The sequence below is a fragment of the Pseudomonas sp. SBT1-2 genome (assembly GCF_028640875.1).
Classification (GTDB): domain Bacteria; phylum Pseudomonadota; class Gammaproteobacteria; order Pseudomonadales; family Pseudomonadaceae; genus Aquipseudomonas; species Aquipseudomonas chlororaphis_I.
Window position 1 is genome coordinate 56591 of the sequence record NZ_JAQZAA010000086.1, and the last position, 57036, is coordinate 113626.

Annotated in this window: 49 protein-coding genes and 1 pseudogene (1 of these 50 running past the window's edge); 26 read left to right on the forward strand and 24 right to left on the reverse strand. The window is 63.4% G+C overall.

Going from position 1 to position 57036, the window contains the following annotated elements:
* The 4 genes from PVZ78_RS18060 to PVZ78_RS18075 all read right to left on the reverse strand — a co-directional run.
* On the reverse strand, positions 1-49 hold the 5' end (the start) of the coding sequence (locus PVZ78_RS18060; RefSeq protein WP_016703451.1) for a GNAT family N-acetyltransferase. Its footprint begins 461 nt before the window's first position; only the first 49 of its 510 coding nucleotides appear in the window; its start codon is at positions 47-49; its stop codon lies beyond the left edge, outside the window.
* 39 nt (positions 50-88) lie between these two features.
* The gene (locus PVZ78_RS18065; RefSeq protein ID WP_009050586.1) at positions 89-727 is read right to left on the reverse strand and encodes a LysE family translocator; all 639 of its coding nucleotides are present in this window, start codon (positions 725-727) and stop codon (positions 89-91) included.
* Positions 728-754: 27 nt separating this feature from the next.
* Positions 755-1189, reverse strand: a complete 435-nt coding sequence (locus PVZ78_RS18070) for an NUDIX hydrolase (RefSeq protein WP_016703452.1) — start codon at positions 1187-1189, stop codon at positions 755-757.
* A 237-nt stretch (positions 1190-1426) separates the two neighbouring features.
* Positions 1427-1699 carry a type B 50S ribosomal protein L31 gene (locus PVZ78_RS18075; protein ID WP_016703453.1) on the reverse strand — a complete coding sequence of 91 codons (273 nt, stop codon included), beginning with the start codon at positions 1697-1699 and terminating at the stop codon, positions 1427-1429.
* Between the two features lie 234 nt (positions 1700-1933).
* On the opposite strand from PVZ78_RS18075, the pseudogene PVZ78_RS18080 reads away from it, so the two are divergent.
* The 4 genes and pseudogenes from PVZ78_RS18080 to PVZ78_RS18095 form a co-directional block, all read left to right on the forward strand.
* Positions 1934-2124: pseudogene (locus PVZ78_RS18080) on the forward strand (response regulator transcription factor); the annotation flags it as partial.
* A gap of 129 nt (positions 2125-2253) precedes the next feature.
* Complete coding sequence (locus PVZ78_RS18085) at positions 2254-3873, forward strand: FMN-binding glutamate synthase family protein (RefSeq protein ID WP_028683290.1); 1620 nt, start codon at positions 2254-2256, stop codon at positions 3871-3873.
* A gap of 68 nt (positions 3874-3941) precedes the next feature.
* On the forward strand, positions 3942-4226 hold the full coding sequence (locus tag PVZ78_RS18090; protein ID WP_028683291.1) for a putative quinol monooxygenase: 285 nt from the start codon (positions 3942-3944) through the stop codon (positions 4224-4226).
* A 73-nt stretch (positions 4227-4299) separates the two neighbouring features.
* Positions 4300-4596, forward strand: a complete 297-nt coding sequence (locus PVZ78_RS18095; protein WP_016703458.1) for a cupin domain-containing protein — start codon at positions 4300-4302, stop codon at positions 4594-4596.
* Positions 4597-4608: 12 nt separating this feature from the next.
* On the opposite strand, the gene PVZ78_RS18100 is transcribed toward PVZ78_RS18095, so the two are convergent.
* The 3 genes from PVZ78_RS18100 to PVZ78_RS18110 are packed head-to-tail and all read right to left on the reverse strand — an operon-like array spanning position 4609 to position 7431.
* Positions 4609-6117 (reverse strand): glucosyltransferase domain-containing protein, encoded by a 1509-nt coding sequence (locus PVZ78_RS18100; RefSeq protein ID WP_028683292.1) that lies wholly within the window; start codon positions 6115-6117, stop codon positions 4609-4611.
* A gap of 1 nt (position 6118) precedes the next feature.
* On the reverse strand, positions 6119-7060 hold the full coding sequence (locus PVZ78_RS18105) for a glycosyltransferase family 2 protein (RefSeq protein WP_009050594.1): 942 nt from the start codon (positions 7058-7060) through the stop codon (positions 6119-6121).
* Positions 7057-7431 carry a GtrA family protein gene (locus tag PVZ78_RS18110; protein ID WP_038634831.1) on the reverse strand — a complete coding sequence of 125 codons (375 nt, stop codon included), beginning with the start codon at positions 7429-7431 and terminating at the stop codon, positions 7057-7059. Before PVZ78_RS18110 ends, PVZ78_RS18105 begins: the two co-directional genes overlap by 4 nt.
* A 370-nt stretch (positions 7432-7801) precedes the next feature.
* Between PVZ78_RS18110 and PVZ78_RS18115 the strand changes: the two genes are divergently transcribed.
* Both PVZ78_RS18115 and PVZ78_RS18120 read left to right on the forward strand, forming a co-directional pair.
* A complete protein-coding gene (locus tag PVZ78_RS18115; RefSeq protein ID WP_009050596.1) occupies positions 7802-8398 on the forward strand; it encodes a papain-like cysteine protease family protein in 597 nt (198 codons plus the stop codon).
* Positions 8399-8408: 10 nt separating this feature from the next.
* Entirely contained in the window at positions 8409-9008 is a 600-nt protein-coding gene (locus PVZ78_RS18120; protein ID WP_009050597.1) for a hypothetical protein, read from the forward strand.
* A gap of 129 nt (positions 9009-9137) precedes the next feature.
* On the opposite strand, the gene PVZ78_RS18125 is transcribed toward PVZ78_RS18120, so the two are convergent.
* Positions 9138-10559, reverse strand: a complete 1422-nt coding sequence (locus PVZ78_RS18125; protein ID WP_038634833.1) for an amino acid permease — start codon at positions 10557-10559, stop codon at positions 9138-9140.
* A gap of 577 nt (positions 10560-11136) precedes the next feature.
* Between PVZ78_RS18125 and PVZ78_RS18130 the strand changes: the two genes are divergently transcribed.
* The 3 genes from PVZ78_RS18130 (at position 11137) to PVZ78_RS18140 (ending at position 15831) form a co-directional block, all read left to right on the forward strand.
* Positions 11137-14244 carry a transglycosylase domain-containing protein gene (locus PVZ78_RS18130; RefSeq protein ID WP_273829020.1) on the forward strand — a complete coding sequence of 1036 codons (3108 nt, stop codon included), beginning with the start codon at positions 11137-11139 and terminating at the stop codon, positions 14242-14244.
* 229 nt (positions 14245-14473) lie between these two features.
* Positions 14474-15049, forward strand: coding sequence for a PadR family transcriptional regulator (locus PVZ78_RS18135; RefSeq protein WP_028683298.1), 576 nt, complete (start codon positions 14474-14476; stop codon positions 15047-15049).
* Complete coding sequence (locus PVZ78_RS18140) at positions 15046-15831, forward strand: siderophore-interacting protein (protein ID WP_273829021.1); 786 nt, start codon at positions 15046-15048, stop codon at positions 15829-15831. The genes PVZ78_RS18135 and PVZ78_RS18140 overlap by 4 nt, the downstream gene beginning before the upstream one ends.
* A gap of 84 nt (positions 15832-15915) precedes the next feature.
* Here PVZ78_RS18140 and PVZ78_RS18145 read toward each other — a convergent pair whose 3' ends face one another.
* Together PVZ78_RS18145 and PVZ78_RS18150 are read right to left on the reverse strand one after the other, a co-directional pair.
* Positions 15916-16575: a Pr6Pr family membrane protein gene (locus PVZ78_RS18145; RefSeq protein WP_038634841.1), complete on the reverse strand. Its 660-nt coding sequence runs from the start codon at positions 16573-16575 to the stop codon at positions 15916-15918.
* A 9-nt stretch (positions 16576-16584) separates the two neighbouring features.
* The gene (locus PVZ78_RS18150; protein ID WP_007923118.1) at positions 16585-16815 is read right to left on the reverse strand and encodes a VF530 family DNA-binding protein; all 231 of its coding nucleotides are present in this window, start codon (positions 16813-16815) and stop codon (positions 16585-16587) included.
* A gap of 351 nt (positions 16816-17166) precedes the next feature.
* On the opposite strand from PVZ78_RS18150, the gene PVZ78_RS18155 reads away from it, so the two are divergent.
* The 6 genes from PVZ78_RS18155 to PVZ78_RS18180 all read left to right on the forward strand — a co-directional run bounded on the left by PVZ78_RS18155 (position 17167) and on the right by PVZ78_RS18180 (position 26240).
* On the forward strand, positions 17167-19206 hold the full coding sequence (locus tag PVZ78_RS18155) for a TonB-dependent receptor (RefSeq protein WP_273829022.1): 2040 nt from the start codon (positions 17167-17169) through the stop codon (positions 19204-19206).
* Between the two features lie 235 nt (positions 19207-19441).
* Entirely contained in the window at positions 19442-20464 is a 1023-nt protein-coding gene (locus tag PVZ78_RS18160; RefSeq protein ID WP_273829023.1) for a hypothetical protein, read from the forward strand.
* Between the two features lie 324 nt (positions 20465-20788).
* Positions 20789-22162, forward strand: coding sequence for a carbohydrate porin (locus PVZ78_RS18165; RefSeq protein ID WP_009050605.1), 1374 nt, complete (start codon positions 20789-20791; stop codon positions 22160-22162).
* A 127-nt stretch (positions 22163-22289) separates the two neighbouring features.
* The gene (locus PVZ78_RS18170; RefSeq protein WP_016703467.1) at positions 22290-24710 is read left to right on the forward strand and encodes a glucose/quinate/shikimate family membrane-bound PQQ-dependent dehydrogenase; all 2421 of its coding nucleotides are present in this window, start codon (positions 22290-22292) and stop codon (positions 24708-24710) included.
* Positions 24711-25407: 697 nt separating this feature from the next.
* Positions 25408-25728: a hypothetical protein gene (locus tag PVZ78_RS18175; protein ID WP_016703468.1), complete on the forward strand. Its 321-nt coding sequence runs from the start codon at positions 25408-25410 to the stop codon at positions 25726-25728.
* A 218-nt stretch (positions 25729-25946) separates the two neighbouring features.
* The gene (locus tag PVZ78_RS18180) at positions 25947-26240 is read left to right on the forward strand and encodes a hypothetical protein (protein WP_009050608.1); all 294 of its coding nucleotides are present in this window, start codon (positions 25947-25949) and stop codon (positions 26238-26240) included.
* A 101-nt stretch (positions 26241-26341) separates the two neighbouring features.
* Here PVZ78_RS18180 and PVZ78_RS18185 read toward each other — a convergent pair whose 3' ends face one another.
* Positions 26342-28684, reverse strand: a complete 2343-nt coding sequence (locus tag PVZ78_RS18185; protein WP_273829024.1) for a putative bifunctional diguanylate cyclase/phosphodiesterase — start codon at positions 28682-28684, stop codon at positions 26342-26344.
* A gap of 404 nt (positions 28685-29088) precedes the next feature.
* Here PVZ78_RS18185 and lon point away from each other — a divergent pair, with 404 nt between their 5' ends.
* From lon to cmoB, 5 genes are all read left to right on the forward strand, one after another.
* Complete coding sequence (lon, locus tag PVZ78_RS18190) at positions 29089-31509, forward strand: endopeptidase La (RefSeq protein WP_009050610.1); 2421 nt, start codon at positions 29089-29091, stop codon at positions 31507-31509.
* Between the two features lie 186 nt (positions 31510-31695).
* Entirely contained in the window at positions 31696-32088 is a 393-nt protein-coding gene (locus PVZ78_RS18195) for a protease inhibitor I42 family protein (RefSeq protein WP_009050611.1), read from the forward strand.
* Between the two features lies 1 nt (position 32089).
* Positions 32090-32725, forward strand: a complete 636-nt coding sequence (locus PVZ78_RS18200; RefSeq protein ID WP_273829025.1) for a lysoplasmalogenase — start codon at positions 32090-32092, stop codon at positions 32723-32725.
* A gap of 289 nt (positions 32726-33014) precedes the next feature.
* Positions 33015-33758 carry a carboxy-S-adenosyl-L-methionine synthase CmoA gene (gene cmoA, locus PVZ78_RS18205; RefSeq protein WP_009050613.1) on the forward strand — a complete coding sequence of 248 codons (744 nt, stop codon included), beginning with the start codon at positions 33015-33017 and terminating at the stop codon, positions 33756-33758.
* Positions 33755-34711 carry a tRNA 5-methoxyuridine(34)/uridine 5-oxyacetic acid(34) synthase CmoB gene (cmoB, locus tag PVZ78_RS18210; RefSeq protein ID WP_097304916.1) on the forward strand — a complete coding sequence of 319 codons (957 nt, stop codon included), beginning with the start codon at positions 33755-33757 and terminating at the stop codon, positions 34709-34711. Before cmoA ends, cmoB begins: the two co-directional genes overlap by 4 nt.
* A 131-nt stretch (positions 34712-34842) precedes the next feature.
* Here the strand turns inward: cmoB and tadA are convergent, their stop codons facing one another.
* From tadA to treP, 7 genes are all read right to left on the reverse strand, one after another.
* On the reverse strand, positions 34843-35337 hold the full coding sequence (gene tadA, locus PVZ78_RS18215) for a tRNA adenosine(34) deaminase TadA (RefSeq protein WP_009050615.1): 495 nt from the start codon (positions 35335-35337) through the stop codon (positions 34843-34845).
* Complete coding sequence (locus PVZ78_RS18220; protein ID WP_257372789.1) at positions 35337-36713, reverse strand: multicopper oxidase family protein; 1377 nt, start codon at positions 36711-36713, stop codon at positions 35337-35339. The genes tadA and PVZ78_RS18220 overlap by 1 nt, the downstream gene beginning before the upstream one ends.
* Before the next feature lie 263 nt (positions 36714-36976).
* The gene (locus PVZ78_RS18225; protein WP_028683309.1) at positions 36977-37273 is read right to left on the reverse strand and encodes a PTS transporter subunit EIIB; all 297 of its coding nucleotides are present in this window, start codon (positions 37271-37273) and stop codon (positions 36977-36979) included.
* A gap of 2 nt (positions 37274-37275) precedes the next feature.
* Entirely contained in the window at positions 37276-39813 is a 2538-nt protein-coding gene (gene ptsP / locus PVZ78_RS18230; protein ID WP_273829026.1) for a phosphoenolpyruvate--protein phosphotransferase, read from the reverse strand.
* Positions 39814-39873: 60 nt separating this feature from the next.
* The gene (locus PVZ78_RS18235) at positions 39874-41097 is read right to left on the reverse strand and encodes a maltoporin (protein ID WP_053262495.1); all 1224 of its coding nucleotides are present in this window, start codon (positions 41095-41097) and stop codon (positions 39874-39876) included.
* Between the two features lie 107 nt (positions 41098-41204).
* Positions 41205-42854: an alpha,alpha-phosphotrehalase gene (gene treC / locus PVZ78_RS18240; RefSeq protein WP_053269832.1), complete on the reverse strand. Its 1650-nt coding sequence runs from the start codon at positions 42852-42854 to the stop codon at positions 41205-41207.
* 54 nt (positions 42855-42908) lie between these two features.
* A complete protein-coding gene (gene treP / locus PVZ78_RS18245) occupies positions 42909-44351 on the reverse strand; it encodes a PTS system trehalose-specific EIIBC component (RefSeq protein WP_016703477.1) in 1443 nt (480 codons plus the stop codon).
* Between the two features lie 337 nt (positions 44352-44688).
* Between treP and treR the strand changes: the two genes are divergently transcribed.
* The gene (treR, locus tag PVZ78_RS18250; protein ID WP_009050622.1) at positions 44689-45393 is read left to right on the forward strand and encodes a trehalose operon repressor; all 705 of its coding nucleotides are present in this window, start codon (positions 44689-44691) and stop codon (positions 45391-45393) included.
* A 22-nt stretch (positions 45394-45415) separates the two neighbouring features.
* Here the strand turns inward: treR and PVZ78_RS18255 are convergent, their stop codons facing one another.
* The 6 genes from PVZ78_RS18255 to PVZ78_RS18280 all read right to left on the reverse strand — a co-directional run bounded on the left by PVZ78_RS18255 (position 45416) and on the right by PVZ78_RS18280 (position 51313).
* Entirely contained in the window at positions 45416-45937 is a 522-nt protein-coding gene (locus PVZ78_RS18255; protein WP_009050623.1) for a helix-turn-helix transcriptional regulator, read from the reverse strand.
* Positions 45938-45939: 2 nt separating this feature from the next.
* Positions 45940-46221, reverse strand: coding sequence for a hypothetical protein (locus tag PVZ78_RS18260; RefSeq protein WP_009050624.1), 282 nt, complete (start codon positions 46219-46221; stop codon positions 45940-45942).
* A 290-nt stretch (positions 46222-46511) separates the two neighbouring features.
* Positions 46512-48089 (reverse strand): glutamine-hydrolyzing GMP synthase, encoded by a 1578-nt coding sequence (gene guaA, locus PVZ78_RS18265; RefSeq protein ID WP_009050625.1) that lies wholly within the window; start codon positions 48087-48089, stop codon positions 46512-46514.
* A gap of 99 nt (positions 48090-48188) precedes the next feature.
* Complete coding sequence (gene guaB / locus PVZ78_RS18270) at positions 48189-49658, reverse strand: IMP dehydrogenase (protein ID WP_009050626.1); 1470 nt, start codon at positions 49656-49658, stop codon at positions 48189-48191.
* Between the two features lie 195 nt (positions 49659-49853).
* Complete coding sequence (locus PVZ78_RS18275) at positions 49854-50402, reverse strand: hypothetical protein (protein WP_009050627.1); 549 nt, start codon at positions 50400-50402, stop codon at positions 49854-49856.
* A 143-nt stretch (positions 50403-50545) separates the two neighbouring features.
* Positions 50546-51313, reverse strand: a complete 768-nt coding sequence (locus tag PVZ78_RS18280; protein WP_273829027.1) for a sulfite exporter TauE/SafE family protein — start codon at positions 51311-51313, stop codon at positions 50546-50548.
* A 102-nt stretch (positions 51314-51415) separates the two neighbouring features.
* Here PVZ78_RS18280 and PVZ78_RS18285 point away from each other — a divergent pair, with 102 nt between their 5' ends.
* From PVZ78_RS18285 to PVZ78_RS18305, 5 genes are all read left to right on the forward strand, one after another.
* Positions 51416-52318 carry a LysR family transcriptional regulator gene (locus tag PVZ78_RS18285; protein ID WP_038634878.1) on the forward strand — a complete coding sequence of 301 codons (903 nt, stop codon included), beginning with the start codon at positions 51416-51418 and terminating at the stop codon, positions 52316-52318.
* Positions 52319-52409: 91 nt separating this feature from the next.
* Positions 52410-53789 (forward strand): exodeoxyribonuclease VII large subunit, encoded by a 1380-nt coding sequence (gene xseA, locus PVZ78_RS18290; RefSeq protein ID WP_124300371.1) that lies wholly within the window; start codon positions 52410-52412, stop codon positions 53787-53789.
* 3 nt (positions 53790-53792) lie between these two features.
* Positions 53793-54614, forward strand: coding sequence for a peptidoglycan DD-metalloendopeptidase family protein (locus PVZ78_RS18295; protein ID WP_273829028.1), 822 nt, complete (start codon positions 53793-53795; stop codon positions 54612-54614).
* Positions 54615-54949: 335 nt separating this feature from the next.
* Positions 54950-56629, forward strand: coding sequence for a 2-isopropylmalate synthase (leuA, locus tag PVZ78_RS18300; RefSeq protein WP_009050632.1), 1680 nt, complete (start codon positions 54950-54952; stop codon positions 56627-56629).
* 144 nt (positions 56630-56773) lie between these two features.
* The coding region (locus tag PVZ78_RS18305) for a transposase family protein (RefSeq protein ID WP_273828319.1) at positions 56774-57036 on the forward strand (263 nt) is incomplete at its 3' end.

Sequence of the window (57036 nt, forward strand, 5' to 3'; positions counted from 1 at the left end):
GCGCGCGGTAGGCGGCGGCGTGACTGGCATCGAGGTGCTGGATGGACATGGTTGGTCGAGGCCCCGGGCTCGCGGGTGAATAAAAGGATCAGGCCGTCTGGCGTTGTTCCAGCAGCAGACGCACCGCCAGCCCGGCCAGCACGAAGCCCATGAAATAACGCTGGGTCGCCAGCCACAGCGGGTTGTGCACGAACCAGGCGGCGATTCCCGAAGCGAACAGCGCGATCAGCAGGTTGACGCTGAAGCTCACGCTGATCTGGGTCAGGCCGAGGATGATGCTCTGAGTGAACACCGAACCGTGTTCCGGGCTGATGAACTGGGGAAAGACCGACAGGTAGAACACCGCGATCTTCGGGTTCAGGGCGCTGGTGAGAAAACCCATCAGGATCAGCTTGCGCGACGAGTCCGGCGGCAGCTGCTGCGCCTCGAACGGCGAACGCGCGCCCGGCTTCAGGGCCTGCCAGGCCAGCCACATCAGGTACAGGGCGCCGACCCACTTGAGCACTTCATAGGCCACCGGCACCGCCATGAAGACCGCGGTCAGGCCGATCGCCGCGGCGAACAGGTGGACGAAGAAACCGGCCACCACGCCGACCAGCGAGGTCACGCCTGCCCGGCGGCCCTGGCAGATCGAACGGGAAATCAGGTAGATCATGTTGGGGCCGGGGGTCAGCACCATCAGCAAGGCTGCGGCGATGAAGATCAACATGTCGTGAAGGGGAATCATGATGGGCAATCCTTTGTCCTTGAAAAATCAGGCCGAGGCCAGTTGCGAGGCGCGATAGAACGGCAAGATCAGGTCGCGTGTCAATGGGGCCAGGGTGAGCTCGTCGCCAGCCTCCGGATCGATCCAGCAGACCTCCTCGATTTCCGCCGCGGGCCGGACCTCGTCGGTGTCCAGATCGAGGCGAAACAATTCGGCCTCGACCACAAAACCCGGCTCGTTGGCCGCCGGTGCGCAAAAACGTCCCAGGTAACGGGCATCGGCCGGGTCGATACGCAACCCGAGTTCCTCTTCCAGTTCACGGGCCAGGGCCTGGGCCGGCAACTCGCTCGGCTCGATCTTGCCGCCTGGCTGCATGAAGGCCTGGGTGCCGCGCTTGCGCACCAGCAGGGTACGGCCGTCGGGGCCGATCAACAGGGCCGCGGCGATACGGATAAGGGGGGATGTGGCGCTTGAAAGAGTCATGAAAAACCTGGATCGGTTACGCGAGGCGGCAAGGATCCCATGACTGGCGAGTCGTCGTCACGACACAGTCGGCCGCTGTTTTTTCCATACACCCGGCGCCTCGGGCGGCGGGACGAAGCGCTGGCCACCCAGGCCTTCCATGGACAGCCCGGAATAGAGAGGGGAATAGAAAAGAGGATGCCGCCCGCTCCTACAGCGATGCAGGAACGAGCGGGTACGCGGCAAGGGCCGAGGCCCTCAAGCGTTACCGGTCTTGCCGGACGAACCGAACGACGCGAAACGCTTGTTGAAGCCGGCGATCCGCCCTTCGGACTGGGTCTTGCGCTGCTGGCCGGTGTAGACCGGATGCGAGGCGCTGGAGACGTCGAGGGCGACATAGGGGTAAGTGTTGCCATCGCTGTGGCGCTGGGTGCGGTCGGTGTCCACGGTGGAACCGATCAGGAAGTACACGTCGGCGGCGGTGTCATGGAACAGCACGGTGCGGTAGGCAGGATGGATATTGGCTTTCATGGGAGTCTCCAGGGGATAGCTAAGGCTAAATTGCGTTATACAGTAACATTATTCAATTATGGAAACGAGAACCAGTTGCAATAATGAAAGCTGTCAATCGCCCTCGGCAACGCCCGGCTCCAGGCGCTCACGCTTGCCCAAAGCGCTCAACGAACAGCCACGCGGGTGTTCGCCGAATGCCGGGGCAACTGGCGCAATCGCCTGGAAGATTCGCTGCAACGCCTCAAGTGCATGCAATTGACCGCCCGCGAACTGGAGAGGTCGGGCACTTGATGCTCAGCGGTTGCTCCAGCAAGGAGATCGCTCGTAAGCTGCAAACCTCTGCCGAAACCGTGAAAGTCCATAAGAAACACATCTACGACAAGCTGGGCATCAAGTCCCGGTCCGAGCTGTTTTGGATTTTTCTCCAGGCGCAGAATGCCTGACGCCTGAAGCTGCCATGTGCGCACAGCTGCTGCGCCACGGCCGTTCTCTACAACAACAAGATCGTTGGCCACACAAGAAGAATGAGTACCCAAAAACGAAATCTATAGAGTCCGAACCAAGGAAACCGTATGAGCCTGTCCCTCCTGAGCCGCTACGCCTTCTTTGCTGCCTGCGTGATTTTCACCCTCGCCAGCTTGCCCTTTCTCGAACATGACTGGCTCTGGCCATTCACCCTGGTCACCTTCCTGCTCAGCCTGCTGGGCATTTTCGACCTGCTGCAAAGCCCTCACGCGGTGCGCCGCAACTACCCGATCCTGGGCAATATCCGCTATCTGGTGGAAGGTATCCGCCCGGAAATCCGCCAGTACCTGCTGGAGTCCGACAGCGACGCCCTGCCCTTCTCCCGGGCCCAGCGCTCGCTGGTCTATTCGCGGGCCAAGAACGAAAGCGCCGACAAGCCGTTCGGTACCCTGATCGACGTCTACCAGTCGGGTTTCGAATTCATCGGCCACTCCATGCGCCCGGCTCCCCTGAGCGACCCGAGCACCTTCCGCGTCACGGTCGGCGGCCCGCAGTGCAAGCAACCCTACTCGGCCTCGGTGTTCAACATCTCGGCCATGAGCTTCGGCTCCCTCAGCGCCAACGCCATCCGCGCCCTCAACCAGGGCGCCAAGCTCGGCAACTTCGCCCATGACACCGGCGAAGGCAGCATCAGCCCCTATCACCGGGAAAACGGTGGCGACCTGACCTGGGAGCTGGGCAGCGGCTATTTCGGTTGCCGTACCAGCGACGGCCGTTTCGACCCGGAGCGTTTTGCCCAGCAGGCGCAGAACCCGCAGGTGCGGATGATCGAAATCAAGATGAGCCAGGGCGCCAAGCCCGGCCACGGCGGCATCCTGCCCAAGCACAAGGTGACCCAGGAAATCGCCGACACTCGTGGCATCCGCATGGGCGAGGACTGCATCTCGCCATCGAGCCACAGCGCCTTTTCCACGCCGATCGAGATGATGCATTTCATCCAGCAGTTGCGTGAGCTGTCCGGCGGCAAGCCCGTTGGCTTCAAGTTCTGCCTCGGCCACCCGTGGGAGTTCATGGGCATTGCCAAGGCCATGCTGGAAACCGGCATCCTCCCCGACTTCATCGTGGTCGACGGCAAGGAAGGCGGCACCGGCGCGGCACCGGTGGAATTCACCGACCACATCGGCGCGCCGATGCGCGAAGGCCTGCTGTTCGTGCACAACACCCTGGTGGGCTTGAACCTGCGCGACAAGATCAAGCTCGGCGCCAGCGGCAAGATTGTCAGCGCCTTCGACATCGCCAGCGTGCTGGCCATCGGCGCCGACTGGGCCAACTCGGCGCGCGGCTTCATGTTCGCCATCGGCTGCATCCAGTCGCAAAGCTGCCACACCAACAAATGCCCGACCGGCGTCGCCACCCAGGACAACCTGCGCCAGCGCGCGCTGGTGGTGCCGGACAAGGCGCAACGAGTGTTCAGTTTCCACCGCAACACCCTCAAGGCCCTGGCCGAAATGCTTGCCGCCGCGGGCTTGAATCACCCGTCGCAACTGGAAGCCAGGCACCTGGTGCGACGCATGTCGGCCACCGAGATCAAGCTGTTCTCGCAGCTGCATGTGTTCCTCAAGCCCGGCGAACTGCTCACCGGCGCGGTCACCGGCGAGTTCTATTCACGCATGTGGCAGCTGGCGCGCGCCGACAGCTTCGAGCCCAACAGCGAAGCCGCGGCCTGAGCAGCCACCCTCGACGCCCCGCCCGCGTGGCGGGGTGTTATTCATCGATAGGCAAAGGACGCAAACCCGTGCTCAAAGTCATCGCCGAAGACTTCATCAAACCCGAACACCTCGACACCGTGCGCCCCTGGTACGCCGAACTGGTGGAGAAAACCCGCCAGGAACCGGACTGCATCGCCTACGACCTGTTCGTCGACCAGCAAGACCCGGGGCACTTCATCTTTATCGAGCAATGGCCAGACCGCGCGGCGCTCAAGGCCCATTGCCAGACCGAGCACTTCACCCGCCTGGTGCCGCAGATCAACGCCTTCCAGGCCAGGGAATGCCGTGTGCTGCTGATGGACGAGTTCTGAAAAAACGCCCCCATGATGCTTGACCGGACCACCGAAAGCAGACCGCAGCACCCCTGACTTTTGGGAGTTCCACATGCCATTGCTGTCATTCGATTCGCTGTCCAGCCAGTTGCCCACCAGTTGGAAGTCCTCCGTGGTGGGCCAGGTCGGGCCGGCGCGCATCAAGGTGCTGCGCATGGACCAACAGGCCCACGCCGAAGAAAGCCACGACTACAACGAAGCCCTGCTGGTGACCCATGGCTGCCTGCGCCTGGGCATTGCCGGCAGTGAGGTGAGGGTGAACGCAGGCCAGATGTACCTGGTCGAAGCCGGGCTGCCTCATGCGGTGCTGCCCGGCAGCCACGGCACCCTGGTGATTATCGATATCTAGCCTGACTGGCGCTCACCAATGCAGCGTCTTGATCGGCGCCGGTTCCTTCATGACGATAAAACCGTAGTCCCCCAGCAGGTAGATCCGGTAATAGCGGCTGTCCACCAGCGGTGGATAGCCCTGGTAACCGGCCAGGGTCGCATTGCGCCGCTCCCTTTCCGCGACCACGTTGGCAATGCCCACCTTGGGCAGGTTCTCCGCCAGCATGAAGAAGTCGATATTCAGCAGGTAGTGCAGCACCGGCATCTGCTTGAACGAGCCCGCGGCCGCCAGCAGCCAGTGATCGGAATAGGTCACCGACATATAGATGCGCTTGGCCTCGCGCAACTGTGGGTGGCTGGTGATGTCGCGCTCAAGGCTCGACAGCGCGCTGGCCGCCAGGGTTTTCTGCACTGTCAGCACCCGGCCATAGGCGAACGACAGCGACAACATCGCCAGCAGCGGCACCATCAGCAGCAGCGGCAAGCGCTCATGGAGCGCCGCCAACGCCAGGTGGCTCAGATAGAACAGCAACACCAACAGCAGCGCGAAGCCCATCAAGGTCCGGGCGCCTTCATTGAAGTCGCGGAAAAACAGCGCGATCCCCGACACCAGCACAATCACCAGCGGCAATGCCAGCAGGCAGACCAGCGCCATCACGACCTTTTTCAGGCCGCTGTCCGGCCGCTTGAACAGGTTCATCCCCAGCCGCACGCAACCGGCAAGGGCACACAGCGCCAGCGCGGCGAACACCCAGGCGAACCCGCCGTGAAACAGCAGCACGACTTTTTCCAGCACCCTGCCAATGTTGACCTGCAATTGCAGCAAGGGCTGCGCCGACCAGTTCAACAGCAAGGTGCGGGTCTGATCCATGAAGGGGTAGGCGGTGACGCAATAGATCATCCAGCCCAGGGCCGCCTGGGCGATCTTCCAGCCGATCATTTCCCACCAGCGCGGCCAGGCAGTCTTGTCATTGGCGCCGCGGATCACCTCCAGGCAGCACAGGCCCAGGAACACGTTGATGCTGATCTGATACAGCCCGATGGCCAGCGCGACCAGCAAGGCCGGCACCAGCCATTGCAGCACGCGGTACGGGTTGCGATAGGTGATGGCGAAGATCACCGCCACCAGGCTCAAGGCCATGGCCGGGCCGTCGTACTGATACGACAGGTTCTGCAGAAAGAACGGGTTGTACCAGAGCGGCAACAGCACCATGCAGCAGGCCGCCGTCGGTTGCGGGTAGTAATGGAAAGTCAGGCGGGTCAATGCCGAGGCCATGGCGAGCGTGGCGATCAGCAGCGGCAAGGGAAAGATGTTCGGCGCAGCGCCGCTGAAGGTCAGGGCGTTGTAGAACAGTTCGGTAAACAGCCGCCCCTGCTCCGTCCAGGCGGTGCCGGCCGACAGCGAACGCCAGTTGTCATCGATATAGGGAAAGTCGGCGAGGATCAGCGGCAGCACATACAACATGGTGGCGAACAGAAAAAACAGCCAGACCTGGCGGCGTCCGAGTTCCCCGCTGAGCAAGCTGCCCATTCTGTCCATGCTAGAGCCCCAGGCGGTCTTTGCCGCCGATGACGTCCTTGATCACGTAGCGCGGCCGATGCTTGGCCTCGATATAGATACGCCCGACGTACTCGCCGAGAATGCCGATGCCGATCAACTGCACGCCGCCGAGAAACAGAATGGCGGTCATCAACGAAGGGTAGCCGGGCACGCTGTTGCCGAAGAAGATCTTGTCCAGGACCATGTACACCGCGTAGAGCACGGCGAAAATCGAGATGCCGCCACCGACGTAGGTCCACAATCGCAACGGCACGGTGCTGAACGAGGTGATGCCTTCCAGCGCCAGGTTCCACAGCTTCCAGCCATTGAACTTGCTGTTGCCCGCCACCCGCCCGGCGCGCTCGTACTCCACCACCACCGTGGTGAAGCCGGCCCACGACAGCACGCCCTTCATGAACAGCTGGTGCTCGGGCAGGGTGCGAATCACATCGACCACCTTGCGATCCATCAGCCGGAAGTCGCCGACGTTTTCCTCGATCCGGGTGTAGGCGATCCGGTTCAGCAGGTGGTAGAACAGCGCCGCGCTGCAGCGCCTCAGGTAACTGTCGGCGGCGCGCCCGCGGCGTTTGGCGAGCACCACATCGGCGCCCTTCTGCCACTCCTCGATCAGCCGCGGGATGACGCTGATCGGGTCCTGCAGGTCGACGTCCATGGGAATCACTGCATCGCCAGTGGCGTGTTCCAGCCCGGCGAACAACGCCGGCTCCTTGCCGAAATTGCGCGAAAAATTGATCAACAGCACCTGCTCGTCCACCTGCGCCAGGGCCTTGACCTCCTCGGCCGTGCGGTCGGAACTGCCGTCGTTGATAAACACGATCTCGACTTCGCCCTGCTCGAAGCGCAACTCGCGACGCACCGCCTGGTAGAACAGGCCGATGGCCTGCTCTTCATTGAAGACCGGAACGATCAGCGAGATCTTCATGGCTCACACTCGCGGAACACCAGGTACTTGGCGAACAGAAACCCCGCCACCAGGCTCAGGGCGGAAAACACCAGCACCGTCAGCAAGCCGGGCAGCCGCCACACATCCCCGGCATGCCCGACACCCAGGCTCAGCGCGCCCATGCCGCCCAGGAACAGCAGATAACCGCCGACTGACCTCCTGGCGGCGAAGGTGAAGCGCGCGTTCATATAGAAAGAAAACGACGCCGCGACGCAAAAGGCCGCCAGGTTGCTGAGCGCCTGGCTGAGGCCCGCCACCAGGCTCAGCAAGAAGAACACCAGCCAGTGGATAAAGGTGTTGGCGATGCCGATCACCGTGTATCTGGAGATTCCCTTCCATAAGAGTCTCATGGGTGACTCTCCCGCGTTGAATATCGCTCAACTTGTATGGCAGGTTTTTCTGCCCATCGATTGGCGAAATCGCTGATCCAGCGCTCTTTCAGACGTGCGGCATCCAAGCCGGCCGGCATGGGCCGTTGTCGTGCAAGCCGCCTCCCTGGCCTCTCCTCGCCTGGCTGCTTGCCCGCAACAAATTGCATCAATGCATAATTTAATTTGCACAAATGCATATTACGACTAAGGTTACCCCTGAGCCCGACCGGAGCAGGCCATCGAGGATGGCGAACCCCGCAGGCCGGTCACGGGCCTCAGAAAACCGCTTCATCGCAATACGCAACAACGACACAAGCTGGACGCTTGTTTTCACTCATGGAGGATGAAAATGTTAACCCTTGAAGACACACCCTTTACCCGCACAGGTCCTGCGCAAGCACTGCCACAGTGCCTGGTCGGCACCCTGCTCGATGCCGGACTGAGCGAAGTCGACGACAGCGCGGAACACGCCGCCCTGGCCGCCAGCCTCAACTTCAGCATTCAGCAGCAAACCCAGACCAACTGGTGCTGGGCCGCGCTGTCGGCCTCGGTCGGCAACTATTACCGCACCGGTTCCTGGACCCAATGCGGGGTCGCCAACGCACAACTGGGGCGCAATACCTGCTGCAACCAGCCGGGGCCGTGCAACGTGTACGGCTACCTGGACTCGGCCCTGCAAACCACCCGCAGCTTTGGTGGCATGAGCCAGGGTTCGATCCAACTGTCGGCCATCGACAACCAGATCAACATGGGACGCCCCGTCGGCCTGCGCTGTGCCTGGTTTGGCGGCGGCGCGCACTTCCTGGCGATCTATGGCACCAACGGCAGCTACCTGCTGATTGCGGATTCCATCTACGGTTATTCGACCCGCGCCCTGAACACCTTCCCCCGTTCGTACAACGGCGGCGGCAACTGGACCACCACCTACTTCACTCGGAAAAACTAAGGAGGGCAGCATGCAACTGACTTATCCCAAGGCACCTGCCAACGGCGCTCAGGTACTGCGCCCGGCTCTCCAGGCCGCCCTGCAGAGCAAAGGTTTCGGCGTCAACCGCCAGTTCGCCCAGGCCACCGCCAGTAAAGTGAGCCTGTCCGAGCCCTACCGCGGCTACTCGCTGAGCCTGGAAGACCTGGCCCAAGGCAAAGGCCTGCAACAGGCGACGCTGGGGGACTGGCATTACCTGGTGTTCAGCGACGGGGTGTCGATTGCCGACGCCCAACTGGCCGAGATCGCTGGCCAGGTCGAGTTCTCGTCCCTGAACCACGGCGCCCTGGCGTCGGCCACGGTCAACGCGCTGAACCTGGCGGAACAGGCGCCGCACCTCAAAGGCCGGACCTTCGAGCTGCGGGTGTTGTTTGTCTCGGCGCTGCAGGTGGTGGCGATCTGGCTGCACGCCAGCGACGAAGACGTGCTGATCCCGATCGAGCCGACGCCCAAGCACCTGGCGAGCACCAAGCTGTACAGCGAGGCCGCGCTGCTGGCCTTGCTGGCGCCCGCCGCCCAGCGAGCGAAAGCGGCGTTCGATGCGGACACCACCGGGCTGTTGGGGAGCTGACCGCGCACCGGCGATCGAGTTGCGGTGAACGGAGGGTCACAACACTAAAACCTGGAACCGCAGCAATATCGCCCGCATAAAAAAGCCCCGGTCACTGACCGGGGCTTTTTGTGTTATCGCCTGATGGGGTTACGACGCCGAACGCACCGCACCCTGCTGGGCATTGTTCGGTTGCAGCTTGAACAGGTAGAACAGCACCGTCAGCAGCACCAGGAACGCCGGGCCCACATACAGCGCCACGCGGGTGTCCGGGAAGTAGGCCATCAGCCCCACCACCAGCACCAGGAACGCCAGGGCCAGGTAGGAACTGATCGGGTACAGCCACATGCGGTATTTCAGGCCGGCACGTTCCGAGGCGCTCAGGCCTTTGCGGAACTTGAGCTGGGCCAGGAGGATCATCACCCAGGTCCAGATCGCGCCGAAGGTGGCGATGGAGGTCACCCAGACGAACACCTTCTCCGGCACCAGGTAGTTGAGCAGCACACCCAGCAGCAAGGCGAAGATCGACAGCAGCAACGCGCGACGCGGTACGCCGTTGTTCGAGGTCTTGGCGAAACCAGCCGGGGCCTGGCCATTCTGCGCCAGGCTGTAGAGCATGCGCCCGGTGCTGAAGATGCCGCCGTTGCAGGACGACAGCGCGGCGGTGATCACCACGAAGTTGATGATGCCGGCGGCGGTCTTGATGCCCAGGCGCTCGAAGGTCATCACGAACGGGCTGCCCTGGGTGCCGATTTCGTTCCAGGGGTAGATCGACAGGATCACGAACAGCGCGCCCACATAGAACAGCAGGATGCGCCAGAACACCGAGCCGATGGCGTTGGGAATGGTCTTCTGCGGGTTCTTCGCTTCACCGGCGGTGAGGCCGATCATCTCTACGCCCAGGTAGGCGAACATCACCATCTGCAGCGACATCAGCACACCGGTCACGCCGTTGGGCATGAAACCGCCGTGGGTCCACAGGTTGGAAATGCCCAGCGCCACGCCGTCATTGCCGAAACCGAAGGCGATGATGCCGATGCCACCGATGACCATGGCGATGATGGTGACGATCTTGATCAGGGCGAACCAGAACTCGAACTCACCGAAGGCCTTGACCGCGATCAGGTTGATCGAGCCCATGCTCACCAGGGCCGCCAGGGCCCAGATCCAGCGCGGCACATCGGGGAACCAGATGCCCATGTACACCGCCACCGCGGTGATTTCCGCGACGCAGGTCACCAGCCACAGGAACCAGTAGTTCCAGCCGGTGAGGAAGCCCGCCAGCGGGCCCAGGTAGTCTTGCGCGTAACGGCTGAAGGAACCCGCGACCGGGTTATGCACGGCCATCTCGCCGAGGGCGCGCATGATCACCAGAATCGCCAGGCCGCCGAGGATGTAGGACAGCATGATGGCCGGACCGGCCATTTCAATGGCCTTGGCCGAACCGAGGAACAGGCCGACACCGATACAGGCGCCGAGCGCCATCAAGCGAATATGCCGTTCGCCGAGTTCGCGTTTCAGCGGGCCGCCTTGAGCGGTCTCGCCTTGGGGCAGGTGGTTGCCAACTGGCATAGGGTACAACCTCATCTTGTTATTGGATGTGAGCCACCGAGTCTGTAAGGCACGGACGGATAACCCGTACCTGCCAGATCGGATCGACCTTGTGGGCCGACACGTCTTGTAGGACAAATCCTGCAAGATCAGTGGGGCGTGCAGTATAAAAAGCTGACGGCAGGCTTTTTCACTCTATAAACAGCTAAATTCAGAGAGAAATCTCGGTATCTTCGGGTTTTGCGGAGTGGCATTACCTGGATTTTTTGCCGTTTGTCATTTTTGAACGGCGCCGAGTATTGCACAGCCATGGTGCAGCGTCATGCCCCTACCTAGGACCTATTTACCGGTCGTGATGGCTCTATCTCAGGCTTCTTTCGCCTCGCCCCCCCTGTAGGAGCGAGCTTGCTCGCGATGGTCGTCAACGATGACGCGGTGTATCCGAAGCATCGCGGCGCCCTCGGGTTTATCGCGAGCAAGCTCGCTCCTACAGGGGGAGGTGAATGCTTTCAGGTCGATCACAAATTTTTCACCATTGCCCACCACCGTCTAAGCTTCAGACAAGTCCGATCAATTTGCGTGAATGGATCAGTCGACTATGGGTGCTTTGCGACAGACCGATTCGAGTAAAAATGTAGTGCCAACTGATCGCGTGGAAGAAGCGCCTATCCCTGAAAAGTCCCATTCCAGCCGGCTTTGGTGGCGGCTGTTCTGGCTATTGCTGCTGATGGCGCTGGTCGCCCTCGGCTTTGCCGCGTCCAAGGAAATGCGCACCTCGAAACTGCAGGCGCGCGAACTCAGCAAGTTCGCCGCGGACCTGAACTACGCCATGGCGCCCGGGCCCAGCGATGCCATCGTCTACCCCGGCGCCGGCCCCTTCGACAAACGCCTGGGCTACAGCGCCCTGGATGATTTCCTCGCGCGCCTGCTCAAGCGCGGTTACGTGGTGGAGGCCCAGACCCGCTTCTCCCCCGCCTTGATGAACTACAGCGAAAACGGCTTCTTCGTACCCTATACCGAGAAGATTCAGGCCGGGCTGTCGATCACCGATTGCCGCGCGGCGCCGCTCTATCAATTCAAGTACCCGCAACAGCTCTACTCGAACTTTGCCGCCATCCCGCCGGTGATGGTGCGCAGCCTGTTGTTCATCGAGAACCGCGAATTGCTCGACCCCGACCAGCCCCTGGCCAACCCGGCGGTGGACTGGCCGCGCTTCGGCAAGGCTGCCTGGTCACAGGTGGCCAAGCTCCTGCACCTGCCCGGGCAGACGGCGGGCGGCAGCACCCTGGCGACCCAACTGGAAAAGTACCGGCACTCGCCAGACGGCTTGACCGTGTCCGGCGCGGAAAAGCTCCGGCAGATGATTTCCGCCAGCGTGCGCGCCTACCAGGGCGGCCAGCAGACCCTCGAGGCGCGGCGACGCATCATCCGCGACTACCTCAACAGCGTGCCGCTGTCGGCGGTGCCCGGCCACGGTGAAGTGCACGGCATGGCCGAAGGGCTGCGGGTCTGGTATGGCGCCGACTTCGCCCAGGTCAACGAGCAGCTGGCGAGCACCGCCAGCGATCCGCAGAGCCTGGCGCAACGTGGCCTGGCCCTGCGCCAGGTGCTGTCGTTGATGATCGCCCAGCGCCGGCCTTCGCATTACCTGTCCAAGGGCCGCCGGGAACTGGCCGAACTCACCGACAGCCATATCCGCCTGCTGACCCAGAACGGTGTGATCGATACGCCGCTGTCGGCCGCCGCCCTGGCCAGCAAGGCCACCTTCCGCGACTGGGTGCAGGAACCGACGATCCAGCCGATCGAGACCAACAAGGGCATCAGCGTCGCCCGCAGCCGCCTGGCCGGCCTGCTCAACCGGCCGCTGTACGACCTCGACCGCCTCGATCTGTCGGCCACCAGTACCCTGCAAAGCGACCTGCAACGCCAGGCCACCGAGTACCTCAAGCACCTGGCCGACCCGGTGTTCGCCGGCGAGATCGGCCTGCTCGGCGAACGCCTGCTGACGCCGACCAGCACCACCCAGGTGCGCTACAGCTTCACCCTGCTCGAACTGACGCCGGACGGTTCGCGGGTGCGGGTCCAGACCGATAGCACCGACCAGCCCTTCGACATCAACGAAGGCAGCAAGCTGGAGCTGGGCTCCACCGCCAAGCTGCGGGTCCTGACCACCTACCTGCAGATCATTGCCGAACTGTACGAGCAGTACGGCGCCGAAACCCCGGCGGTGCTGAAGAAAGTCGAGATCGCCGAACAGGATCGCCTGAGCCGCTGGGCCGTGGACTACCTGATCCAGAACAACGATCGCAGCCTGCCGAAAATGCTCGAGGCGGCCCTGGACCGCAAATATTCGGCCAGCCCCGGCGAGAGCTTTTTCACCGGCGGCGGGCTGCACACCTTTCATAACTTCCGCAAGGAAGACAACGGCCGCATGCCGACCCTGCGCGACGCCCTGCGCGAGTCCATCAACCTGCCCTTCATCCGTCTGATGCGCGACCTGGTGCGCTACAGCACCTACGCCGGCCCGAGCAACAGCGCCAACCTGCTCAAGGATGACGGCGACCCGCGGCGCCAGGAATACCTGGCCAAGTTCGCCGACCGCGAGGGCACTTCCTTCCTCCTGCGGTTCTGGAAGAAGTACCGCAACAAGGACACCCAGGCGCGCCTGGACACCTTCCTCGACAGCATGCACCCGACGCCGATCCGCCTGGCCGCCGTGCACCGCTACCTGCTGCCGGAAGCCAGCCAGGAGAGTTTCAACAGTTTCATTCGCTCGCACCTCAAGGGCGCCAAGCTCACGGAAAAACTCACCGACGAACGCCTGGACAAGCTCTATTACAGCTACGGCCCCGGCTCCTACGACCTGCCCGACCAGGGCTATATCGCCAAGGTGCACCCGCTGGACCTGTGGCTGCTCGGCTACCTGCTGAACAACCCCGACGCCAAGTTCAGCGAGATCGTCAAAGCCAGCGAATTCGAGCGCCAGGAGGTCTACAGCTGGCTGTTCAAGAGCCGGCACAAGAGCGCGCGCGACAGCCGTATCCGCACCATGCTGGAGATCGAGGCGTTCCTCGACATTCACCAGCGCTGGCAGAAAGTCGGCTACCCCTTCGACCATCTGGTGCCCTCGCTGGCGACCGCCATCGGCAGCTCCGGCGACCGCCCCGCGGCGCTGGCCGAACTGGTCGGCACCATCCTCAACGACGGCGTGCGCATGCCGACCCTGCGCATCGACAGCCTGCATTTCGCCGCCGATACGCCTTATGAAACCAAGCTGGTCAACGACCCGGCCGAGGGCAAGCGGGTGATGCCTTCGCAAGTGGCCACCGCGCTGCGCGGCGCCTTGTCGCAAGTGGTGGATGCCGGTACCGCCAAGCGCCTCTCCGGCAGCTTCAAGCTGGCCGACGGCACCCCGCTGGCCATGGGCGGCAAGACCGGCACCGGCGACAACCGCATCGAGGCCGTCGGTTCCGGCGGACGGATTCTCAGTTCGAAATCCATCAACCGCACCGCCACCTTCGTGTTCTATATCGGCGAACACCACTTCGGCACCCTGACCGCCTATGTACCGGGCGCCTCGGCCCAAGGCTTCAAATTCACCTCGGCCTTGCCGGTCCAGGTGCTCAAGGGCATGGCGCCGATCCTCACGCCGTACCTGCAACCGGGCAGCAACACCCAATGCCTGGGCAGCCTGGCGCAACGCTGAATCCTCCCGTCGTCCAATAACCGCTGCCTGTAGCCGCTCTCCGCAGGAGGCGTGCTCTTGAGGCCCTCAAAAGGTCCTCCGGACCTTATCGCAGCCTTCGGCAGCGGCTACAAGAATGCTTCTCAACTCCATTCTCCGACAAACGGCAGGTCTGGCTGCCACGAAAGTACTTGCGCGGCATTTAAGATATATCTTAAGTTATGTCTTAACCAAACAGGAGAAAGAGAAAATGAGAGAACACCACCATCCCCACCGCGAGTACGGCGACGGCCACGACGGTTTCGAGAAACGCCCCGGGCGCGAACGCGGCGGCCGCGGCCCGCGGGTCTTCGCCCCCGGCGACCTGAAGCTGCTGTTGCTGGCGCTGATCGCCGAGCAGCCGTGCCACGGCTATGACCTGATCCGCCAGATCGAGGGCATGTTCGATGGCGCCTACAGCCCCAGCCCGGGCGTGATCTACCCGACCCTGACCTTCCTCGAAGAAAGCGAACTGATCAGCGGCGATGCCGAAGGCGGGAAAAAACGCTACAGCGTGACCGAGGCCGGTCGCCTGTCATTACAGGACCAGGCGATTGCCCTGGACGGCGTGCGCATGCGCATCGACGTCAGCAAACGCTCGCTGCGCGGCCATGATCGCCCGGCGGAAATCCACGAGGCGGTGCACAACCTGCGCCACGCCCTGCAGATGCACCACGGCCGCTGGAACCCGCAAGAAATCGTGCGGGTCCGCGACCTGCTGAACAACACCGCCCGCGCCATCGTCGACGGCCCGGCCACCCCTTCTACCCAGGAGTCAGCTGAATGAGCGCAGACAATTCGCCATCGATTCATCGGGTCAGCCACGAGATCAAACGCCGCCGCCTGGAAGTGCTGCGGGTGGTCGACCTGACCCCGCGCATGCGCCGCATCACCCTGGGCGGGCCGGAACTCGCGGGCTTCATCAGCCTGGGCAGCGACGATCATGTGAAGCTGCTGTTCCCGCAGAACGCCGAACAGCAGGCCGCCCTGGAAACCCTGGTACTGGGCCCGGGCAAGGACAACGGCGTGATGCCGGCCATGCGCGACTACACGCCACGGCGCTACGACCTGGATATCGGCGAGCTGGATATCGATTTTGTCCTGCACGGCGACGGCCCCGCCTCGACCTGGGCCGAACAGGCCAAGCCCGGTCAGTTCCTGCATATCGGCGGCCCCCGCGGCTCGATGATCGTGCCGGACATGTTCGACAGCTACCTGCTGATCGGCGACGAAACCGCACTGCCGGCCATTGCCCGGCGCCTGGAAGAGTTGCCGGCCGGGCGCCGGGTACTGGCGGTGATCGAGGTCCAGGACGCGGCCGAGCGGCAGGTGCTGGAGAGCGCGGCGCAGGTCGAGGTGATCTGGGTCGAACGCGACGGCGGCCAGCAGGACCTGTTCAGCACCGTGCGCGGGCTACAGATGCCGAGCGGCAAGCTGTACGCCTGGGTGGCCACGGAAAGCAAAGTCTCGCGGCAGATTCGCCGGGTGCTGCTGGACGAGCACCGACTCGACGACGCGTTCGTGAAGGCCGCCGGTTACTGGCGCCTGGACAGTAGCGAAGAAGAGTGACGGACTGCCCAGCCTCGCCCCTACAGACCTGCCTCTGTAGGAGCGAGGCTTGCCCGCGATGACGCCCTTCCAGTCACCGCATACTCAAGCCCGGCGACGCCCCAACCAACGATCCAGCCCGACAATCCCCAGCGCCACCAGCACAAACCCCGCCAGAATCCCCAACGCATTCACGAACGCCTGCGCGTAGCCCAGCTTGTCCACGTCGACAAAAGGATAGGGATACAGCCCCAGCACATGCCCGCGCAGCAGGACATAAGCGAAATACAGCAGCGGGTAGAGCATCCACCCGGCGACATGCCGCAACCCCAGGCGGCCCTTGGGCACGCAGCACCACCAGTAGACGAGAAACAGCAGCGGCATCACGTCGTGCAGCAACTCGTCCGCCACCAACTGCCAACCCTGGGGATGCCACAGATGACGCAGCAACAGGCTGTACGCCAGCCCCACCAGCAGAATGCTGACCGCGATACCGCTGCTGACCCAGGGTTGCAGGAAAAACCGCTGCCCCCGTGAGCTACGCAGGTTCAGGGCACAGGTCAGCACCACCGCCACCAGGGTGTTGGTGAGCACGGTGAAGAAACTGAAAAAGTTGATCAGCCCGCCCAGTAGGCTGGCGTCCACCGTCCAGCGCAGATGAAGAATCAGGTACAGCTGGATCGTCAGCCCCGCCCAGCCGAGCAACGCGGCCAGCGCAGTGAACAGCCGTTTGCCGCCTGAAGGAAAAACCGGCTCGACAGCCATCGAAGGTCCTTAGAGCGGGCGTTTGGTGCGCTGCAATTTCACGTACAGCTGCTCGACTTTCTCCCGCGCCCAGGGCGTCTTGCGCAAGAAGGTCAGGCTCGACTTGATGCTCGGGTCGCTCTTGAAGCAGCGGATATCGATGCGCTCGGCCAACCCCTGCCATTCGTAGTGTTCCACCAGCGCCTTGAGGATCTGTTCCAGGGTGACGCCGTGCAGCGGGTCGTTGTTCGTTGCAGTCATGCCGGGCCTTTGAGCAAGAGAAAAAAGGAAGTCGCGCACCTTAGCCGAGGGTTCGATCCGGTGGAAGGGCGAACACTCATCAACTGTAGCCGCTGCCGCAGGCTGCGATAGCGCCGAAGGCGCTCATGCACCTGAGATCGCCGCGAGCGCTCCGCTCGATCGCAGCCTGCGGCAGCGGCTACATCGGAACGAATGCCCCCCTCTCCTGAAAAAGTTCCTTCCTTTTCGCGCCAAGAGAGATGTTATATTGTATCAATACAAAACAAACCCCTGATCCAGACACCTCGCCGTGTCACGCCTGTTCTCTTTTGACTCAAAGCGCACAGCCCCGCGCTTGCCAAGGAATGACCGATGTCCCTCTCTGCCCACCGCCCTTCTCGCTCTCTACTCTGGCGCCTGACGCCGCTGTCCGCCGCCTTGCTGCTCGCTTCCCAGGCCCACGCCCTGGAGCTGCAACCGCAGGTCATCACCGCCAACCCGCTGGGCAGCCAGCAAACGGCGGCGCCGAGCACGGTGCTGGAAGGCGACGAGCTGACCCTGCAACAGCAAGGCAGCCTCGGCGAAACCCTGAATAAACAGCCGGGCGTGTCCTCGTCCTACTTCGGCCCGGGCGCCAGCCGGCCGATCATTCGCGGCCTGGATGGCGATCGCATTCGCCTGTTGCGCAACGGCGTCGGCGCCCTGGATGCGTCGTCGCTGTCCTACGACCACGCGGTGCCGCTGGACCCGGTCAACGTCGACCGTATCGAGATCGTCCGTGGCCCGGCTGCCCTGCTGTATGGCGGCAGCGCCATCGGCGGCGTGGTCAACACCTTCGACAACCGCATCCCCACCGAAGCCATCGAAGGCATCCACGGTGCCGGTGAATTGCGCTACGGCGGTGCCGACACCACCCGCAGCAGCGCGGGCAAACTGGAAGCCGGCAACGGCACCTTCGCCCTGCACCTGGACGCCAACTCGCGGCAGTTCAACGACCTGAAAATCCCCGGCTACGCCCGCAGCCGCCACGCCCCGCCGAGTGAAGACGGCAACGGCAAGAAAGGTCGCCTGGGCAACAGCGACGGTCGTCAGGACGGCGGCGCCATCGGCGGTTCCTACACCTGGGACGACGGTTACGCCGGGCTGTCCTACAGCAACTACGACTCCAACTACGGCTCGCCCGCCGAAGAGGACGTGCGCATCCGCATGAAGCAGGACCACTATGCCTTCGCCTCGGAACTGCGCAACCTCGACGGCCCTTTCAGCTCGCTGAAATTCGATGCCGGCTACACCGATTACGAGCACCGCGAAATCGAAGGCGGCGAGACTGGCACAATCTTCAAGAACAAGGGTTACGAAGCCCGTGTCGAAGCCCGTCACCAGCCCCTCGGCCCGCTCAATGGGGTGATTGGCACCCAGGTCAGCCGCAGCGAGTTTTCCGCGCTCGGCGAAGAGGCCTTCGTGCCCCAGACCGACACCGACAGCGCCGCACTGTTCATCCTCGAAGAGCTGCAGGCCACCGAACGCCTGAAACTCAGCCTCGGCGGACGCCTGGAACACACCCGCGTCGACCCGGACAGCAAAGGCAACGAACGCTTCAGCCAGGCCGACAGCTCCAGCAGCTTCACCGCCGGTAGCCTGTCGTCCGGCGCGGTCTATACCCTGACGCCGATCTGGTCCGTGGCCGCCACCCTGGGCTACACCGAACGCGCCCCGACCTTCTACGAGCTGTATGCCAACGGCGCCCACGTGGCCACCGGCACCTATGAAGTCGGCGACGCCAACCTGTCGAAGGAAAAAGCCGTGTCCAGCGACCTGGCCCTGCGTTTCGACAACGGCACCCACAAAGGCAGCGTCGGGGTGTTCTACAGCCACTTCTCCAACTACATCGGGCTGCTCGGCAGCGGCCGCACCCTCAACGATGAAGGCGAGGAAGACGCCGGCGGCATGCCGGAATACACCTACTCCGGGGTCCGCGCGCGGTTTACCGGTATCGAAGCGCAGGATCACTGGAAGCTCGGCGAAAGCGCCTACGGCAAGTTCGCCCTGGAACTGTCCGGCGACTACACCCGCGCCAAGAACCTGGACAACGGCGAAGCCCTGCCGCGCATCGCCCCGCTACGCCTGAACAGCGGCCTGCTGTGGGAACTGGATCGCTGGCAGGCGCGCATCGATGTCGAACACGCCGCCAGCCAGCGTCGCGTGCCGGACAACGAAAGCGGCACCGACGGCTACACCACCCTGGGCGCCAGCGCCGGCTACCACTTCGATATCGGCAGCAGCCAGTGGCTGGCCTTCGTCAAGGGCGAGAACCTGACCAACCAGACCGTGCGTTACGCCAGCTCGATCCTGCGCGACATCGCCCCGGCCCAGGGGCGCAGCATCGAGGTCGGTTTGCGCACCACCTTCTGAGTCCCCCCACAATCGCAGCCTTCGGGCTGCGATTTTCCTCTCCGCCCCCTCCCCCTCAGAACCTGACTCCCACGGCATTGCGCAATCCCCAGCCTGTACCGCCAGGCCGTGACCGGGCAAAATGCGCCGCTTTATCTTTCCAAGGTTGCGTACCTGTCATGACGGCCTGAAGCAGTGCCATCAACCCGTGACCTCCCGCAGAAACCGGATTTCCACCCAACAAAGGACTGACCCCTTGTTCAACCTCACACGCCCGTTCGCCGTGCTTTTGGCCCTCACCCTCTCGCTTGATGCTGTCGCACTGTCCCTTCATTCGGAAAAACGCGCAGATGGCACAACCGTGCTGCAGCTCACCAATGCCCCCGCGCCGGCACGACCACCGCAACTCAATGAAGACCCGGCGGTGCGCGCGGCCCTGATCGACTTCATCGGCTACGCCACCGGCAGCTTCACCAGCGACGGCTCCATGATCGTGACGCAAGTACTGGATTCCCTCGACTCAGAGTTCTCGACGTTCGAGAAAGGTGTACCTGCCGGACGCAAAATGCTCACGGCCATGGATCATGGTCACGGCTTTGAACGCGCCGCGCTGCTGTTGGACGACAAGGGGCAGTTGCTCGCCGTTGGGCTGGTGAATGGGCACTGCACCGTCAAATCCAGGGACGAAACCTTGTCCTGCAATCCGGCACCGGAAACCGTGCTGACCATCTTCCAGGCCAAAGACGCCAAGAAGAGTGACGCCGAGCCGATCATTGCCTGGAGCAAAGAGTTGCCGCCAATGGTCGCGTCTTGGGCCGAAAGTGAAGATCCCGAAACCCGTGCCCGGGCGCAAAAGATCTCCACCGTTGAATACATCACCACTGCACCGGAAAAAGACTCCTGGAACGCCTCACAACTGCCTGCCGACTTCCCGAAGGCGATGCTCGGGTTGCTACCTAAAAACTCCCACTTGGTGGGCGCAGGCGTCGATGGTTTCTTCATCACACCAGGCCTGAAAGGCGCGCCGATTTACGGCGACTACGACGAGATAGCGGGCAGGCCCCGGCATGATTTCGAGGTGCTATTGAAAACCTACGCGCCGTTCCCCGAGGTCGTGAAGTTTTACCAGGAGCAAGCCAAAGGCGCCGAGTTACGCGCAAACGATGAAAAAGCCCTGATTGACGGTGTGGCTGGCGGCGGTACTTACAAGATCGAGATCAAGGATGAAGAGGAAGAAGGAACATCCATCACGTTCTCCGGCTGGAGAAAAGAAGTCTGAAAGTCCTTAGTTGAACCCGCACAACAACAGGGGCGAGTTATTCAAAGTAGAACGACGTGCCCCCTGTTTGACCGAAAGAAGATTGACGGTAGTTTCGTGCCGAATACAAACGGCAGGAAAAAGCACACTGTTACCAAATTCGAAATGATTCATGTCACTAAAAGCGCTTTCTCTCCAAGAGGAGGCGCTTTATCCTTACGCCCCCAACGCTGAATCGTTTTTTTTCCTTAAAACAGTGGCTACCGCTTGCGACCCCTGAGGTTCGCAACGCGCGCTACCCCCTGTTTTTCTGACCTCTTATAAAAAGCCCTTACCTGACAACTTATGCCTAATTTCAAGCCCCTCAAAGACAGCGCTGTCTTGCACCCTACTGCCAGCCAGAAAGCCATGACCCTGCTCAGCGCCTTCGGCCTGGCCACTTGCGCCCAGGCCGCGCCGGCCTTCGACAGCGAGTCCCCCTGGATGCTCGGCGACTGGAACGGCAACCGCACCGAGCTGGCGAAAAAAGGCTACGACTTCAAGATCGACTTCGTCGGCGAAATGGGCGCCAACCTGCATGGCGGTTACGACCATGACCGCACCGCGCGCTTCAGCGACCAGTTCGCCTTCGGCAGCCACCTGGACCTGGGCAAGATCCTCGGCTGGAACGATGCCGAATTCCAACTGACCATCACCAAGCGTGACGGCGACAACATCAGCAACGACCGCATCAACGACCCGCGGGTCGGTGGCTTCACCTCGGCCCAGGAAGTCTGGGGCCGCGGCCAGACCTGGCGCCTGACGCAGATGTGGTACCAGCAGAAATTCTTCGACCAGAAACTCGATATCAAGGTCGGCCGGTTCGGCCAGGGCGAAGACTTCAACAGCTTCCCCTGCGACTTCCAGAACCTGGCGTTCTGCGGCTCCCAGGTCGGCAACTGGGCCGGCAGCGTCTGGTACAACTGGCCGGTCAGCCAATGGGCGCTGCGGGTCAAATATCACCTGACGCCTGAGCTCTACGCGCAGATCGGCGCCTATGAGCAGAACCCGTCCAACCTCGAACGCGGCAACGGCTTCAAGCTCAGCGGCAGCGGCACCCAGGGCACCCTGCTGCCGGTGGAGCTGGTGTGGACGCCGAAGCTCAACGGGCTGCCGGGTGAATACCGCGCCGGTTACTACTACAGCAGCGCCAAGGCCACTGACGTGTACAAGGACAGCAACGGTCAGCCGGCGGCCTTGAGCGGCGAGGCCTATCGCAGCAGTTCGAGCAAGCACGGCCTGTGGCTGGGCGCGCAACAGCAGATCACCAGCCTGGCCAGCGACCACTCGCGCGGCTTGAGCCTGTTCGCCAATGCGACGATGCACGACAAGAAGACCAACGCCATCGACAACTATGTCCAGGCCGGCCTGGTCTACAAGGGCCTGTTCGATGCGCGCGCCAAGGACGACATCGGCTTCGCCATGGCCCGGGTCCACGTCAACCCGGCCTACCGCAAGAACGCCGAAGCGACCAACCAGGCCAACCTCATCCAGGACTACGACAACCCGGCCTACCTGCCGCCCCAGGACACCGAATACAGCGCCGAGCTGTACTACGGCGTGCACGTCACCAACTGGCTGACCGTGCGCCCGAACCTGCAATACATCCGCCACCCGGGTGGCGTGGACAAGGTCGACGACGCGCTGATCGGCGGGATCAAGATCCAGAGCTCGTTCTGAGGCACGCCTGCGCGCCCAATCTGAATAAAACTGTTTTTCCCAAACACTGCTGAACCATGCCCGCGCCTGATCGTCATCTACAGTGAACAAGCGCGGGACTACCTTAAACGTCACGGAGAACCACACTATGAGCACTGATGGTGCTTCAAGTCCGAGCCGCCTGCTGCCGAGCCTGCTCGGTATCTTGCTGCTGCTAATGGGCCTGGCCATGCTGGCCGGGGGGATCAAGCTGAGCATGCTCGGCGGCTCGCTGTACTACCTGTTGGCCGGTATCGGCCTGATCGTCAGCGGCGTGCTGCTGCTGGCGGGGCGTAGTTCCGCGCTGCTCGTCTACGGGGTGGTGCTGTTCTTAAGCTCCGTCTGGGCACTGTGGGAAGTCGGCCTGGACTGGTGGCAACTGGTGCCACGCCTGTCGCTGTTCTTTGCCCTGGGTGTGGTTCTGCTGCTGCCATGGTTCCGTCGTCCGCTGCTGCGCAACGGCCCGGCGCCGCTGGGTACCGCGGTACTGGGCGTGGCCGTGGTCCTGGCCGGCGGTGCCGCGATCAACAGCCAGTTCACCAACCCGGGCGAGATCTCGGGCGAACTGGGCCGTGAAAGCGCCGACACCACCAGCGCCGCGCCGACCATGCCCGAAGGCGACTGGCAGGCGTATGGCCGCACCGAGTTCGGCGACCGCTACTCGCCGCTGACCCAGATCACGCCGGCCAACATCGGCAAGCTGCAGGAAGCCTGGCGCATCCGCACCGGCGACATGCCGACCGCCAAGGACCCGGTGGAAATCACCAACCAGAACACCCCGCTGAAGGTCAACGGCATGCTCTATGCCTGCACCGCCCACAGCCAGGTGCTGGCGCTGGACCCGGACACCGGCAAGGAAATCTGGCGTTTCGACCCGAAAATCCAGGGCCCGAACGGCGACGACTTCCGTGGCTGGGCGCACATGACCTGCCGCGGCGTGTCGTACTACGACGAAGCCAACTTCAACAAGTCCGATGCCATCAGCACCCCGGCCAGCCTCTCAGCCGCCGGCCAGGCCATCGCCGCCAGCTGCCCGCGTCGCCTGTTCCTGCCGACCGCCGACGCACGCCTGATCGCGATCAACGCCGACACCGGCAAGGTCTGCGAAGACTTCGGCAACAAAGGCGCGGTGGACCTCAAGGCCGGTATCGGCCCGTTCACCCCGGGCGGCTACTACTCGACGTCGCCGGCCGCCATCACCCGTAACCTGGTGATCATCGGCGGCCACGTGACCGACAACGAGTCGACCAACGAACCGTCCGGCGTGATCCGCGCCTTCGACGTGCACGACGGTCACCTGGTGTGGAACTGGGACGCCGGCAACCCCGACGTAACCACTCCGCTGCCGGAAGGCCAGACCTACACCCGCAACTCGCCGAACATGTGGTCCCTGGCCAGCGTCGACGAGAAGCTGGGCCTGGTCTATCTGCCGCTGGGCAACCAGATGCCTGACCAGTGGGGCGGCAACCGCACCGCGGGCGCCGAGAAATTCAGCGCCGGCACCGTGGCCCTGGACATCGACACCGGCAAGCTGCGCTGGAACTACCAGTTCACCCACCATGACCTGTGGGACATGGACGTGGGCAGCCAGCCGACCCTGGTGGACATGAAGACCGCGGACGGCATCAAGCCGGCGCTGATCCAGCCGACCAAGCAAGGCAGCCTGTACGTGCTGGACCGTCGCGACGGCACCCCGATCGTGCCGATCCAGGAAGTACCGGCTCCGGCCGGTGCGGTCGAAGGCGACCACACCGCGCCGACCCAGGCCCGTTCGGACCTGAACCTGCTGCCACCGCCGCTGGAAGAAAAAGGCATGTGGGGCGCCACGCCGTTCGACCAGATGCTGTGCCGCATCCAGTTCAAGGAACTGCGCTACGAAGGCCAGTACACCCCGCCATCGATCCAGGGCAGCCTGATCTACCCGGGTAACGTCGGTGTGTTCAACTGGGGCAGCGTATCGATCGACCCGGTCCGTCACCTGCTGTTCACCAGCCCGAACTACATGGCCTTCGTTTCCAAGCTGGTGCCGCGCGCCGAAGTCGCCGCCGGCAGCAAGCGCGAAAGCGAAACCTCCGGTGTGCAACCCAACACCGGCGCGCCGTACGCGGTGATCATGCATCCGTTCATGTCGCCGTTCGGCGTACCTTGCCAGGCCCCGGCCTGGGGCTACGTGGCCGGTATCGACCTGACCACCAACAAAGTGGTGTGGAAGCACAAGAACGGCACCAGCCGCGACAGCTCGCCAGTACCGATCGGCTTGCCCATCGGCGTGCCAAGCATGGGCGGCTCGATGGTTACTGCCGGCGGCGTGGGCTTCCTCAGCGGTACCCTGGACCAGTACATCCGCGGTTATGACGTGAACAACGGCAAGGAACTGTGGAAATCCCGCCTGCCAGCAGGCGGCCAGGCCACGCCGATGAGCTACACCGGCAAGGATGGCAAACAGTACGTGCTGGTGGTCGTGGGTGGCCACGGCTCGCTGGGCACCAAGATGGGCGACTACATCATCGCCTACAAACTGTCGGAATAAGCGTTACCGGCGGTGAATGAAAAGGCGGCTACCTGCGGGTAGCCGCCTTTTTTTGTGGATGGCGTTTGCGGGGAGTTTCTTCAGCCTTTCATTTTTGTGTTGCCTGGCCTGACGTCATCGCGAGCAAGCTTCGCTCCTACAGAAGCAGGATCGCTGCGTTCCGCTTTACGCTTCCGTAGGAGCGAGGCTTGCCCGCGATAAGGCCCGCCAGGCAACAGAGATCCATGTAGCCGCTGCCGCAGGCTGCGATCGACCGGCACGGTCGCGGCGTTCTGAAGACTGCTGAAGGTTCGGCGGGAGATCGGGAACCAAGGCCCTGCGGGCCTTATCGCAGCCTCGCGGGCTCGGCAGCGGCTACAGGCCAATGTCGATCCGAGATGGGGGTGGCAGTGGCAACAGCGAAAATTCCTACAACACGCGTCGACTCCCATCACCTTGTCCCACCGGGCCCCGGACTCTATGGTTTGGCCTGTCACTGCAAACTCAGTGACAGGGTGTGGAAGCCCTTATATCGTTAGGCGCGCAAAGCAACGTGAGTCAGGCGTTTTTCGCCTGCACTTTATGGCGGCTGTGCGTGGGGCACTCTCGAGTGCGCCGGGTGCCTAACGTCCCGGTCTTCCACACCTGCGTACAGCCGCCACCTGATTACGTGGAAGTGATTTCTGGCGACTCCGACTCATACGTTAGGAACAGACCAATGAAAAAACTCACTCCCGATCCACCCGCGATCTTCGACGACACCAAACCCCGCCGCTACATGGCCCTGACCAGCAACGACTGCACCATCCCCGCCTTGCTGATCGACACCGAGGCGCCGCTGGATGTGTTGCACGAAGCCGCCGCCCACCGCATCCGTGCGGCGATCCAGCTGCTGGAAAACATCGCCAGCGACGCCAACCTGCACAGCAACCCGGCGCTGCTCCAGGATTTCGCCCAGCTCTGCGTCATCCCCCTGCGCGATGGCTGCGACCTGCTGGACGTACTCGGCCGGCGCCTGCAGGAACAACTGCTGAGCTGAACCTCGATCCGGGGCCGGCGACCGCCAGCCGGCCCTGCGCCGACGCTATCCTCAACCCGGCCATTGCAAAGGGACATTAGCCCATCTGTGCTAATCGACCCTCCCCTACCCCGGCGATATAGTGCCAACCACTCACTCGCTCTTCTCAACACCGCCGCTCTGCGGTGTCGGGGTCGGCTGCGCCGTAGAAAACACAACAACGCCAAGGAAGAATCACCATGAACCTCCACCCCACTGCTCGCCCCCTCGCCCTGCTCAGCCTCCTGGCACTCGCCCTGGGCGGTTGCGCCATTGCCAAACCCAGCAACGACGACCTCAAGAACCGCGCCCAGACCACCCTCGGCAAACCCGTGACCACGGTCTCCAATGTGCGTAGCGACGCGTCCCAGACCTACTTCACCGCCAGCACCAGCAACGGCGAATACAATTGCGTATTGCCCAGTGGCGGCATGGTCGCCTTCGCCTCCATGGGCGGCGTCGTAGCGCTCCCCGCCGAGTGCACCAAGCAGTAAGCCGCGGCCCATCGTCGATGGTTCATGGCGACCACTTCACACTGTGAAACAGGGCCTGCGGATGTCCGGCCACAGCACCCGGAGCGGCCACGCGGCGCTGCTCAGCTGGAAATCCGCGACTTCAACAGCCAGGCCTCGAAGGCCGCGGCGCTGAGCGGCCGGCTGATCAGGTAGCCCTGGGCCGTGTCGCAGTGCCAGCGCTCCAGCAGGCGCAGGCTGCGTTCCTGCTCCACCCCTTCGGCCACCACCTTGAGCCCCAGGTTGTGGCTCATCTCGATGGTGGAGCGCACGATCACCGCGTCGCCGCTGGTTTCGTCGAGGTTACGGATAAACGACTGGTCGATCTTCAGCTCCTGCACCGGCAGCCGCTGCAATTGCGCCAGCGACGAATAGCCGGTGCCGAAGTCGTCCACCGATAGGCTGATGCCGCAGTCGCGCAGGCTCTGCAACACCTCCAGCGCCTGCTCCGGGTGGCGCATGATGGCGCTCTCGGTGATCTCGAAAATCAGCTGCTCGGCGGACAGTCGATAACGTTGCAGCAACACGCTCACCCGCGCCGCCAGGTCGTGGCCATGCAGATCGTCCGCCGAGATGTTCAGCGACAACTGCAAATGCAGCCCACGCATGTTCCATTCGGCCAGTTGCCGCATGCCTTCCTCGATCACCCACAGGGTCAGGCTGTTCATGCTGCCGGTGCGCTCGGCCAGGGGGATGAACTCCGCCGGCGAGACCATGCCGAACTCCGGGTGCTGCCAGCGCAGCAAGGCTTCGGCCTGGTGCACATGGCCATGGCGCAGGTCGAGCTTGGGCTGGTACAGCAAGAACAGCTCGCCTTCCGCCGCGGCCCGGCGCAGGTCGCGGATCAGCCCGATCTGGCGCTGATGGGCCAGGTCGCGATCCTGCTGGTAGATCTGCAGGTAACCGGGCTGGGCGGCCGCGTCGTGGCGGGCGATGGCGGCGCGGCTGATCAGTTCTTCCGCCGACTGCCCGTCGGTGGGATAGACCGCCACGCCGATGCACACCTGGCGCTGCACTTCATCGCCATGGATGGTCTGCGGCCGGCTCAATAGCGCGTGGAGCCGATCGGCCATGGCCACCGCGCCATCGATCTCGGTGTTTTCCAGCAGCAACAGGAACTCATTGGCGGTGATCCGTGCCGCGGTGTCCCCGGTGGACACCGTCTCCGACAGCCGCCGGCTGACTTCGCGCATCATCTGCTCCACCCCTTCCGGGCCCAGGCCTTCGTTGATCGCCCGATAGTCCTCGATACCCAGGTACAGCAGCACCACCTTGCGCCCGGCGCTGATGGCATTGCTCAGGCGCTCCATGGCCAGCGCCCGGTTGGGCAGGCCGGTCAAGGGATCGTGCAGGGCGTTGTGGGCCAGTTGCAGCTCGCGGCTGGCAATCCCGCTCTGCATGGCGTTGATCGCCTCGGCCAGCAAACCGAACTCGTCGGTGCGCTTGAGCACCACCGGCACCTGGTAGTTGCCGGTGCCGATGCGTTGGGCAGCCTCGGCCAGCACATTCAGCGGCCGCGACACCCGCCGCGCCATGAACAGGGCGCCGGCCAGCGACACCACCAGTGCTGCCAGGGCGATCGCCAGGAATTCCCGGTCCAGCGGCGCGAAAGCCTGCAAGGCGTGATCCAGCGGGCTTTGCAGCAACGCCAGGACCTTGGGGTCGTCGGGATCGTCGGTGTTGGCCAGTTGCAAGGCCTGATTGAGAAAGCGCTTGCCGTGGGCATCGCTCAACTGCGGTAGCGCGCGCCAGGACGAGTTGCGCAGGGTGGTGATGATGGTGGCCCAGAAAATGTCCGGCTGAGTGCTGAACAGTTCCCCGGCGCGCCCGTCCTGCAGAGTGAGGAAAGACACTTCCAGGTTGCTCATGGAGCGCAGTTCGCTGGCGAACAGGTCGTCCATGCGAAACGCCATGACCACCCGGTTCATGTGCATCGGCGTCAGCACCTGCCCCTGGACCAGCAGATAAGGCTGGCCCTTGAGCGCGACGATCAACATGCTTTTGTTCTGCCGCAGGGCCATGCGCAGCGCGCGGTCGTAAGGGAAATGCTCGTGCTCGGTGATCGCCCCCAGGGTGCTGGCGATCACCGTGCCTTCGGCGCCGAGCACGAACAGCTCGCTGCCGCGGGTGCCGGTGCCGTGCTGACGCAGCGCCTCGAGAATCGCCTGGGAGTCGCCGCTGATCACCGCCTCGCGAAACTGCGCATCCACCACCAGCCAGTCCACGCCATAACGCAAGCGCCGGCCGCGCAGTTCGAGCAGGCGTTCGAAGACCCGGGTGCCGGTTTGCAGCTGCACTTGCGCCTGGTTTTCCACTGCATGGTTGGTCGCGGCCTTGACGGCGAAGTACACCACCCCGATCACGATCAACAGCAACAACGCCAATACCCCAGTGATCCTTACCTGGAACGTATGGCGCCACTTCATGAGCCGGCTCTCGTCGCCGCGACCTCACTGTTGTCGACTCTGCACACCCACGGCGACACCCGCCGCTCCCCGCTGAAAAGTCCCTTGATCATTACGCGTCCCTCTGGGCAGCTAAAGATGCGTCAAATAAATGCCATTTCCCTGACAGCATTTAATCGGTCCAGATTAGACCGCCAAGACAAGAAGATCACGCAATAAAATCAGGGGGTTTACAATGTCATTTTTCTGTCGCCGCCAATTTACCAGCGTTCCTGCGCAGAAATGACAGCCTCGCCCTCGCCGTTTTGGAGGATGCACCGCGTCGCGGCGACAAGGACTGAAATAATTGATCCGGCCCGCCCGCCATTGAAACCGCTCGTCACCTGCCCCATCTAACCTGGCATACCCCATTGCGCAGGTGCCCCATGAGCGACCAGCAAGAACTTCCTGAAACCATGAGTGAATACGCCGACCCGGAAAACGCCGAACTCCATACATCCTCCGGCAAGGGTCTGGCCCTGCCCGGGCAGAATCTGCCGGACAAGGTCTACATCATCCCGATCCACAATCGGCCGTTCTTCCCCGCGCAAGTCTTGCCGGTGATCGTCAACGAAGAACCCTGGGCCGAAACCCTGGAATTGGTGAGCAAGTCCGAACACCATTCGCTGGCGCTGTTCTTCATGGACACCCCACCGGAAGACCCACGGCATTTCGACACCTCGGCCCTGCCGCTGTACGGCACCCTAGTCAAGGTGCACCACGCCAGCCGCGAAAACGGCAAGTTGCAGTTCGTCGCCCAGGGCCTGACCCGCGTACGCATCCGCACCTGGCTCAAGCACCATCGCCCACCGTACCTGGTGGAGGTCGAGTACCCGCACCAGCCGAGCGAGCCGACCGACGAGGTCAAGGCCTACGGCATGGCGCTGATCAACGCGATCAAGGAACTGCTGCCGCTCAACCCGCTGTACAGCGAAGAGCTGAAGAACTACCTCAACCGCTTCAGCCCCAACGACCCGTCGCCGCTGACCGACTTCGCCGCCGCGCTGACCTCGGCCACCGGCAACGAACTGCAGGAAGTGCTGGACTGCGTACCGATGCTCAAGCGCATGGAAAAAGTCCTGCCGATGCTGCGCAAGGAAGTCGAGGTCGCGCGCCTGCAGAAAGAGATTTCCGCCGAGGTCAATCGCAAGATCGGCGAGCATCAGCGCGAGTTCTTCCTCAAGGAACAGCTCAAGGTCATCCAGCAGGAGCTGGGTCTGACCAAGGACGATCGCAGCGCCGACATCGAGCAGTTCGAGCAGCGCCTGGCAGGCAAGGTCCTGCCGCCCCAGGCCCAGAAGCGCATCGTGGAAGAGATGAATAAACTGTCGATCCTCGAGACCGGCTCGCCGGAGTACGCGGTCACCCGCAACTACCTGGAATGGGCCACCGCGGTGCCCTGGGGCGTGTACGGCGAGGACAAGCTCGACCTCAAGCATGCGCGCAAGGTGCTGGACCAGCATCACGCCGGGCTCGACGACATCAAGAGCCGGATCCTCGAATTCCTCGCGGTCGGCGCCTACAAGGGCGAGATCAGCGGTTCCATCGTACTGCTGGTGGGCCCGCCCGGCGTGGGCAAGACCAGCGTCGGCAAGTCCATCGCCGAGTCCCTGGGCCGGCCGTTCTACCGCTTCAGCGTCGGCGGCATGCGTGACGAGGCCGAGATCAAGGGCCACCGCCGCACCTACATCGGCGCCCTGCCGGGCAAGCTGGTGCAGGCGTTGAAAGACGTCGAAGTGATGAACCCGGTGATCATGCTCGACGAGATCGACAAGATGGGCCAGAGCTACCAGGGCGACCCGGCCTCGGCGCTGCTGGAAACCCTCGACCCGGAACAGAACGTGGAATTTCTCGACCACTACCTGGACCTGCGCCTGGACCTGTCGAAAGTGCTGTTCGTGTGCACCGCCAACACCCTGGATTCGATTCCCGGCCCGTTGCTGGACCGGATGGAAGTGATTCGCCTGTCGGGCTACATCACCGAGGAAAAACTGGCCATCGCCAAGCGCCACCTGTGGCCCAAGCAGCTGGAAAAGGCCGGTGTGTCCAAGGCCCACCTGAGCATCAGCGACGCCGCCCTGCGCGCGGTGATCGATGGTTACGCCCGCGAGGCCGGGGTGCGCCAGCTGGAAAAACAGCTGGGCAAACTGGTGCGCAAGGCCGTGGTGCGGCTGCTGGAAGATCCGGATGCGGTGATCAAGCTCGGCACCAAGGACCTGGAAGCCTCCCTGGGCATGCCGGTGTTCCGCAACGAGCAGGTGCTCAGCGGCACCGGGGTGATCACCGGCCTGGCCTGGACCAGCCTGGGCGGCGCCACGCTGCCGATCGAAGCCACGCGGATTCATACCCTCAACCGTGGTTTCAAGCTCACCGGGCAACTGGGGGATGTGATGAAGGAGTCGGCGGAAATCGCCTACAGCTACGTCACCTCGCACCTCAAGCAGTTCGGTGGCGATGCGAAGTTCTTCGACGAGGCGTTCGTCCACCTGCACGTGCCGGAAGGCGCCACGCCGAAGGATGGCCCGAGCGCCGGGGTGACCATGGCCAGCGCCCTGCTGTCCCTGGCGCGTAACCAGCCGCCGAAAAAGGGCGTGGCCATGACCGGCGAGCTGACCCTGACCGGGCATGTCCTGCCCATCGGCGGGGTGCGCGAGAAAGTCATCGCGGCGCGCCGGCAGAAGCTCTACGAGCTGATCCTGCCGGAAGCCAACCGCGGCCACTTCGAAGAGCTGCCGGACTACCTCAAGGAAGGCATCACCGTGCACTTCGCCAAGCGTTTCGCCGATGTGGCGAAAGTGCTGTTCTAAACGCAGACCTGTAGGAGCGGAGCTTGCTCGCGATAGCCGCACAGCGGCGGTGTATCCGCCGCCCAGCGCTATCCTTGATGGCTTATCGCGAACAAGCTCGCTCCTACAACGTCTCGCCTACCCCACCACAGATTCCCCCATCTTCGGTTATGCTCGCCCTTTGTCATGACCGGAGCTTTCTGACCCATGTCACCGATTCGTCTGTTGCTACCCCTCAGCCTTGCCCTGCTCGCCGCCTGCGCCAGCCAACCCAAGCAAAACGTCACGGTCGAGAACCAGAGCGAATGCCCAGTGCAACTGAGCAACGGGCAAAACCTGATCCTGACCCTGCCGAGCAACCCGACCACGGGTTATCGCTGGGCGATCCAGGACTCGGCCGGCGGCGTGCTGCGCAAAGTCAGCCCCGAGGTCTACAGCAATCCCGAAGACAGCGGCCTAGTGGGCAGCGCCGGCCAGTCCACCTGGCGCTTCCAGGCTTTTGCCGCCGGCACCGGGCGCCTGCTGCTGACCTATCAGCAACCCTGGGCCCCGGAAGTCGCACCGGTGAAAGCCTTCGACTGCGCCATTTCGGTCAAGTGACATGGGCTGGCTGATCCTGGCGCTGATGGGCGCGGCGACCTTCCTCTACGGCCTGAGCATCCACGCCACCCTGTTGTGCCTGCTGGTCAAGCCGCTGCCGGTGCTGGCCCTGCTCGGCTGGCTGCACGATGCACCTCCCGGCGACTATCGCCGCTGGATCAGCCTCGGCCTGTTGTTCTCCCTGCTCGGCGATGTGCTACTGGCCTGGCCCGCCGACCTGTTCGTGTTCGGCCTCGGCGCCTTCCTGGTTGCGCACCTGGCCTATCTCAAGGCCTATACCAGCGATTGCCGGCGCCTGGCGCCCGTGCCCCTGCTGCTGGCCCTGGTCGCCGGCGCGGCGTTGCTGGGCCTTCTGATCAGCCATGGCCTGGGCCCGTTGCTGGTGCCGGTGATCGTCTACGGCCTGGTCATCAGTGCCATGCTCTGGCGCGCCCTGGCCCGCCTGGGCAGCGACGTGCCCAAGCGCTCGGCGCAACTGGCCGCCGCCGGCGCCGTGGCCTTCGTGTTCTCCGACAGCGTGATCGGCATCAGCCGTTTTGTGGTGGCCTTCGATGCCGCGCCCTACCTGATCATCCTCAGTTACTGGCTGGGGCAATGGGGGATCGCGGCCTCGGCCTTCCGCCAGAAGCCCCGCTGAGCCCTGTAGCCGCTGCCGAGCTTGCGAGGCTGCGATCGGTCTGGGCGGCATTCCGACGAAGCGGCCGTAAAACCGGCCACCGCGGTCCTTCAGATACCCCCCCTGCACAGGCTTGGCGAGGACTGCGTCCTCATGCGCAGCCTCGCAAGCTCGGCAGCGGCTACAGGGTCACAGGCGGGCATCCACCTTGTGTCGCCCTTACGGCCCCAAAGGCCCTTCGGGCCTTATCGCAGCCTGCGGCAGCGGCTACAATGCCGGCCCTCTTTCTATCTCCACCGCTGGAACCGCCGTGAGCAAAGAACCCGACCGCCTTTTCGCCCAGCCCCTGGCCCAGGTGCCCGACTTCGCCTTCAACGAAGACGTGGTGCGGGTGTTCCCGGACATGATCAAGCGCTCGGTGCCGGGTTACCCGACCATTGTCGAGAACCTCGGCGTGCTCGCCGCCCAGTTCGCCCAACCCAACAGCGTGCTCTACGACCTGGGCTCGTCCCTCGGCGCCGTGACCCAGGCCCTGCGCCGCCATGTGCGCACCGACGGCTGCCGGGTGATCGCGGTGGATAACTCGGCGGCCATGGTCGAGCGCTGCCGCGAGTACCTCAACGGCCAGGACTCGATGTTCCAGGAGCTGCTGCCGGTCGAAGTGATCGAAGGCGACATCCTCGCCCTGGAGTTCCAGCCGGCCTCGGTGGTGGCGCTGAACTTCACCCTGCAGTTCATCGCCCCCGAACAGCGCCTGGCCCTGCTCGGGCGTATTCGCCAGGCGCTGCTGCCCGGTGGCGCGCTGATCCTCTCGGAGAAGCTGCGCTTCAATGACCCCGAGGAGCATGCGCTGCTCACCGACCTGCACATCGCCTTCAAGCGCGCCAACGGCTACAGCGAACTGGAAATCGCCCAGAAACGCAGCGCCATCGAAAACGTCATGAAGCCCGACAGCCTCGAAGAACACCGCGAACGCCTGCTGGCCGCCGGGTTCTCGAAAGTCGTGCCGTGGTTCCAGTGTCTTAACTTTGCCTCGTTGATTGCCTTGCCATGATCGATCTGTCCCCCCTCGCCCGCCGCCTGGCCGGTACGCCGCTGGCCGACTGGGCCAACACCCTGCAAGCGCAACTCGACACCAAGATGGAAAAGGGCCACGGCGACCTGGAGCGCTGGCAGAGCGCGCTGGACGCGCTGCCGAAGATCCAGCCGAGCACCATCGACCTGCTCAACGGCCTGACCCTGGACACCGACTGCGACGACGCCACCCGCGCCCAGATGCGCACCGCGCTGATGGGCCTGTCGCCCTGGCGCAAAGGCCCGTTCGACCTGTTCGGCGTGCACGTGGACACCGAATGGCGCTCGGACTGGAAGTGGTCGCGGGTCGCTCCGCACCTGAACCTGCAAGGCAAGCGCATCCTCGATGTCGGCTGCGGCAACGGCTACTACATGTGGCGCATGCTCGGCGCCGGCGCCCACAGCGTGATCGGTGTCGACCCGAACTGGCTGTTCTTCTGCCAGTTCCAGGCGGTGCAGCGTTACCTGTCGGAGCCCGCGGTGTGGCACCTGCCGTTCCCGTTCGAGGACCTGCCGGCCAACCTGGAAGGCTTCGACACGGTGTTTTCCATGGGCGTGTTCTACCACCGCCGCTCGCCGATCGAGCATCTGCTGGCGCTCAAGGACTGCCTGGTCAAGGGCGGCGAACTGGTGCTGGAAACCCTGGTGGTGGAAGGCGACCAGCATCAGGTGCTGGTGCCGGAAGACCGCTACGCGCAGATGCGTAACGTGTGGTTCCTGCCGTCGGTACCGGCCCTGGAACTCTGGCTGCGCCGCGCCGGTTTCAGCGATGTGCGTTGCGTGGATGTAAGCGTGACCAGCGTCGAGGAACAGCGCGGCACCGAGTGGATGAAGTACCAGTCGCTGAGCGACTTCCTCGACCCGAACGACCACAGCAAGACCATCGAAGGCCTGCCGGCGCCGATGCGCGCGGTGATTGTCGCCAGGAAATAAATGCCCCACACCGTGTAGGAGCGAGGCTTGCCCGCGATAGCGATTTCAAGCGTCACGCCAGGTTCGAGGTATGCATGGCCCGGGCTGGCGTCATCGCGAGCAAGCTTCGCTCCTACAGAAGAGGAAGGTGCTCAGTTGCGGCTGGCGCGGCGTGCCTTGAAGAACTCGCTCAACACCGCGCCGCACTCTTCGGCCAGGACCCCGCCCTCGACCAGCACCCGATGGTTGAGAAACCCCTGGCTGAAGAACTGCCCCTGGCTCTGCACGATGCCCGCCTTGGGCTCCAGCGCGCCGTACACCACCCGGGCGATACGCGAATGCACGATCAGCCCGGCGCACATGCTGCACGGTTCCAGAGTCACGTAGAGGGTGCTGCCGGGCAGGCGATAGTTGTCGACCGCCTGGGCCGCGGCGCGGATCGCAACCATTTCCGCGTGGGCGCTGGGGTCGCTGCCGCTGATCGGGCAGTTGTAGCCGCGACCGATGATTTCCCCGTCCTGCACCAGCACCGCGCCCACCGGCACCTCGCCCAGGGCCGCGCCCTGGGCGGCCAGGGCCAGGGCTTCACGCATGAACTCCTGGTCGCGGCTGCGATCGATGATCCGGGCGGGGCGAATCTGCCGCATCAGGCCACCTCGATGGCGGCCATCAGGCCGGTTTCCATGTGGTCGATCACATGGCAATGGAACATCCACACCCCCGGGTTATCCGCCACCAGCGCCACCCGGGCACGCTCGTTCTTGCCCAGCAGGTAGGTGTCGGTGAAGTACGGGGTGATCTTCTTGCGGTTCGAGGCGATGACCTTGAAGCTCATGCCGTGCAAGTGGATCGGGTGCTGGTACTGAGTCATGTTCTTCAATTCGAAAATGTAGCTCTGGCCCTTCTTGAGCGTGGCGATCGGGCGGTCGGCGCAGGTCTTGTCGGTGATGTCCCAGGCCTTGCCGTTGATCTGCCAGAGGCTCGGTGGCCTGCCATTGTCCACGTTCACCGAGACCGAGCCAACCCACTCGAAGTTGAAGTTGAGCTTCTCGGCGTTATCCAGGTCCGGCTCGGCGATCGGGTTGGCTGGCAACGCCGGCGGCCACTCGGTCGGCGCGTCGCTGTTGGCCACCGAACGCAAGGTGCCCAGGCGCACCGGGCCGTTGCGCAGCGACAGCTCTTCGCCGGCCGGCGGCGCCTTGATCGCCAGGCAGATGCGCATGCCCGGCCCCAGCCAGTATTCCTTGCCCAACGGCCGCGGCTCGATGGGGTTGCCGTCCAGGGCATAGATCTGCGCTTCGACACCGGGGATGTTGATGCGGTAGGTCAGGGTGTTGTCGAGGTTGAGCAGGCGCACGCGGGTGATCTGCCCGGCCGGGATCTCCACCACCCCCTGGGACACGCCGTTGATGGTCGACAGGCGCCCCGCCGTGCCACCACGCGCCGCCTCGCGGGGGATGCTGAACGGCACGAAGGCGCCGGCTTCATCCACATGCCAGCTTTTCAGGCTCAGGGTGCGTTCGTACTTGAAGCCGGTGGGCTCGCGCTCTTCGATGATCAGCGGGCCGACCAGGCCGCGGCCCAGTTCTTCGCTGCTGTTGACGTGGGGGTGGTACCAGTAGCTGCCGGCATCCGGCACGCGGAACTTGTAGTCGAAGTACTCGCCCGGCATGACCGGCAATTGCGAGACGTAAGGTACGCCGTCCATTTCCAGCGGCAGGCGGATGCCGTGCCAGTGGATGGTGGTGGCCACCGGCAGGTGGTTGATGAAGCGCACCCGCAGCCACTCGCCCTGGCGCACCCGCAGCTCGGTGCCCGGCGCAGAAGGGCCGAAGGCCCAGGCTTCGGTCTTGTGGCCCGGCACCAGCTCGACGTCCAGCGGCGCGGCGATCAGTTGATAATCGTGGCCTGCCTCGGCGTCGGCCATCTTGCCCAGCCAGTAACGCGACGCGCCACCGGCGCCCACGCCAACCACTGCAAGACCGGCCAGACCACCGAGTATCTGTCGACGGGTAAAGGACATGGACTCAACTACCTCACGTATCCGCGGCAGGCCAGGACCCGCAAAAGGCGAATACGATACACCCGCAGTTGAGAAACAGTAAGGGCGGCGCGGCAAGCGGCCGCAGGTGGGTGGGGCCATGACATGTGAAGAAAAAAAGGCGCTGATCATTCGGACGCTATCGCGAGCAAGCTCGCTCCTACAGGGGAATATGCAGTCCTGTAGGAGCGAGCTTGCTCGCGATCGAGTGCGCAGCACTCGCATAAACCCAGGCTCGACAGCGGCTACGCAGATAACCCGACAAGCAGATGCACCACGCCTCCCGCCAGCGCCATCGTCCCGAGCACGCCAGCGCTGCGTAAGGCCACAACATCGAGCAAGGTCGGATCATGCAATTCCACCCGCACCCGGGTCAGGGCCACGCGCTGCCGGGTCTTGAGGTTGTTCGCACCGCCCAGCGCCGCAATAACGGCCTCGCCCAGGGCGGCGTCATCCTTGGCCTGGGTTGTGGTTTTCGGCTGGTCAGGCACCAGGTCCGGGGTCAGGGCCTTCCAGAACGCCCGCTGCAATTTCTCGAACATGTTCAGTTCTCCAGAACCAGTGAAGGGGCCAGCGTCGACTGTTGATGCTGGTGCAAGGCGTCGCGTACCTGTTCGGCGCTTTCCAGGCCGAGAATGCGTCCGGCAAGGGCCTGGCACTGGCTCAGCTCGACCTCGCGCACGCGGGCCTTGATCGCCGGAATCAACGGCACGCTGACCGACAGTTCGTCCACGCCCAGCCCCAGCAGCAGCGGCACCGCCAGGGTTTCCGAAGCCAGCGCCCCGCAGACGCCGACCCACTTGCCGTGGGCATGGGCGGCCTTGACCGTGGAGGCGATCAGGCGCAGCACCGCCGGGTGGAAACTGTCGGCCTGGCTGGCCAGGCGCGGATGATCGCGGTCCATGGCCAGGGTGTACTGGGTCAGGTCGTTGGTGCCGATGGAGAAGAAATCCACCTCCGGCGCGAACAGGTCGGCCAGCAGCGCCGCCGACGGCACTTCGATCATGATCCCCAGCTTCGGCAACTCCTTGAGCCCCAGGGCCAGGGCTTCGTCCTCCAGCATCTGCCGCGCCTGCCGCAATTCCGCCAGCTGGGTGACCATCGGCAGCATGATGTGCAGGCGGGCCAGGCCGGCGCTGGCGAGAACCGCCCGGAACTGTTCGCGCAACAGCTGCGGGCGCTCCAGGCACAGGCGGATCCCGCGCATGCCGAGGAAGGGGTTGGCTTCAGGCTCCATCGGCACATAGGCCAGCGGTTTGTCGCCGCCGACATCCAGGGTCCGCACCACCAGGTTGCGCTCCGGCCCCAGGGCCCGGGCGATGGCGCTGTAGGTCGCGGCCTGTTCTTCATGGCTCGGGGCGACGCTGCGGTCCTGGTAAAGAAACTCCGAGCGCAGCAGGCCGACGCCCTCCCCGCCCAGGTCCATGGCTTGCTCGGCCTCGGCCAGCGAAGCGACGTTGGCCGTCACCTCGACATGATGGCCGTCGCGGGTCACCGCGGCCTCGGCGGCCTGTTCCAGCTCCTGGCGCTGGCGCTGCTGTTGCTGCTGACGCCGGGCCTGCAACTGCTCGATCACCGCCAGCTTCGGGTCCAGGTGCAATTCACCCTGGTCGGCATCCAGCAGCACCGGCGTGCCGCTGGCCAACGCCAGTACCTGTACCGGCAGGCCGCAGACCGCCGGCAAGCCCAGGGCCCGGGCCAGAATCGCCACATGGCTGGTGGCGCCGCCGCCGACCGTGGCAAACCCCAGCACCTTGCGGGTATCGAGGCCGGCGGTCTGGGACGGGGTGAGCTGCTCGGCAATCAGGATCGCCTGCTCCGGCAGGACCCAGGCGCTGTCCTGCACGCCCAGCAGTAACTTGAGCACCCGCTGCCCGACATCCATCAGGTCCAGGGCGCGCTCGGCCAGCAACGGATTGCCCAGGCCCTTGAACAGCTCGGCGGTGGCCTCGGTGGCGCTGTTCCAGGCGAATGCCGCGCTTTTGCCGTCGGCGATCAGGGCATGGGCCTGCTCCAGCAGGCTCGGGTCTTCCAGCAGTTCCTGGTGAGCCTTGAATATCTCGCCCTGGGCGGTGCTGGCGGCCTTGTCCCGCAGGACTTGCAAGGCCTCGGTGGCCTGCGCCAGCGCCCGCTCCAGCAGCTCGCGTTGCACCGCCTGATCGGCGGCGAGTTCGATAATCTCGAGCTTCTGCTCGGCCACCTGCACCACCTGCCCGAAGGCCGATCCCGTCGAGGCGCAGACGCCCCGCAGCAACTTGCCCGATGGCGCGGCAACCGGCGCCACAGGTTTGGCGGCGATCACCGCGCTCACCGCCTCGCCACAACCACTCGCCAGCAACTCGGCCAGGGCCTTGATCGCCGCCTCGGCATCCGCGCCCGCCGCGCTGACTTGCAAGGCATCGCCCTGCGCGGTCTGCAACGCCATGATCGCCACCAGGGACTTGGCGTTGGCGCTGGCCTGTTGCTTGTGCAGGCAGATGCTCGCCTTGAAGCCCTTGGCCGCCTGGGCGAACACCGCCGCCGGGCGCGCATGCAGGCCATTGGGATTAGGCAGCGTCACGGGTTTGGAGAACAGCGCCTCGCCCTCCTCCTCGGGCTCTGTGCTTGGCGCAGGCTCGCCCAGGCTCAACTGCAACAGCGGCTGGCCACTGTCCACCAGTGCACTGTTCGCAGTCAGCCAGGTGAAGGGCTCGCCACTGACCACCAGCATCAGCGTCAACAGGCTGCGGGCATGCACGGCGATGTAGTCAGCATCGAACTCGATCAGCGGCTGCCCGGCCTCGACCCGTTGGCCCTCCTGCACCAGGCGGCTAAAGCCCTTGCCCGCCAGGTTCACCGTGTCCAGGCCGATGTGCATCAGCACCTGCACCCCGTTGTCGTCAGTGATGCTCACCGCATGGCCACTGTCCTGCACGTTGCTGACCACTCCGGCCAGCGGCGCGCGCAGGGTCTGCGAGGTCGGGTCGATGCACAGGCCGTCACCGATGACCCGGCTGGAGAACACCGGGTCCGGCACTTGCTCCAGGGGTATCAACAGCCCGGACAGCGGCGCGAGCAGTTGCAATTGTTGGGTTGTAGCCATGACTTCACCTGCTGTTTGTTCTTGTGAGTGCCGATGGAGCGCGAGCCCCGACAGCATCGCTTATTTCCACCAGTATTCGACCTGCAATCCGACGTTCGCACCATGCCTGGCCGTGCCGAAGGCGCCGGTATCGGACAACGCCGAGCCCGCCGCCAGCTCATTCGCCGCGCGCTTGGCGGCCTGGTTCCAGCTGGCATAGGTGTAGTACAGGCGCACCTCGGGGCGCGCCCAGAATTCCGGGCCCTTGGGCGACCAGGTCGGGGCGAAGGTGAACTTGCTGAGCTTGCGCGTGCCGCCGGGGGCCTCGACCTGGTCGTGGCCCAGCTCGGTGACCAGCTTGAACTGCTCGCTGATCGCATAGGCCGGGCGGATACCCAGGGAGATCCAGTTCTGGTCGTTACCGTCGGGGCGGATGTCTTTCTGGTAGATCGCTTCGACCTGCCCGCCAAAGCGCGGGGTCAGTTGCCAGTCGAAGAACTCCACCAGCCGGTAGCTCTTGTTGCTGTCGTCCAGTTGCACATTGCCGGTGTAACCCAGCCCGGTACCCGGGCCTTCGCCGTACTGCAACGCCAGCTTGTTCTTGCCGCCCAGGAAGTCCTTCTGCACGTGCTGGGCGGTGATCGCCCACCCCCGATGGGCGTCGCGGCTGTCGGGCTTGTCGATGTAGCTCAGGCCCAGCTCCAGCTCGCCGCCGGGGTTGGTCTTGAAACCGGCGACGTTGAAGTCGTGCCGGTTGATGTAGTCCTTCTGGTACAGGTTGTCCTTGCGCGAGAAGGCGTAGCTGTATTTCAGGTCGCCGATCAGCACGTCCTCGATACCGCCGCCGGTGGCGCTCTGGTTCCAGTAGTAGAAGTCGGAGATATGGATGTCGTTACGCTTGTAGTAACGCCGGCCAGCCCACAGCGAGCCGCCATTGAGGCTGGGCATGTTCGACCACTGGGCATACATCTGCGGCATGCGCGCCGAGCCGTTGTCGCCCTGGAAAGTCAGGCTGCGGTCGTACTGGTTATAGAGCGACGCCATGGCGTCGACGCTGAGCACCGAGCCGTCGTCCAGGGTGTAGAGGTCCTGGCGCAGCTCCAGCTCGGCGTACTGTTCGCACTCGTTGCCCAGGCGGTATTTGGACTGGGCGCCGGGCAGTTGGAAACACGACTGCGAGCTGCTGTTGACCGAGGTCCCGAGACCGCTGCGCAGGTAACCGGCGAACTCCAGGGCCTGGGCCGGGAACGGCAAGGCCAGGCAGACGCAAGAGGCTGCAAGGCCGCGATTTATTGTTGTTTTCATAAGCCACCCCATTATTTTTATTCTGTGTGTGCCCCGCAGGCGCCCCCCTACCGGCGAGCGAAAGCTCGCGGTGTGCCGGGCACGCCGCGCTCATGCGGGGAAGGTTGTCAGCGGTCGATCAGGTGCAGGACAAAGGACTCGTAAGGCCGCAGGAACAGCTGGCGGCTGCGGGTTTCATGGTCCGCGTAGTTGCTGATGACCAGGCGCTGCTCCATGCGCTCGGTCATCACTCCCTCCGGCAACTGCACTTCGCAGGCGCTGCCGTAGAAATTGTTCACCACCAGCAGCCGCTCGCCCTGACCCTCGCGCAGATAGGCCCAGACCTGCGGGTGCTCGGCCAGCAGCTGGCGATATTCGCCGTCCTGGATCAGCGGCTCGCGACGACGCAGGGCAATCAGCTGGCGGTAGTGGTGCAACACCGAATCCGGGTCTTCGAGCTGCTGCTCGACGTTGATTTGCGCGGCACTGGCCGGCACGCCGATCCAGGGTTCGACGCTGCTGAAACCGGCATGGGCCCCGGCATTCCATTGCATCGGCGTGCGCCCGTTGTCCCGGGACTTCTGCATGATCGCCGCCATGTTGTCCGCCTCGCTGTCACCGGTTTCGCGCTTGAGGCGGTAGATGTTCAGGGTCTCGACATCGCGGTATTGGTCGATGTGGGTAAAACCGGGGTTGGCCATGCCCAGCTCCTCGCCCTGGTAGACGAACGGCGTGCCCTGGAGGAAGTGCAACGCGGTGGCGAGCATCTTCGCCGAAACCACCCGGTATTCGCCGTCGTCGCCAAAACGCGACACCACCCGCGGCTGGTCGTGGTTACACCAGAACAGCGCGTTCCAGCCGCCACCGGCCTGCATGCCGCTCTGCCAGTCGGAGAGGATGCGCTTGAGCTGGAGGAAGTCGAAATCGGCGCGAATCCACTTCTGCAGGTTCGGGTAATCGACCTTCAGGTGGTGGAAGTTGAAGGTCATCGACAGCTCTTTCGACTCGGGCTGCGAATAACGAATGCAGTGCTCGAGGCTGGTGGAGGACATCTCGCCGACGTTGATCAGGTCAAAGCCCTCGAAGACCTCGCGATGCATCTGCTGCAGGTACGGGTGCACGTTCGGGCCGTCGGTATAGAAGCGCCGGCCATCGCTGGCGTCTTCCGGGAAATCGGCCGGTTTGGAGATCAGGTTGATCACGTCCAGGCGGAAGCCGCCCACGCCCTTGTCGCGCCAGAAACGCATCATCTTGAACACTTCGGCGCGCACCCGGGGGTTGTCCCAGTTGAGGTCGGCCTGGGTGTGGTCGAACAGGTGCAGGTAGTACTGGCCGGTCTGCGCTTCGTACTCCCAGGCGGAGCCGCCGAACTTGGATTCCCAGTTGTTCGGCTGGTCGCGCCAGATGTAGAAGTCGCGGTACGGGTTGTCGAGGCTGCTGCGGGCCTGCTGGAACCACTCATGTTCGATAGAGGTGTGGTTGACCACGATGTCCAGCATCAGCTTGATGCCGCGCTTGCCGGCCTCGGCGATCAGCAGCTCGCAATCGGCCATGGTCCCGTAGCTCGGGTCGATGGCGTAGTAGTCGCTGATGTCGTAGCCGTTGTCGCGCTGCGGCGAGCGCAGGAACGGGGTGAGCCACAGGCAATCGACCCCCAGCCAATGCAGGTAGTCGAGCTTGTCGACCACCCCCAGCAGGTCGCCGGTGGCCTGGCCGCTGTGGCTGTAGAAACTCTTCGGGTAGATCTGGTAGATCACCGAACGCTGCCAGTCTTGCATGGCGGGCTCCTTCAATGGGTTGGGTACTGGCCTTGGGGGCCTTATCGCGATCTGTCAGGCGACGCGATACCCCGGCCGGATGATCTTCATGCTCAAGCCGCAGGTCAGTACGAACGGCACCACCAGGGCGACGACCATGCCGACCACGAACATCGGGATGTACTGGGGAATGATCGAGATGAACCCCGGCAGCCCGCCGACGCCGATGGCCGAGGCCTGGACCTTGTTCAGCGAGAGGAAAATGCTGCCCAGCGCCGAGCCGATCAGCGCGGCGTAGAACGGGAATTTGTAGCGCAGGTTGACCCCGAACATGGCCGGCTCGGTGATGCCGAAATAGGCGGAGATCGCCGAGGTCGAGGCCATGCTGCGGTCCCGTGCGTTGCGGCTCATGCTGAACACCGCCAGCGCCGCACTGCCCTGGGCCAGGTTGGACATGACGATCATCGGCCAGATGAAGGTGCCGCCCTGGGTCGAGATCAGTTGCAGGTCCACGGCGAGGAACATGTGGTGCATGCCGGTGATCACCAGCGGCGCGTAGAGCAGGCCGAAAATCGCCCCGCCGACCATCGGTGCCAGTTCGAACAGGGTGACCACGCCTTCGGTGATCAGGATCCCCAGGTGCCGGGTCACCGGGCCGATCACCGCCAGCGCCAGCACGCCGGTGACCACTATGGTGGTGATGGGCACGACCAGCAGGGTGATCGCGTTCGGTACCCGCGCCCGCAGCCATTTTTCGATGACGCTCATGACGTAGGCCGCCAGCAGGATCGGCAGGATCTGCCCCTGGTAGCCGACCTTCTCGATCTGGAACAGGCCGAAGATGTCGAAGTACGGCAGGCTCTGGCCCTCCAGCCCGGCCACGGCCTTGCCGTAGTTCCAGGCATTGAGCAGGTCGGGATGCACCAGCATCAGGCCCAGCACGATGCCGAGGATCTCGCTGCCGCCAAAGCGCTTGGCCGCCGACCAGCCCACCAGTGCCGGCAGGAATACGAAGGAGGTGTTGGCCATCAGGTTGATCAGGCTCCACACGCCATCCAGGGTCGGGTAGGCCTCGAGCAGGGTGCGGCCCTCGATGAACATGCCCTTGGCGCCGATCAGGTTGTTCACCCCCATCAGCAGGCCGGCAATGATCAGCGCCGGCAGGATCGGCATGAAGACATCGGAAAACACTCGCACCAGGCGCTGCATGGCGTTGGTCTTGTCGGCGCCCTTCTGCTTGACGTCGGCGATGGTGGATGCGGCCAGCCCGGTGAGTTGGCGCAACGCGGCATAGACCTTTTCGACTTCGCCGGGGCCGATGACCACCTGGAACAGGCCACCGGTGAAAAACGAGCCCTTGACCAGATCGATCTGGTTCAGCGTCGCGCTGTCCACCAGGCTCGGGTCCTTGAGCGCCAGGCGCAGGCGGGTGACGCAATGCGCGGCTTGTTCGAGGTTGTCGGCGCCACCGAGGCTGTGCAGCAACTCGCTGGCGATCGTGGAGTAATCGTGGCTCATGCTTGTTCTTCCGCTTTGGTTTTTTGTTATTGGCAGCACGCCGAAGCGAAAAATACTCGTCTGTACGAGTTAAATCAACAACTCGTACAGACGAGTTTGTCGGTGCCGCTCCGAAATACAGGTCGCAGTGAGTTTCTTCTGCGCGAGAACCGCTCTAGATCCGTGTTTTCCGGCAGAGCACGCCATGCGCGACAGAAAATTCTTAAACTGCTGTAAGGTATTTCATCGCCAGTTCAACACCCGCAACCAGGCGTTCGACCCCAGCGTCTCAAATAGACAAATCCGCTCACGGCCCTTAAGGTTCCCGCCTTGAGCGCAGACGGCACAGAGCCATCCCATGAGTAAATACAACCAGATCTACAGCGATCTGCTTGCCAGCATCACCACCGAGCGCCTGGAACGCGGCGCTCGCCTGCCTTCCGAAACCGAGTTGATGGACAGCTACCAGGCCAGCCGCGGCACCGTGCGCAAGGCCATCGAGCAGTTGCAGGAGCGCGGCTTCGCCCAGAAGATCCATGGCAAGGGCACTTTTGTGCTGTCGCCGCACCCGATCGAGTTCCAGCTGGGCGGCATCGTCAGCTTCCAGGAAACCTATCCACGCCTGGGCAACGACGTCAGCACCGAGGTGGTGGAGTTCACCCAGTTTCCCCTCGAAGGCGCGTTGCGCGAACACCTGCAGGCCGAGGAAGGCAGCCTGATTACCCGCATCAAGCGGGTGCGGCGTATCGATGGCAAACGGGTGATTCTCGACATCAACCACTTTGTCGCCGAGTTGATCCCGGGGCTGGACCGGCAGATTGCCGAGCACTCGATCTACGCCTACATCGAGCAGACCCTGCAATTGCAGATCAGCTACGCTCAGCGGACCATCGAAGCGATCCCACGCACCCGGGATGACCAGCAGCACCTGGACCTGGAAGGCCAGAGCCACGTGATAGTGGTCAGCAACCAGACCTTCCTGCAGGACGGCCGACAGTTCGAGTACACCGAATCACGCCACACCCTGGACAAGTTCTACTTCTCGGACGTCGCCCGACGCTGACCGTCGCGGCGGGCCCGATCACTCAGCCCAGCAGCGCCACCAGTTCGGCGCTCGGGGTGCCAACCCGCCGGGCCTCCTTGGCCAGGTTCACGGACTGCGCGACCCGCGCCACCTCTATCACTGGGTGCTGCAACTGGTAACCGCCCCGGGCATCCAGCCAGCTCAGCACTTCCGCCAGATGCCAGAGCGAGGCACTGCCCTCGTGGATCGCCAGGGGGAAGCTGCCGGCATGGTTGAGCATCAGCTTGCGCATGTTCTGCCGGGAGACCCCGACAATGTCGGCAATCTCGCTCAGGCCGACGAAATCCGGGCTGGCCTCTACCAGCCGCGCATCCGGAATGATCCGCTTGATATCGCCCAGGGCACTGAGCAGCGCCGCCTCACCGCTTTCGGCCTCGCGGCTGAACTCCAGCGCCAGGCGCCCCGCCAGCCCGGTACCGACCAGCGCATCGGTGCAGCCCCCCGCGCCAAGGCGCTCCACCAGTACGTCTGGGTCACAGTCGTGGGCAGGCAGCAGGTAGTTGAGGGTAAACAGGTATTCCATGGTCATGACTCCCGACGAGGTTGCGGGACTTTCCCGCCGCGCAGCTGATTCAGCGTGCAGTTGTCGACTACCCGGCACAGCGCCCGGGCATGCTGGAGGGGGTTTTTCGGCGTGCTCCACACACTGGTGATGCAGAACTCGCCACACCGGCACACCTCGCTGTTGTAAGGGCAGTAGATCTTGCCCCAGGCATGACTACCGCCGACTTCGACGCGCCAGCCCTGCCACTCGGCGTAACGCAGCGCCATTTCAATGTCTTTCTTGGGATGAGGTGTGCGAGCCATCCATGGCCTCCAGTCTCGTCAACAATGAAAAGGTTGTCAACTGACAACCATGAATTCTTTCAACGCCTGCGCCGGCATCGCCAAAGGCCGCCGCTGGGAGTTCGATGAATGTCTGTCGAGGGTACACAGGCCAGGCGGGCGACGATGGGCCCATGTCTTTCCTGGTATTGCGGGAGGGCTGGAAAGCGGGCGTTTTAAAGACCCTGAAACACAAATGGCGATCGACACCCGAAGGTCTCGATCGCCATTGCTGTTGCCTGAACGATCAGCAGCCGATCACTCGGCCGGGATCATTCCCACTCGATGGTGGCTGGCGGCTTGCTCGACACGTCATAGGTGACGCGGGAGATGCCTTCGATCTCGTTGATGATCCGGCCGCTGACGGTTTCCAGCAGCTCGTAAGGCAGGTGCGCCCAACGTGCGGTCATGAAGTCGATGGTTTCCACGGCACGCAGGGCCACGACCCAGGCGTAACGACGGCCGTCACCGACCACACCCACCGATTTCACCGGCTGGAACACCACGAACGCCTGGCTGACCTTGTGGTACCAGTCGGCCTTGCGCAGCTCTTCGATGAAGATGTGGTCGGCGCGACGCAGCAGGTCGGCGTATTCCTTCTTCACTTCGCCGAGGATGCGCACGCCCAGGCCCGGGCCCGGGAACGGGTGACGGTAAACCATGTCGTACGGCAGGCCCAGTTCCAGGCCCAGACGACGGACTTCGTCCTTGAACAGCTCGCGCAGGGGCTCGACCAGCTTGAGGTTCATCTCTTCCGGCAGGCCGCCCACATTGTGGTGCGACTTGATCACGTGGGCCTTGCCGCTCTTGGCGCCAGCCGACTCGATCACGTCCGGGTAGATGGTGCCCTGGGCCAGGAACTTGATGTTGTCCAGCTTGCAGGATTCGGCATCGAACACGTCGATGAAGGTACGGCCGATGATCTTGCGCTTCTTCTCCGGGTCGGCTTCGCCGGCCAGGTTGTTGAGGAACTGCTCCTCGGCGTTGGCGCGGATCACCTTGACGCCCATGTTCTCGGCGAACATGGCCATCACTTGCTCGCCTTCGTGCAGGCGCAGCAGGCCGTTGTCGACGAAGACGCAGGTCAGCTGGTCGCCGATGGCCTTGTGCAGCAGGGCCGCGACCACCGAGGAGTCGACGCCGCCGGACAGGCCGAGCAGAACGTTGTCGGTGCCCACCTGGGCACGCACCTGGGCGATAGCGTCTTCAGCGATCTTCGACGGCGTCCACAGGGCTTCGCAGCCGCAGATGTCGAGGATGAAGCGCGACAGGATGCGACCGCCCTGCTTGGTGTGGGTCACTTCCGGGTGGAACTGCACGCCGTAGTAGCGCAGGTCGTCGTTGAACATGCCGGCGATCGGGCAGCTCGGGGTGCTGGCCAGGATGTGGAAGTCTTCCGGCATCTTGGTGACCTTGTCACCGTGGCTCATCCACACGTCGAGGCCGAACAGGCCGTCAGCGTCGACGTGGTCTTCGATGCCGTCCAGCAGGCGGCTCTTGCCGACCACATCGACGCGGGCATAACCGAATTCACGCAGCTCGGAACCCTCGACCTTGCCGCCCATTTGCTCGGCCATGGTCTGCATGCCGTAGCAGATACCGAAGACCGGCACGCCCAGGTCGAACACCGCTTGCGGGCAGCGCGGGCTGTCGGCTTCGTGCACGGACTCGGGGCCGCCGGCGAGGATTACACCTTTTGGAGCGAATTCGCGAATCGCTTCGTCATCCATGTCGAACGGATGCAGTTCGCAGTACACGCCGATTTCACGCACGCGACGGGCGATCAACTGGGTGTACTGAGAACCGAAATCGAGGATCAGGATGCGGTGGGCATGAATGTCGAGGGCCATGATTCAGTCTCGTCTAGGTAATTCGAAAACAGTCGTGATTCAGAAACGACTCGGGGCTGAATAAAACAGCCCCGGTCATTTAACGTTTTGCTTGAAGCATCAACCTACGCGGTAGTTCGGCGCTTCCTTGGTGATCTGCACGTCGTGGACGTGGGACTCAGCCATACCGGCGCCAGTGATGCGTACGAACTCCGGCTTGGTGCGCATTTCTTCGATGTTGGCGCTACCGGTGTAGCCCATGGAAGAACGCAGGCCACCCATCAGCTGATGGATGATGGCGGTCAGGGTGCCCTTGTACGGAACACGGCCTTCGATGCCTTCCGGAACCAGCTTCTCGGCACCCGCGGAGGAGTCCTGGAAGTAACGGTCGGAAGAGCCCTGGGCCTGGGACATGGCGCCCAGCGAACCCATGCCGCGGTAAGCCTTGTAGGAACGGCCCTGGAACAGTTCGATTTCGCCTGGCGCTTCTTCGGTACCGGCGAACATCGAGCCCATCATCACGGCGGAAGCACCAGCGACGATGGCCTTGGACAGGTCACCGGAGAAGCGGATGCCGCCGTCGGCGATCAATGGAACGCCGGTGCCTTCAAGGGCTGCGGCGACATTGGCGATGGCGCTGATTTGCGGTACGCCGACACCGGCGACGATACGGGTGGTGCAGATCGAGCCCGGGCCGATACCGACCTTGACTGCGTCGGCGCCAGCGGCGGCCAGGGCCTTGGCAGCGGCACCGGTGGCGATGTTGCCGCCGATCACTTGCACTTGCGGGTAGTTTTCCTTGACCCAGCGAACGCGATCGATCACGCCTTTGGAGTGACCGTGGGCGGTGTCGACCACCACCACGTCCACACCGGCGTTGACCAGGGCGGCAACACGGTCACCGGTGTCTTTACCGGTACCGACCGCAGCACCTACGCGCAGACGACCTTGATCGTCCTTGCTGGCCAGCGGGTAAGCCTTGGCTTTTTCGATGTCGTTGACGGTCATCATGCCCTTGAGGGCGAACTTGTCGTCGACGATCAGCACGCGCTCGATGCGGTGCTTGTGCAGCAGCTCGCGCACATCGTTCTTGTCGGCGCCTTCCTTGACCGTGACCAGGCGCTCTTTAGGCGTCATCACTTCACGGACGCTGGCGTCCAGGCGGTTTTCGAAACGCACGTCACGGGAAGTGACGATGCCGACCAGGTCGCCATCGTGCAGTACCGGCACGCCGGAAATGTTGTGCATGCGGGTCAGTTCGAACAGGTCGCGCACCGTGGCGTCAGCCTCGATGGTGATCGGGTCTTTGACGACGCCGGCTTCGAACTTCTTGACCTTGCGGACTTCGGCAGCTTGCTGCTCGATGGTCATGTTCTTGTGGATGATGCCGATGCCACCTTCCTGAGCCATGGCGATTGCCAGACGGGCTTCAGTGACGGTGTCCATTGCGGCGGAAACCAGTGGAATATTCAGCTCGATGCCACGGGTAAGACGGGTCTTGAGACTGACTTCGTTAGGAAGCACCTCGGAATAACCAGGCACTAGGAGAATGTCGTCGAAGGTCAGAGCTTCTTGGCTGATACGCAGCATCGCGGGGGCTCCCGAGCGGGAAAATGGAAGCGCGCCATTATACTCAGACACCTACCCGGGCTCAATGTAAAACTCTGTCTATTATCAACGGGGTGATGGATGGGGAATTTGCCGGAACGCAGCGTCTGTTTCGCGGGCCAGCATTGCACCTGCCGACGATGAATCCAGCACCCGGACCCGGTTGCCGAAATCCCCTTACAACTCCACCTTCACCCAGCTCACCGGCTGATCCAGCCATTCGGCGAACTCGTCGAGAAAGCTCTGCTTGAACCCGGCCTCGGCCCAGTTGTTGAAGATGAAACCGAGGTTGGAAAACCCGCACTCCTGCAAGAACAGAAAACCGTTGATGTCATCTTCATGCCCGCATTCGGGGCAGGTGAAGTTATCGGTGCGCCCGGGCATCCAGTCTTCCAGGCTCTCGAACAGCGCCTCCCCCACTTCCTGGCGGCACTCGGCGCAGCCCGCTTCCTCGAGAAACCCCTTGGCCGGGGTGTAGATGCAGCGCTTGGTAATGATCTCCAGGCCGTTGACCGGTTCGCCGAAGGGCAAGGCCTCCGGGCGCAGCACGACTTCGCGCGCGCCCGGGGCAATGGCGTGCGCCATGCGATTGCCGGTACGGCCACAGGTGCTCAAGGCTTCCTCGACGATGTTCTTGCGCACCAGCCAGCGCACGATCGCCCGGGCGCGAGGTTCGTGAACCGGCAAGGTGGAGATTTTCGGGACGATGATGCTTTGCGAGTTCATGGGTGGGGCCTGAAGCGTTTGAAGGGAAGTCTGCGTCGCCTGTTCGGACGGTACGCCTGTGAGCCGATACCTACTAATAAGTGTAGAAGTCGACATGCCGGGTAGATCCGAGGGCCCGCAGCTTAATCCCTGAACCCCACAGGTCAAGTACTCAGGTAACGACCGATCAGGGCAATGCCGCTGGCGAGCACCAGCCAGGTCACCAGCCGGACGAACGCCTCGCGGGACAGCTTCAGGGTCAGCCGCCGCCCCATCCACAAGCCCAGCGCCATCGCCGGCAACAAGCACAGCGCCAACAACAATAAAGGCAGCTGCGCATAAACCCCGGCAATGGCGAACAGGCTCAGGCGCACCACCGTGCTGCAACCGATCAACGCACTCTGGGTGGCCCGCGCCGCATCCTTGGGCAGGCGGCTGTTCAGATAGATCGCATATAAAAAGCCGCCACTGCCGAACAGCGCCCCGAACGTCCCACCCACGGTCCCCATGGGAATCGCCCAGCCCGCCGCCAGCGCCTTGGGCCTTGCCTTGACCCACAGGCTGTACACCGCATAAGCGCTGATAAACAGCCCCATCAACAGCAGCAACAGGTCGGACTTGAGGTTGAGCAGGAAGATCACCCCGAGGGTGCAGCCCAGCGCCATGCACGGCAGCAGGCGTACCAGCTCGGAGCGATCGACATCCCGCCGCGACGGCAAGAGATTGCCGAAGGCCGCGACAAAATCCAGCAGCACCAGCAGCGGGATTATCTTCGACAGCGGCATGAACAGGATCAGCACCGGCCCGGCCACCAGCGCCGTACCGAACCCGGCAATGCCGAACACGATATAGGCCAGGGCGATCCCCAGGCCGATCGCCAACCAGCCACTCGCCCCCCACGACCACTGCCCCAACAACTCGACCATGCTCATCGATTCGCCATCCTTCTTTAATCAAGGAATGACTTTAGCCAGCCACAAGCCTTGCGACTAATATCATCAAAGCCAGCAACCCATCTCAAAAAGGCATGACGAGTGATTTCAACCCGCCAACTGCGCTACTTCGTGGAAATCGCCGACAGCGGCAGTTTCAGCGCCGCCGCCGAACGCCTGTTCGTTGCCCAGTCCGCCCTCAGTCGGCAGATCAAGGAACTGGAGATCCACCTCAAGACCCCGCTGTTCGAACGCACCGCGCGCCTGCCCAGGCTGACGGCGGCGGGTGAAGCCTTCTACCCGCGCGCCCGCAACCTGCTCGACGAGCTGAACAAGGCCAGCGAGCTGGCAACCCAGGTCGGCCATGGGCAACTGGGGACATTGCGCCTGAGCCACTCCAGCACGGTGTCCATGAGCGGCCGTTTGCTGCGGGCCATCAGCGGTTATCTGGAGCAGTGCCCGGGCGCCTTGATGGACATCGCCACCCTGTCTTCCGAAGCGCAGTTGGAGGAAGTCGCCGAAGGCCGGCTGGATATCGGCCTGCTACGCCTGCCGGTACTGCGCCAGCGCGAGGGCGTGCAGATCACGCCGCTGTTCAGTGAGCGCCTGCTGCTGGCCCTGCCGCCGGGCCATCCTCTTGCATTAAGCCCTCCTGAACGGGGCGTGGATCTGGCGCAACTGCGCGACGAAGCCTTTATCTCCATTCCCCATCCACAGCGTGGAGGCCTGAGTTACCTGTCGGCCGAGTTGTGCATGCGCCAGGGCTTTTTCCCCAAGGCGGCGCGGGTGTTGTCGCGCAAGACCACGCAGTTGCAACTGATCCAGGCCGGATTCGGCATCGCCCTGTTGCCCGAATCGATGCAAGACATTGCACCCGCCAGCCTGCACTTCCTGCCCTTGGCGGACCCGGCCTGCCAGAGCACGGTCGCCCTCGCCTGTCGGCAGGACCCGACACCGCTGGTCAAGCAGTTCATCGAACACTTCCATGCCGCCCTCACGCCCTGACCACCGAAGGAGTATTCGAGGCCGGCAGGCATCGTCTCCTTTTGTTTCGATCCATGGAGATTGTTTGCCGAATGCCTTTAAACTGCGCCCCATGATTAAAGATCCCTTTGCAAGACTCGGCCTGGACCGCGAAGTCCTGACCGTCAGCCAGCTCAACGGCCGTGCGCGGGTGTTGCTGGAAGACGTGTTCAGCAACATCTGGGTCGAAGGCGAAATCTCCAACCTCGCCCGCCCGGCGTCCGGCCATGTGTATTTCACCCTCAAGGACAGCAATGCCCAGGTGCGCTGCGCGCTGTTTCGGCAAAATGCCGCACGGGTGCGCCAGGCGCTGAAGGACGGCCTGGCGGTCAAGGTGCGCGGCAAGGTCTCGCTGTTCGAAGGCCGTGGCGACTATCAGCTGATCCTCGATACGGTCGAACCGGCCGGCGACGGCGCCCTGCGCCTGGCCTTCGATGCCCTGAAGGAAAAGCTCAGCGCCGAAGGCCTGTTCAGCGCCGAACGCAAGGTGCCGCTGCCGGCCCATCCGCAGCGCATCGGCATTATCAGTTCGCCGACGGGCGCGGTGATTCGCGACATCATCAGCGTGTTCCGGCGCCGCGCCCCACACGTGGCCCTGACCCTGATCCCGACCGCCGTGCAAGGCCGCGAGGCGACCGCGCAGATCGTCCGTGCCCTGAAAATGGCCGATGCCCGGGGCTTCGACGCACTGATCCTGGCCCGTGGCGGCGGTTCCCTGGAAGACCTCTGGTGCTTCAACGAAGAAGCCGTGGCCCGGGCGGTGGATGCCTGTGTCACGCCAATCGTCAGCGCCGTGGGTCATGAAACCGACGTCTCGATCAGCGACTTCGTCGCCGACGTGCGCGCACCGACGCCTTCGGCGGCGGCCGAATTGCTCGCGCCGGACTCCAGCGACCTGCGGCATCGGGTCGAAAGCCTGCATCGACGCCTGGTAATGCGCATGCGCGATCGGCTGCTGCGCGACCGCCTGCGCCTGGAAGGCATGGCCCGGCGCCTGCGTCACCCCGGCGAACGCCTGCGCCAGCAAGCACAGCGCCTGGACGACCTGGACATGCGCATGCGCCGGGCATTCGAGCGCAGCCTCAATACCCGTCGCGAACGCCTGATCCGCCTGGAAACCCGGCTTGCCGGCCAGCACCCCGGGCGGCAACTGGCGCTGCTGCGGCAACGCCTCGACAGCTTGGCCGAACGCCTGCCACGGGCCATGCGCGAAGGCCTGAAGTCCCGGCGCCTGCAACTACAAAGCCAGATCCAGACCCTGCATGTGGTCAGCCCGCTGGCCACCCTCGGCCGTGGCTACAGCATCCTGCTGGACGAGCGCGGCCAGGCCATTCGCAGCGCCGCACAGACCCAGCCGGGACAGCGCCTCAAGGCCCGTCTTGGCGAAGGCGAACTGCAGGTCCGGGTCGAAGACAATCACCTGACGCCTGTCACCCTCTCTTTACTGGATTGATCCATGCCGCGTTTTCTAAGCTCCCTGCTGTTGCTGTGCCTGACCTTCAACGCCCATGCCGATAGCTACATCACGCGCCTGCTGAACAAACCAGTGCCCGGCGGCGTGGCGGTGATCGACCTGGGCAGCGCCGCCCAGGCGCCCAAGGCCAGCTACCAGGGAAAACCGCTGCTGGTGATCAAGGAACAGAACAACTGGCTGGCGATTGTCGGCATCCCCCTGAACGTCAAGCCCGGCCCCCAGCAGATCAGTGCTGGCGGTCGCAACCTGAACTTCAGTGTGGGCAGCAAGAAATACCCGGAACAGCACATCACGCTAAAGAACAAACGCCAGGTCAACCCCGATCCGGCCGACCTCAAGCGCATCGACGCCGAGTTGGCCGAACAGGTTCGCGCCTACCGCAGTTTCAGCCCCAATACCCCGAGCAATCTGCTGCTGGACAAGCCGGTGAGCGGCCCGCTGTCGAGCAAGTTCGGCGTTCGCCGCTTCTTCAACGGTGAGGAGCGCAACCCGCACGCCGGACTGGACTTCGCGGTGCCCGCCGGCACGCCGATCAAGACGCCCGCGGCCGGCAAGGTGATCCTGATCGGCAATTACTTTTTCAACGGCAACACCGTATTCGTCGACCACGGCCAGGGCTTTATCAGCATGTTCTGCCATATGTCGAAGATCGACGTGAAGGTCGGCCAGCAACTGGCCCGCGGCGGCGTGGTCGGGAAAGTCGGCTCCACCGGGCGCGCCACCGGGCCGCACATGCACTGGAACGTCAGCCTGAACGATGCCCGGGTCGATCCGGCGATCTTTATCGGGGCCTTCCAGCCCTGAGTCAGACTCCCGCAGGGATTGCACAGGTTCAAAAGTCTGCGCAATAAGATCGAAGCAGCCGCTAACCTTTCAGAATAAAATCTCGAAAATCTTCCACTTTAAGAGATTTATCTCAATTTTTTTCGACTGCTTGCCATCTTTCACCCCAATGGTTAGGGTTGAGGGCATGAAAACCTCTCACACCCTCATTCAGCGCCGCCAACACCGAAGCCTCTGCCTCGTCAGCGCACGACTGCCAGGTTGAGTCGCGGTACCTCGTCCCCTGCTTCAAACAGCACACCCATTGATTCACCGGCAGGCCGCCTCTTTTCGGCCCGGACAATAAGGATTTTCCCATGAGCATGCTCAAAGACCCTTCCTCGAAGTACCGCGCGTTCCCGACCATCAACTTGCCGGACCGCACCTGGCCGTCGAAGACCATCACCCGCGCGCCTATCTGGTGCAGCTCCGACCTGCGTGATGGCAACCAGTCGCTGATCGAGCCGATGGATGCGGTGAAGAAGCTGCGCTTCTGGAAAACCCTGGTCGCCGTCGGTGTGAAAGAAATCGAGGCCTCCTTCCCGGCCGCTTCGCAGACCGACTTCGACTTCGTGCGCACCCTGATCGAAGGCGGCCACATCCCGGACGACACCACCATCCAGGTGCTGACCCAGGCCCGTGAAGACCTGATCGCCCGTACCTTCGAATCGTTGCGCGGGGCGAAGAAAGCCATCGTCCACCTGTACAACGCCACCAGCCCGTCGTTCCGCCGCATTGTCTTCAACCAGGACAAGGAAGGCGTGAAAGAGATCGCGGTGAACGCTGCCAAGCTGTTCGTCAAATACGCCGCCCAGCAGCCGGAAACCCAATGGCAGTTCGAATACTCGCCAGAGACCTTCAGCGCCACTGAGCTGGAATTCGCCAAGGAAGTCTGCGACGCGGTGATCGAGGTCTGGAACCCGACGCCAGCCAACAAGGTGATCCTCAACCTGCCGGCCACCGTCGAAGTCGCCACGCCGAACATCTATGCCGACCAGATCGAATGGTTCGGCCGCCACATCAACCGTCGTGACAGCGTGATCATCAGCCTGCACACCCACAACGACCGGGGTACCGGCGTGGCCGCCACCGAGCTGGGCCTGATGGCCGGCGCCGACCGCGTCGAAGGCTGCCTGTTCGGCAACGGCGAACGTACCGGCAACGTCGACCTGGTCACCGTGGCCCTGAACCTCTACACCCAGGGTATCGATCCGGAGCTGGACTTCTCCGATATCGACGGCGTGCGCAAAGTGGTCGAAGAATGCAACCAGATCCCGGTGCACCCGCGTCATCCGTATGTCGGCGACCTGGTTCACACCGCCTTCTCCGGCTCGCACCAGGATGCCATCCGCAAGGGCTTCGCCCAGCAGAAATCCGATGCCCTGTGGGAAGTACCGTACTTGCCGATCGACCCGGCCGACATCGGCCGCAGCTATGAGGCGGTGATTCGCGTCAACAGCCAGTCGGGCAAAGGCGGTATCGCCTACCTGCTGGAGCAGGAATACGGTATCAGCTTGCCGCGTCGCATGCAGATCGAGTTCAGCCAGGTGGTACAGCGTGAAACCGATCGCCTGGGCCTGGAGATGACCGCCCAGCAGATCCACGCGCTGCTCCACAGCGAATACTTGCAGGCCAACACCCCGTACGCGCTGGTCAGCCATCGCCTGCAGGAAGAAAACGGCCACAGCGCCGTGGAAGTGGAAGTGTCCAGCAAGGGCCAGGGCGAGACCAACCTGCATTGGCGCGGCAAGGGCAATGGCGCCCTGGAAGCCTTGGTGGCCGGCTTGCCGGTTCCGGTGGAAATCATGGACTACAACGAGCACGCCATCGGCGCGGGCACCAACGCCAAGGCCGCGGCCTATATCGAACTGCGTGTGAACGGCGAACGCGCGGTGCACGGTGTGGGTATCGATGAAAACATCACCACCGCCAGCTTCAAGGCCCTGTTCAGCGCGCTGAACCGCTCCCTGAGCCAGCTGGACGCCAAGGCCGCCTGACGGTTTTACGGCGACAAAAAAGCCCCGGATGATCCGGGGCTTTTTTATGGTTCTTCACGGAATTCCGGGAAACACAGAAACAAGAACGCCGATTTGATTGATGATGTTCGTGCGAGCAAACACATCTAAAAAACCGGCGTTCTTATGCACGATATTAATACTTTCCTTCCTTTTTGGGAGGGCTTTTCTGTCGTCACGATCAAGCCTGATGGCGATGCCCTACAGATCGATCTGACGCCCCACACCACCCGATTCCCTTCCTGTGGTGGATGCCAAAAGCCCTGTTCAACCACTCACGAGTATTGCGAGCGAGTCGTTCGTGATTTGCCCATTCTCGGCCGTGCAGTGCGCCTCAGCGTTTTGCTCAGACGTGTTGGCTGTCGTGACTGCGGCAAACGCATGGAGAC

Coding starts and splice junctions, on each gene's coding strand:
- PVZ78_RS18065 (WP_009050586.1), bottom strand. CDS start 727: ATGATTCCCCTTCACGACATGTTGATCTTCATCGCCGCAGCCTTGCTG.
- PVZ78_RS18070 (WP_016703452.1), bottom strand. CDS start 1,189: ATGACTCTTTCAAGCGCCACATCCCCCCTTATCCGTATCGCCGCGGCC.
- PVZ78_RS18075 (WP_016703453.1), bottom strand. CDS start 1,699: ATGAAAGCCAATATCCATCCTGCCTACCGCACCGTGCTGTTCCATGAC.
- PVZ78_RS18085 (WP_028683290.1), top strand. CDS start 2,254: ATGAGCCTGTCCCTCCTGAGCCGCTACGCCTTCTTTGCTGCCTGCGTG.
- PVZ78_RS18095 (WP_016703458.1), top strand. CDS start 4,300: ATGCCATTGCTGTCATTCGATTCGCTGTCCAGCCAGTTGCCCACCAGT.
- PVZ78_RS18100 (WP_028683292.1), bottom strand. CDS start 6,117: ATGGACAGAATGGGCAGCTTGCTCAGCGGGGAACTCGGACGCCGCCAG.
- PVZ78_RS18105 (WP_009050594.1), bottom strand. CDS start 7,060: ATGAAGATCTCGCTGATCGTTCCGGTCTTCAATGAAGAGCAGGCCATC.
- PVZ78_RS18110 (WP_038634831.1), bottom strand. CDS start 7,431: ATGAGACTCTTATGGAAGGGAATCTCCAGATACACGGTGATCGGCATC.
- PVZ78_RS18115 (WP_009050596.1), top strand. CDS start 7,802: ATGTTAACCCTTGAAGACACACCCTTTACCCGCACAGGTCCTGCGCAA.
- PVZ78_RS18120 (WP_009050597.1), top strand. CDS start 8,409: ATGCAACTGACTTATCCCAAGGCACCTGCCAACGGCGCTCAGGTACTG.
- PVZ78_RS18125 (WP_038634833.1), bottom strand. CDS start 10,559: ATGCCAGTTGGCAACCACCTGCCCCAAGGCGAGACCGCTCAAGGCGGC.
- PVZ78_RS18130 (WP_273829020.1), top strand. CDS start 11,137: ATGGGTGCTTTGCGACAGACCGATTCGAGTAAAAATGTAGTGCCAACT.
- PVZ78_RS18135 (WP_028683298.1), top strand. CDS start 14,474: ATGAGAGAACACCACCATCCCCACCGCGAGTACGGCGACGGCCACGAC.
- PVZ78_RS18140 (WP_273829021.1), top strand. CDS start 15,046: ATGAGCGCAGACAATTCGCCATCGATTCATCGGGTCAGCCACGAGATC.
- PVZ78_RS18145 (WP_038634841.1), bottom strand. CDS start 16,575: ATGGCTGTCGAGCCGGTTTTTCCTTCAGGCGGCAAACGGCTGTTCACT.
- PVZ78_RS18150 (WP_007923118.1), bottom strand. CDS start 16,815: ATGACTGCAACGAACAACGACCCGCTGCACGGCGTCACCCTGGAACAG.
- PVZ78_RS18155 (WP_273829022.1), top strand. CDS start 17,167: ATGTCCCTCTCTGCCCACCGCCCTTCTCGCTCTCTACTCTGGCGCCTG.
- PVZ78_RS18165 (WP_009050605.1), top strand. CDS start 20,789: ATGCCTAATTTCAAGCCCCTCAAAGACAGCGCTGTCTTGCACCCTACT.
- PVZ78_RS18170 (WP_016703467.1), top strand. CDS start 22,290: ATGAGCACTGATGGTGCTTCAAGTCCGAGCCGCCTGCTGCCGAGCCTG.
- PVZ78_RS18175 (WP_016703468.1), top strand. CDS start 25,408: ATGAAAAAACTCACTCCCGATCCACCCGCGATCTTCGACGACACCAAA.
- PVZ78_RS18180 (WP_009050608.1), top strand. CDS start 25,947: ATGAACCTCCACCCCACTGCTCGCCCCCTCGCCCTGCTCAGCCTCCTG.
- PVZ78_RS18185 (WP_273829024.1), bottom strand. CDS start 28,684: ATGAAGTGGCGCCATACGTTCCAGGTAAGGATCACTGGGGTATTGGCG.
- lon (WP_009050610.1), top strand. CDS start 29,089: ATGAGCGACCAGCAAGAACTTCCTGAAACCATGAGTGAATACGCCGAC.
- PVZ78_RS18195 (WP_009050611.1), top strand. CDS start 31,696: ATGTCACCGATTCGTCTGTTGCTACCCCTCAGCCTTGCCCTGCTCGCC.
- PVZ78_RS18200 (WP_273829025.1), top strand. CDS start 32,090: ATGGGCTGGCTGATCCTGGCGCTGATGGGCGCGGCGACCTTCCTCTAC.
- cmoB (WP_097304916.1), top strand. CDS start 33,755: ATGATCGATCTGTCCCCCCTCGCCCGCCGCCTGGCCGGTACGCCGCTG.
- tadA (WP_009050615.1), bottom strand. CDS start 35,337: ATGCGGCAGATTCGCCCCGCCCGGATCATCGATCGCAGCCGCGACCAG.
- PVZ78_RS18220 (WP_257372789.1), bottom strand. CDS start 36,713: ATGTCCTTTACCCGTCGACAGATACTCGGTGGTCTGGCCGGTCTTGCA.
- PVZ78_RS18225 (WP_028683309.1), bottom strand. CDS start 37,273: ATGTTCGAGAAATTGCAGCGGGCGTTCTGGAAGGCCCTGACCCCGGAC.
- ptsP (WP_273829026.1), bottom strand. CDS start 39,813: ATGGCTACAACCCAACAATTGCAACTGCTCGCGCCGCTGTCCGGGCTG.
- PVZ78_RS18235 (WP_053262495.1), bottom strand. CDS start 41,097: ATGAAAACAACAATAAATCGCGGCCTTGCAGCCTCTTGCGTCTGCCTG.
- treC (WP_053269832.1), bottom strand. CDS start 42,854: ATGCAAGACTGGCAGCGTTCGGTGATCTACCAGATCTACCCGAAGAGT.
- treP (WP_016703477.1), bottom strand. CDS start 44,351: ATGAGCCACGATTACTCCACGATCGCCAGCGAGTTGCTGCACAGCCTC.
- treR (WP_009050622.1), top strand. CDS start 44,689: ATGAGTAAATACAACCAGATCTACAGCGATCTGCTTGCCAGCATCACC.
- PVZ78_RS18255 (WP_009050623.1), bottom strand. CDS start 45,937: ATGGAATACCTGTTTACCCTCAACTACCTGCTGCCTGCCCACGACTGT.
- PVZ78_RS18260 (WP_009050624.1), bottom strand. CDS start 46,221: ATGGCTCGCACACCTCATCCCAAGAAAGACATTGAAATGGCGCTGCGT.
- guaA (WP_009050625.1), bottom strand. CDS start 48,089: ATGGCCCTCGACATTCATGCCCACCGCATCCTGATCCTCGATTTCGGT.
- guaB (WP_009050626.1), bottom strand. CDS start 49,658: ATGCTGCGTATCAGCCAAGAAGCTCTGACCTTCGACGACATTCTCCTA.
- PVZ78_RS18275 (WP_009050627.1), bottom strand. CDS start 50,402: ATGAACTCGCAAAGCATCATCGTCCCGAAAATCTCCACCTTGCCGGTT.
- PVZ78_RS18280 (WP_273829027.1), bottom strand. CDS start 51,313: ATGAGCATGGTCGAGTTGTTGGGGCAGTGGTCGTGGGGGGCGAGTGGC.
- xseA (WP_124300371.1), top strand. CDS start 52,410: ATGATTAAAGATCCCTTTGCAAGACTCGGCCTGGACCGCGAAGTCCTG.
- PVZ78_RS18295 (WP_273829028.1), top strand. CDS start 53,793: ATGCCGCGTTTTCTAAGCTCCCTGCTGTTGCTGTGCCTGACCTTCAAC.
- leuA (WP_009050632.1), top strand. CDS start 54,950: ATGAGCATGCTCAAAGACCCTTCCTCGAAGTACCGCGCGTTCCCGACC.